The sequence below is a fragment of the Halopseudomonas sp. genome (assembly GCF_036960865.1).
Lineage (GTDB): Bacteria > Pseudomonadota > Gammaproteobacteria > Pseudomonadales > Pseudomonadaceae > Halopseudomonas.
This window is the reverse complement of sequence record NZ_JBALWE010000008.1, coordinates 57,016-114,686: the sequence shown is the minus strand read 5'-3', so window position 1 is coordinate 114,686 and position 57,671 is coordinate 57,016. Positions and strand designations below refer to the sequence as shown.

The following is a 57,671-nucleotide window of genomic DNA, read 5'->3' as shown; positions in this document are numbered from 1 at the left end:
GAACCCCATGGGGCCAAGCCCTGCGGTCAAGGCGGCTATCGCAGCGGCGCTGGTAGAGCTCACGCGCTATCCGGACGGTAATGGGTTTGCTCTCAAGCAGGTGCTGGCAAAGCGGCTGGGTGTGGCGACCGCCGGCATTACTCTGGGTAATGGGTCGAACGATATCCTCGAGTTGGTTACGCGCGCTTTCGTAGGTCCGGAGCACGAGGTCATTTTCAGTGACCATGCGTTTGCGGTCTATCCGATTGTCACCCAGGCAGTGGGTGCAAAAGCAGTGTCTGTGCCGGCAAAGGACTGGGGGCATGATCTGGCCGCCATGGCGGCGGCGATTACCGAGACCACTCGACTGATCTTTATTGCCAATCCCAATAATCCGACCGGTACCTGGATCGAGCGGGCCGAGTTGGAAGCGTTTCTGGCCAAGGTGCCGGAGCAGGTAATTGTGGTGCTGGATGAGGCCTACACCGAGTACGTTGAAACCGACGACGTGCCCAATGGTATGGACTATCTGGCGCAGTATCCCAATCTGCTGGTATCGCGCACCTTCTCCAAAGCTTATGGTCTGGCGGCGTTGCGCGTCGGGTATGGCGTCTCTAGTGCGCAGATCGCTGATGCGCTCAACCGCGTGCGGCAACCGTTCAACGTCAATAGTTTGGCCCTTGCCGCCGCACTGGCTGCCCTCGAGGATGAGGCGTACCTGATCGAAAGTCGGCGCATTAACCGGCTTGGCATGCAGCAACTGGAAGACGGCTGTGCGGCAATGGGGCTCAGTTGGATCCCGTCGCGTGGCAACTTCCTGGCGATTGACCTGGGACGCGAGGCTGCGCCGATTTTCCAGGCATTGCTGCGTGAAGGCGTGATTGTGCGTCCGGTGGCCAATTACGGCATGCCCAATCATCTGCGGGTTACCGTGGGGCTGCCGGAAGAGAATCAGCGTTTTCTGGATGCTTTGAAGCTGGTACTGCACCGTGGCTGATGTAACCGCGGTGTCATCAACAGCTCCCACAATCGGGCGCCTGACAGTGGTCGGGCTCGGCTTGATCGGTGGCTCCTTTGCCAAGGGCATGCGCCAGAGCGGTTTTTGTGGTGAGGTGGTTGGCTGTGACCTGGATCCGGTTTCACGGCGCCAGGCGGTGCCCTTGGGCGTGGTTGACCGCGTAGTGGCTGACCTGGCCGAGGCTGTGGATGGCGCCGATCTGATCATGCTTGCGGTACCGGTACTGGGCATGCGCGCAGTACTGGAACAGCTGGCAGCTTTGCCTCAGCCCCGTGCAGTGGTGACTGACGTGGGCAGCACCAAGGGGGCCGTGGTGAAGGCCGTAGAAGAAGTATTCGGCGAGGTCCCGAGTCACTTTGTGCCGGGCCATCCGATTGCAGGGTCGGAAAAAAGCGGGGTTGAGGCGGCGAGGGCTGACCTGTTCAAGCATCACAAGGTCATTCTGACGCCGCTCGAGAACACCAGTGAGCAGGCGCTGATGCTGGTGCAACAGTGCTGGCAGGCACTGCAGGCCGATGTTGAGCAGATGAGTGTGGCTGACCACGACGAAGTGCTGGCAGCCACCAGTCACTTACCGCACCTGCTGGCGTTTTCTCTGGTTGATACCCTGGCCGGGCGTAACGAGAACCTGGAGATTTTCCGCTACGCCGCAGGTGGGTTTCGGGATTTTACGCGGATTGCCGCGAGCGATCCGGTGATGTGGCGCGATGTATTTTTGGCTAACCGGGATGCGGTATTGCGCAGCCTGGATGCCTTTACCCAGGATTTGAGCCGCTTGCGCGATGCGGTCGAAAGCCGGGATGCCAATACGCTGTTGGGCGTGTTTACCCGAGCCAAGTCGGCGCGTGAGCATTTCAGTACTATTTTGGCCCGTCGGGCTTATATGGAACCTATGCAGACTAAATCAATCAATTTCGTCGCCAGCCCGGGCGGCAAGGTACAGGGCAGGATTCGCGTGCCCGGTGACAAATCCATCTCTCACCGATCCATCATGCTGGGTTCGCTGGCCGAAGGCGTGACCGAAGTTGAGGGTTTTCTGGAGGGCGAGGATAGTTTGGCGACGCTGCAGGCGTTTCGCGATATGGGCGTGGTGATTGAAGGCCCGCATCACGGTCGCGTCACCATAAACGGCGTTGGTTTGCATGGCCTGCAGGCGCCTCCCGGCTCGCTCTACCTGGGAAACTCGGGTACATCCATGCGTTTGCTCTCCGGCCTGCTCGCTGGGCAGGAGTTCGATACCGTGCTCACCGGCGATGCCTCGCTGTCCAAGCGCCCAATGGGGCGTGTCGCCAAGCCGCTACGAGAAATGGGCGCGCAGATCGAAACCGGCGACGAGGGTCGGCCGCCGCTACGCATTGGCGGGGCAGGGCGCCTGATGGGCATGGATTACACCATGCCGATGGCCAGTGCCCAGGTTAAATCCTGCGTGCTGCTGGCGGGCCTCTACGCTTCCGGGAGCACCTCGGTAACTGAGCCGGCGCCCACCCGGGATCATACTGAGCGCATGCTCAAGGGCTTCGGCTACCCGGTTAAAGTCGATGGCGCGACCGTAACAATCGAGTCCGGCCACACTCTGAAGGCCTGCAAGATCGATGTGCCCGCTGATATTTCGTCCGCCGCGTTCTTCATGGTTGCAGCCAGCATCTGTGAAGGCGCTGACCTGTTGCTGGAGCATGTCGGTATCAATCCGACGCGCATTGGCGTCATCAACATCCTGCGGGAAATGGGCGGCAATATCGAGCTGACCAATGAGCGTGAGGTTGGCGGTGAGCCCGTCGCCGATATTCGTGTGCGCTATGCGTCGCTGAAGGGTATCGATATCCCGGTCGATCAAGTGCCGCTGGCAATAGACGAATTCCCGGTGCTCTTTGTGGCGGCGGCTTGTGCTGAAGGGCGTACCGTACTGCGCGGCGCGGAAGAACTGCGAGTCAAGGAGTCAGACCGTATTCAGGTCATGGCCGACGGCCTGATTACGCTTGGCGTGAAAGCTGAACCCACCCCCGATGGCATTGTTATCGAGGGCGGTGCGATCGGCCCAGGCAGCGTCGAGAGTCACGGCGACCACCGTATTGCCATGTCGTTTGCGGTGGCCGCGTTGCGCGCTAATGGCGCTATTCAAATTAATGACTGCGCCAACGTGGCGACATCATTCCCGGACTTTGTCGGCTTGGCGCAGAGCGTCGGCATGCAGGTCCGTCTGGAGGAGAACGCGTGACTGAACAAGCTATTCCGGTGATCACCATCGACGGCCCTGGCGGGTCGGGAAAAGGCACCATTGCCGGTTTGCTGGCCAGTCGGTTGGGGTGGAATCTGCTGGATTCCGGGGCCTTGTATCGGCTGCTCGCATTTGCGGCGCAGAACCATGGCGTTTCGCTGACCAATGAAGAAGCGCTTGAGGCGCTGGCGGCTCATCTGGATGTGCAGTTCGTCGCTGGTGATGATGCGCGCGAGCAGCGCATTATCCTCGAAGGCGAAGAAGTGACCCGTGCCATACGCACCGAGGCGGCCGGAGCCGGTGCCTCTCAGGTTGCCGCGCTGCCGGCGGTGCGCACAGCTTTGCTGCAGCGACAGCGTGCCTTTCGTGAGGCGCCCGGTCTGGTCGCCGATGGGCGCGATATGGGCACCGTGGTCTTTGCTGATGCTGAATTGAAAATTTATCTGACGGCCAGTGCTGAAGAGCGGGCTGGCAGACGCCACAGGCAGTTGCTCGAGAAGGGGGAAGCTGCTAATCTGGCGAGTCTTCTCGATGAGATCGTTGCGCGTGACGATCGGGATATGAATCGCAGCGTTGCGCCCTTGCGGCCGGCTGAGGATGCAATCCAGATTGACTCCACGCAAATGGGCATCGAAGAAGTACTTGAAATGGTTCATCAGGAAGCGCAAAAACGCGATCTGCTGAACTGATCAGGCTGTTCTATCCGGGCAACCAGCCAAACCGGAAAGAGCATTGATACCATCAACCCACGCAAGCTGGTGGCGTGGCGGGTAAGTGGCTGCACGGCGCGCTCTTGAGCGGCTGAGCGGTAGCTGCCTTTATACTTAATTTACAGGATTCCAAATGAGCGAAAGCTTTGCCGAACTTTTTGAAGAAAGCCTAAAAACCCTTGATATGGAGCCGGGCTCCATCATCACCGGTATCGTTGTGGACATCGACTCCGACTGGGTCACCGTTCACGCCGGTTTGAAATCAGAGGGTGTTATCCCACGCGAGCAGTTCCTGAACGATCAGGGCGAACTGACCATCGAAGTGGGTGATGAGGTTCACGTTGCACTGGACGCCGTTGAAGACGGTTTCGGTGAAACCAAGCTGTCCCGCGAGAAGGCCAAGCGCGCCGAGTCGTGGAAAGTCCTCGAAGCTGCTTTCGCTGCAGAAGAAATCGTCAAGGGTGTTATCAACGGCAAGGTCAAAGGTGGCTTTACCGTCGACGTCAACACCATTCGCGCGTTCCTGCCAGGTTCTCTGGTTGATGTGCGTCCGGTTCGTGACACCACTCACCTGGAAAACAAAGAGCTGGAATTCAAGGTCATCAAGCTGGACCAGAAGCGCAACAACGTTGTCGTTTCCCGTCGCGCTGTCCTCGAAGCCGAAAACTCCGCCGAGCGCGAAGCCCTGCTGGAAACTCTGCAGGAAGGCCAGGTGGTCAAGGGTATCGTCAAGAACCTCACCGATTACGGCGCATTCGTCGATCTGGGTGGCGTCGATGGCCTGTTGCACATCACCGACATGGCGTGGAAGCGCATCAAGCATCCGTCCGAGATCGTCAATGTTGGCGACGAGATCGATGTCAAGGTGCTGAAGTTCGACCGTGAGCGCAATCGCGTTTCTCTGGGTCTGAAGCAGCTGGGCGAAGATCCATGGGTTGCTATCACCGGTCGCTACCCAGAAGGCACTCGCGTTACTGCCAAGGTCACCAACCTGACCGATTACGGCTGCTTCGCAGAGCTGGAAGAAGGCGTAGAAGGCCTGGTTCACGTATCCGAAATGGATTGGACCAACAAGAACATCCATCCTTCCAAAGTCGTCAATGTTGGCGATGAAGTAGAAGTCATGGTTCTGGACATCGACGAAGATCGTCGTCGTATCTCCCTGGGCATCAAGCAGTGCAAGATGAACCCATGGGAAGAGTTCTCCAGCAAGTTCAACAAGGGCGACAAGATCTCCGGCTCCATCAAGTCGATCACCGATTTCGGTATCTTCATTGGTCTGGACGGCGGCATCGATGGTCTGGTTCACCTGTCCGACATCTCCTGGAACGAAGCCGGCGAAGAAGCAGTACGTCGCTTCAAGAAGGGCGACGAGATTGAGACTGTCATCCTGTCTGTTGACCCAGAGCGCGAGCGCATCTCCCTGGGCGTCAAGCAGCTGGAAGACGATCCGTTCTCCAACTTCGTTTCCCTGAACGAGAAAGGCACCATCATCACCGGTACCGTCAAGGAAGTTGACGCCAAGGGCGCAGTAATCACCCTGGCCGATGACATCGAAGGCACTCTGAAAGCCTCCGAAATCAGCCGTGACCGCGTTGAAGATGCTCGCAACGTTCTGAACGAAGGCGACAGCGTCGAAGCCAAGATCATCAGCATCGACCGCAAGAGCCGCGTCATCAGCCTGTCTATCAAGGCGAAAGACGTAGAAGACGAGAAAGAAGCCATCCAGGACCTGCGCAAGCAGGAAATGCTGGCAGCTGGTCCGACCACCATCGGTGATCTGATCAAGCAGCAGATGGAAGGCAAAGGCAACTAAGCCTTTCCAGCTGTAGAAAAAGGGCGACTTCGGTCGCCCTTTTTTGTGCGCCCAAGAAAGCGATTGGCTTTATTGTCCTTGCGATCGGTGCTCGTCTGATTTCTATGGGAGAGAAGTGCTTTCAGCTTTTTCTGTCGCATGCCGTTCAGCTATTCGTGCCGCTCGTTGCCTTTCAGTATCCAGCTTGCTGCTTCCGGGCTTTGTCCGGCGTTTGCTTATCAGGCTGTTCAAAGCTAGTCAAGCATGGTAAAACCGTGTAAAACGAAGCTACTCGCTTGATAAAAAAGGGAAAACCATGACCAAGTCGGAGTTGATCGAGCGCATTGTCGAGCAACAGGGGCAGTTGTCGGCGAAGGATGTTGAGCTTGCGATCAAGACTATGTTGGAGCATATGTCTCAAGCACTTTCTACGGGGGAGCGCATCGAAATTCGGGGGTTTGGCAGTTTTTCGCTGCATTATCGTGCGCCCAGGGTAGGGCGTAACCCAAAGACCGGTGATGCGGTTGAACTCGAGGGTAAATTTGTGCCGCATTTCAAACCGGGCAAGGAGTTGCGTGACCGGGTTAACGAGTCGCTGGAAAACAGCTGATCCGGAGTGCCACTCACAGTGCCCTGCGTTATACTTCGCCTACACAAATGGATGCGGAGTAGTATGGCATGCTATGGCTAAAGCGCGCGTTGCTGATCGTTGTTTTGCTGCTGGTGGCATTGGCAACAATGGACTTCATGCTGGAGAACCAGCAATCCACGACGCTGCAGTTTCTTGAAGTTCAGTCTCCTGAGCTACCCCTGTCTATCTACATCGTTTTCTCCTTCATTCTCGGCAGTATTCTCGGTGTTTTTATTGGCTGGCTGATTACTACCCGTTTGCGCCTGAAATTGATGGTGCAGAGTAATGAGCTGAATCGTTATCGCAAGGAAGTCGATAAGCTGCGCACCCAAGCCGTCAAAGGCTGATCCCATGCAGGAACTCTTGTTCCTAGGCCTGTTCGTTGCGGCATTGGCGATAGGCTGGTTTCTTGGGCGCCGCGAAGCGATCAAGGTAGGTTTTATGCTGCAGCCGCATGGCAGCGCGATTGATCGCCAATACTTCATTGGTCTCAACTACCTGCTGAACGAGCAGCCGGACGAGGCAATCGAAACCTTCATCCGTGCCCTTGAAGTGAATCCGGAAACCGTTGAAACCCACATTGCTATCGGCAAACTGTTTTGCCAGCGGGGCGATGTAGAGCGTGCGATTAAAGTGCATCAGAATCTGCTGGCACGTCCCAGCTTGAGCGCGCAGCAGGCTGATCGCGTACAACTGGAACTGGCCCGTGATTATCTGGCGGTGGGTATGCATAATCGTGCCGAGCGTCTGCTGGAAGAGCTGGGTGCTTCGTCTTCCAGTTTGCGCGGTGAAGCGCTGGGTGATTTGGTCACGGTATATGAGCAGCAGCGTGACTGGATGCAGGCAGCCCAAATCGGTTCGCGTTTATTGCGCGAGAGGCCGGGTTTCGCCGTCACCCAAGCGCACTATTATTGTGAGTTGGCGGATGAGGCGCTGCGCGCTCGTTACATTAATCTTGCACTGGGGCATCTGCAGGCAGCTTTAAAAGTTGAGCCCGGTAGTACTCGAGCCATGCTGATGCTGGCTGATCTGGAAGAGCGGCAGGGGCATAGCCGTGCCGTACTCAAATGGTTGCATCGCATTGCCGATGAATCGCCAGACTTTGTTCCGCAGATATTGCCGCTGGCACGACGCTGCGCGGATAATGGCGACCTGGATCTGTCCGTGTACCTTGAGCGGGTGCTGGAGCGTTCAGAGCCACCGATGTTGCAGACCGTATTGGCCCGTAGTGGCCAATTGGAGAAGCACGAAGGTGTTACTAGTGCGCAGCGCTTTTTGCTTGACTGGGTACAGCGGCACCCTTCCATCGGCGGGACGCTCGGGCTGGTCAGGTTGCAGTTGCGCAGCGCGGCCGAGTCAGAGCAGGGCGGCATGCAAGTGCTCAGGCAGTTACTGGAATCCTTGCAGCAGCAGCGCCCGCAATACCGCTGTGAATCCTGTGGTTTTGCTGGGCAAAAACTGTACTGGCAATGCCCCACTTGCCACGGCTGGTCAACTATCAGGCCCCTTAAGGGGTATGAGGTAGTTTGAGTTTTAACTCGTGAATGTTCAAAACAGGAAGCAAAGTATGTTGAGCACTAGCCCAATCATTGTCGCGCTGGATTTTCCTGACGCCCGATCGGCGATGAGTATGGCCGAGCAGCTGGATTCGACGCGTTGTCGCGTGAAGGTCGGCAAGGAGCTGTTCACCAGCAGTGGTCCGGCGGTAGTGGAAGCACTGCAACACAAGGGCTTTGAAGTGTTCCTTGACCTCAAGTTCCACGACATTCCCAACACGACCGCGAGTGCGGTTCAGGCTGCTGCTGAACTGGGAGTCTGGATGGTCAACGTACACGCCGCTGGTGGGCGGCGGATGATGGAAGCGTGCCGCGATATCCTTGAGCGGCGTAGCACGCGTCCACTACTGACGGCTGTGACTATTCTCACCAGTCTGGAGCAGGAAGATCTGCAGGAGGTGGGTGTGGATATTGAGCCCATGGTGCAGGTGCAGCGCTTGGCACGGCTGACTCAGGACTGCGGGCTGGATGGTGTTGTGTGTTCGGCCAGAGAAGCCAAGGCGCTGCGACATGCGCTTGGTGATGAGTTCTTGTTGGTGACACCGGGAATTCGTCCGGCCGAGAGCAGTGCGGATGATCAGAAACGCATTGTGACGCCCGCACAGGCGCTTGAGAACGGTAGCAGTTACCTGGTGGTTGGCAGGCCGATAACCAAGGCAGAAAAGCCTGAACAGGCGCTGGAGGCGATTCTGGATACCCTGTAAGGCCAGTCGCCCGCGAGCAATAAAAAACGCCGCATTATGCGGCGTTTTTTATTGCATTCTTTAATGCATCGCTAACAAGGGCTATTCGCTGATTTGCGACTGCTGGTAATTTTCCAGCCCCACTTTGTCGATCAGGCTCAACTGGGTTTCCAGCCAGTCTACGTGCTCTTCTTCGGATTCCAGAATATCTTCGAGCAGCTCGCGGCTGCCGTAGTCGCCGGCTTCCTCGCAGTAGGCGATGGCGGCTTTCAGATCGGGAATACCTTTCATTTCGAGCTTCAGGTCGCACTCGAGAATTTCACGTGTGTTCTCGCCGATCATCAAGCGGCCAAGATCCTGCAGGTTTGGCAGGCCTTCGAGAAATAGAATGCGCTTGATCAGCACATCGGCGTGCTTCATCTCATCAATGGATTCTTCGTATTCGTGCTTGCCCAGCTTGTCCAGACCCCAGTCCTGCAGCATGCGAGCATGCAGAAAGTACTGGTTGATGGCGACCAGTTCATTGCCAAGGATGGTATTCAGATGCTGGATGACTTTTTTGTCGCCTTTCATGGTGCAAACCCTCGGAAACGTAAACTTGCCAGTGGCCAAGTGTGGTCTGGTGAGGGGCGTCTGTCAAATATAAGTATTTGAAAAGAAAGGAGTTAAAAATGATTATCAGTTGGTATATGCAGCACTTTCTCAGGCCGCTACGTACTGCGCCGTGGCCATTGCGGCCGCCTGGCTACTGGTCATGTTTTCCAGCAGGATGGATTTGCAGTCACGTGCACATTTACCGCATTGGGATGCTACGTCCAGCTCTGCCCGCAGATCACGCATGGAGCAAGCGCCTTGGTTGATGGCGTCCTTGATCTGGGTGTCGGTAATACCCTTGCAGAGACAAACGTACATGCAGACTCTCCGGTAGCGGATCTGGCGGCTGATGTATGCATGCTAATGTTAATGAGAATTATTGTCAAAGTTTATGATGGTGTTTTTATTCGGGATGGCACTCAAGTGCCTGAAGGTCTTCCAGCAGGGCATCCAGACGATGGGCAAGATGTTGTTTTTGCTTGGCGGTCGAGGTCTGCATGACCTGCACCAACAGTGTCATTAAGGCTTGCTTAGACAGGGGTTCTTGTTGGGCGTAAAGGGGTGTCTGCAGTTCACGATAATCGACGATCAGGTGGTGAATGCGCTGGGTGAAGTCGCCTTGGTGCCGGGTGGGAAGTTCTTTGAACAGCAATTGGTGCCAATGTTCGCGGTTATCCAGCCAGATTTGGTTGTTGCCATCACGCTTGCTTGCCCACTCTTTAATAAGCACCTTCTGATCGGGCTGCAGGCGGCCTAGCCAGTGCCGCAGCATTTTTTCCACGCGCTTTGCGCTTTGCGCGCGTTGTTCCTCCAGCGGCGGGTCGAGCAACTCTTCGCGTTGCTCTGCCAATTGGTGGGCCAGGTTGGCCCTTAGTTCATCGACCTGCTCGTCTTGCAGGCGCTGCAGCAGGCCGCTGGTCAGCGGTGCGCTGTGAGCCAGTAGTGTGTCAGCCAAGGCTTCGATGCGCAGCGCATTGGCTTCAAGTGTAGTCGTCTGCAGGTCTTGGCTGAGGAGATGCTGGCCGAGTTCGCTGAGGGCAGAACGATAACGGGGAAGCTCTTGCGCGCAGTGCCAGCTGAGCAGGTTTTGCAGCTGGTTGTCGAACCAGGCCTGCTGGTCACCGTTGAGGTCTACGAGCTGATTCACCTTACGGCTGATCAGCCAGTCGAGGTTGCGGTAGGTCAGCTGGGTTGCACTGCAGGCGCTGACCAGCAAGGCAAGCATCACCACAGCGAACAGACGGGCTGCTCGCTGGGTTGCAAAAGGTGGAAGGTTACGCCGAGTCAAGGCGTTGCCCGTCAATCAAAGGCGTCGTTAATGATGGCTTCGATGATGCCGGTCGTAACGCTGACGAGGATGGCGTCTTCGCCAGCCTGGCGCCAGTCATAACCCTCGTAGTGGGGCAGGTTGCGGCTGAGGCGAGGGTCGATCTGCTTGGCGATGCCCGGCGGTAAAGGCTTGCCGCGGGCGAGGTTCTTGCGAATCCCGGGTGGCAGGCTGTCTCGACTGCCAACATACTCGCGATTGTCACGGAAGATGCTACGCACCAGTTGTTCGTTGATGTCGATGTGATCAGCCCGTCCTCGGTCGTCGTAATGGTCATCCTGATGATGGCCGCCGCCCTTGTGGTTGCCTTGACCGGGATGGTTCTCGGGCTTGGCCTGCAGCGGTGTTGCCAGTATCGCTGTTAGCAGGCTGGTCGCCAGTACGTAGGGGATGCACTTATGCATGGTGATGACTCCGTCTTGGATAGGCGTTGTTCTGTTATAGCAGATTGGAGTCGCCGCGCAGTACTAGGTTCAAACTGACCTTACCTTGAGCATCCAGAGTAGGCTCCAGATCAATGCACCAGCGCCGAGCCACAGGGTATCGGGTAGTTGACCGCCCTGATCCAGCCATAATCGGGCCAGCCACGGCGCGATGAGCTGAGTGAAGCCGTAGAGCGCTATGAGTGCGGCAGATAAGCGTGGCCCTTGCTCGGGCTGTAGAGAACGCCCAAGGCGCTGGGTTAGTAGCACTGCGCCCAGAAAGCTGCTGCCCATCAGTAATGCACATAACGGCATGCCCACCGGGGCAGGCAACAGCAAGGCGGCTAGTACGCTGACAGCCTGCATCGCGTAATTGAAAATCAACGCGTTGCGGTCCCCCAACTTTTGTCCCAAATGATTCCAGACCCAGGCGGAGGGTAGCGTCGCGCAGGCCAGGATAAGCCAGCTTTCGCTCACCATGGGGTGCTGCTCGCCCAGTTTCAGGCTGGCAATCATCGGCAGGAAAGTCATGGGCAGAATGTAGCCCAACCCGGCACCGGCATAGGCGAGAAATAGCGGGTTACTGCGCTGATCAAACAATCGTCGCCTTACCCCCGCAGTATGCTGAGGTTGCGATGGCAGCGTCATGGCAGCCATTGTCCATGCACCCCATGCCGCCAGCGGTAAGCTTAGGAGCGCAGCTGGCCACCAGCGCTGCGCGGCATGCAGATCCAATACCGGCGGGTTGGCGAGCAAGCCCGAAATGACCAGCCCGCCACCAACGCCCAAATAGGCTAGGCCACTGAGGGCGATACGTTGCCGCGTGGCAAGCCATTCCATCAGCAGTGCCGGCACCATGACAAAGATCATGCCATTGCTGATGCCGTTGGCCAGACGCAAGCTGAGCAAACTAACGAACTGATTACTTTGCGTGAGGGCCAGCAGAGTGACGCAATGCATGACTAGCGCGGCGGGTATAGCGATGCGCAACTGGCCCGAGGTGTGCCAGCGGATGGCCGCTAGCGCGCCTAGCAGATAACCCACGTAGTTCCAGCTGGCCAAGTCAGCTGCCTGAGTGACGCTGAGCTGACCGTCAGCAACCAGCAGGGGAAGCAGCGGTGTATAGATGAAACGCCCTAGGCCGTGTACCACCAGCAGCAAGCAGGCCGCGGCGGCCACGGCGGTTGTTGGGGTTGGCTGTATTCTGGGCATCGCTGGGCTCTCATTCTGCGCACGCGGAAAGACGTTATAGGCGCGCCCAGGCGACTCTCTCATGCTCGACCTGGCGACCGGGGCTGACAGTACACCTCAGAGGGGGCGATGAGCCAATAATGTATATGAATGTTGCGCAACTCTCGGGGTGATATAGGCGAAAAAGTTGTGAATGTGGGGCTTTTGTGCGGGCAATGTCGCTTAAACGGCTGGTTTTATTAAGAGCGTCGTAAATTTTTGCCAGTTTTGAGCAAACGCAAGCAACTGCTCTAGCACGGCACCTTGGTATAGAGTAGACACGCGTACACAGCGCAGGGCATCGCAGTTCCTGCCTGCTATGAGACGACAAATACAAGAAAGCGGCTGCCAGCGGTGGCTCGCACGGTTCTCACCAGGAGATAGGTATGTCCGAATCCGGCATCTTGAAGCGCTCCACTATTCTTATTCACGGCTCCATCGGTATGCCGCTGGCCATTATTGGCTACCCGTTGGTGGTGTATCTGCCACCGTTCTATGCGCAGGAAGTCGGTCTGAACATGGCGCTTATGGCGCTGGTTCTGGTATTTGCACGGATCACCGATGTGATCACCGACCCGCTGATCGGCACTCTCAGTGATCGTTGGCAGACGCGTCTGGGGCGCCGCAAGCCCTGGCTGGTAATGGGTGTGCCGTTGATGCTGATCGGCACCATCATGATATTCATGCCTCCCGACGGCGTGGGAATTGGCCATCTGCTGTTCTGGACGGTGCTGATGTACCTTGGCTGGACCATGGTGACGCTGCCTTATGGTGCCTGGGGCGCCGAGCTTTCCAGTCTTTATCATCAGCGTAGCCGCGTGGTTGCTTCTCGCGAGGGGTATGTGCTGATAGGTCTGTTTCTCGCTGCTTTGGCACCGGCCATTGTGCAGGCGTTGGGCGCGCGTTATCAGGCCGGGCAAACCGATGGCTTTTTGATGGAGTCTGCCGTCTGGCTGTTCGGCAAGGACGGCCAGTTGGGTATTGGTTACGGACCCATCCTGGCGGTAATGGCCTGGCTGATGATCATTCTGTTGCCGCTGACGGTCTTGCTGGTTGTCACGCGGGTCAAGGAAGCGCCTTCGCAGTCAGTTCAACGTACAGAATGGAAGAAGGGACTGCGGGTGTTGAAGAACAACGGTCCCTTCAAGCGCATGATTCTAATGCTGTTGGTAGTGGTCACCGGAGAATCCTTCCGTAACGCGCTCTCGGTCTTTTTCATGCAGCACGTTATCCAGATTCAGGCGCAGATCGGTCTTATGTACCTGCTGTATTTTGGCGTCGGCATTCTGGGTATTCCGTTCTGGTTGCTGGTGGGCAAGCGCATCGGCAAGCACAAGGCGTTTTGCATGGCGTTGGGGATCTCCAGTGCCAGCATCCTGGGTATGTTCTTCCTTGGTGCTGGACAACTGCTGCCCTTCGCGCTGCTGTTTTGCGTAAAAGGTTTCTGTTTTGCCGCGTTCCAGTTTTTGCCGCTATCCATGCTGGCGGATATTGTTGATCTGGATACTGCACGGAGCAAGGAGCATCGGACCGGGCTGTTTTTTGCCATCGGCGGCATGGCTCAGAAAATGGCCATGGCCCTCGGACTTGGTCTGTCGCTCGGGTTGTTGGCGCTGGTCGGGTTTGATGCCAAGGCCGTTGAGCACAGCGCCAACCAGTTGCTCTCGCTGCGCATACTCTACATTCTGGGGCCGGTGCTGTTGTACATGAGCGCCTTCGCCATCGCCTGGAAGTACCCGTTGACGGCGGCGCGTCAGGAACGCATCAACCAGTGGGTCGTCCGCCGCAATGCACGCCTGAGCACTACTGCGAGCTAGCTTGACTGGTGACAGGCGGCCAGCTGGCCTGGCCGTCTGTACATCCCATGGTCAGGTTTTTTCTTTGCGCTCTGCTGTCTGCTTCCGCCGATACGCATTACTTGGGTATGCTGGCGTACTTCAATGATTGAACGCCATGGCACAAGGAACTTCAGGCCCATGTCTGAGCACTCGCAATTTCGGCTGTTGCGCAGCAAGCGCTTTTTACCCTTCTTTCTAAGCCAGCTATTAGGCGCTTTCAACGATAACCTGTTCAAGCAGGCGTTGATTCTGGCAATCCTGTTCAAACTCAGTTTTTCTGCCGACAGTGATCTGCTGATCAACTTGAGTGCGATGCTGTTTGTTCTGCCGTTCTTCCTGTTTTCCGCCCTGGGGGGGCAGTTTGGCGAGAAATATCGCAAGGACGCGCTCATTCGCCGCATCAAGCTGGGTGAAGTGGTGATCATGCTGGTTGGGGCGTTCAGCCTTTGGCAGGGGAGTTTGAGCCTGATGTTGGTGGTGCTCTTTGCCATGGGCACGCAGTCCGCACTATTCGGCCCAGTGAAGTACTCGATCCTGCCGCAGCACCTGCGCGAAGACGAGTTGATCGGCGGCAATGCGCTGGTCGAGATGGGCACCTTTCTGGCGATTCTCGGTGGCACGCTCTATGCGGGGTTGCTGATGTCGGGCTTGGCTTGGGCGCATTGGGTCGGTGGTTCTGTGGTGGTGCTGGCAGTGCTGGGCTATCTGGCCAGTCGGCGCATTCCTGCCGCGGCGGCGGCACTGCCAGACCTGCCTCTGGATTGGAACATCTTCCGCCAGTCATGGTCGATTCTGCGCCTTGGGCTGGCAAAGCAGGTGCCCTCTGTTTCGCGTTCGATTCTGGGTAATTCGTGGTTCTGGTTTCTTGGGGCTACCTACCTCACACAGATTCCGGCCTACGCAAAGGAATACCTGTTTGGCGATGAGAGCGTGGTCACACTGATTCTCACTGTGTTCTCGGTGGGTATTGCACTGGGCTCAATGCTGTGTGAACGGCTATCCGGGCATAAGGTGGAAATCGGCCTGGTGCCGTTTGGCTCCATGGGGTTGACGGTGTTCGGGCTGTTGCTGTGGTGGGTGTCTGGCGCGGTAGCGCCGGGTGATATGGCTTACACCTGGACAGCATTGCTAGCCCAGCCGGCAGCCTGGTTGGCGATGGGCAGCATTCTCGGGCTGGGGGTTTTTGGCGGCTTCTACATAGTACCGCTGTACGCATTGATTCAATCGCGCACTCACGAGGACGAGCGCGCGCGCGTGATTGCCGCCAATAATATTCTCAATGCGCTGCTGATGGTGTGCTCTGCGCTGCTGTCTATCGTGCTGCTGGGCGTTGCAGAGTTCAGCATCCCGCAGGTGTTTCTCACCATTTCGCTGCTCAACGTGCTGGTAAACCTCTATATCTTCAGCGTGGTGCCGGAATTCACAATGCGTTTTCTGGTCTGGCTGCTGGGCCATTCCATGTACCGCGTAGCGCACCATAATCTGGAGGCGATCCCGGATGAGGGGCCATGCGTGTTGGTGTGTAATCACGTGTCTTTCGTCGATGCATTGCTGATTGGTGGCGCCGTGCGTCGCCCGGTGCGCTTTGTCATGTACTACAAGATCTACCGGTTGCCGGTGCTCAACTTCATCTTCCGCACTGCAGGTACCGTGCCCATCGCCGGACGACAGGAGGACGAGGCCATTTATGAGGCCGCGTTCAAGCGTATAGACGCTTATCTGCGGGCGGGGGAGGTAGTGTGTATCTTTCCTGAGGGCAAACTGACTGCTGATGGTGAAATGAGCGAATTCCGCAACGGCATCAGCCGCATACTGGCGAACAATCCGGTGCCGGTGGTTCCCATGGCTCTGCAGGGACTGTGGGGCAGCTTTTTCAGTCGTGACCCGAACAAGGGCTTCTTCCGACGCTTCTGGTCACGGGTTGGCTTGGTGGCGGGGAAGGCGCTGCAGCCGGATCAGGCAGAGCCGGCAGTGCTGCAAAGCCAGGTGCAGACTCTACGCGGTGATCGGCGTTAGAGTCCGTGCACGTGGTCGGCGGGTATTACTCGGCGGCTTTGGGCGCTACAGCGGGCTTGGCAGCGGGCTTGCCGGCGCGGGGCGAGCTGTAGGTCTGACCGCTTTTGCCGTTGGGGATTTTCTGAATTTCGCCACCAGAGGATAGAAAGGCTTCGATCTGGTTGTCGATTGACTGGCTGGTAGCAACAGCTGCGTCGGCTTTGCGCTTGCCGGCTGTGGTTTTTGGTGCAGTGGTTTTTGCTGCCGCAGGTGCTTTTGGCTCGGTAGTTTTGGCGGTCATGTGGGGCCTGTGTGGTTAGCGGGTAGTCGACCAGCTTACAGGTTTTTGCACTTATTTGCTGAACTTTCTCTTGACCTCAGGGCGGGCAGGCATTAGTGGCTTGGCTTGGCAGGGGCTGTTTGGCTGTCTCCCGGTGAAAACAAAAGCAGCGAGGCGGGCGGTGAAGCAATGCCCGCGTGACGGGGTCGATATGTAACTCGACCCTGCCAACAAGCCCCTGTGCCAAGGGTTACCTATTACCAGCAGGGCAGGTTTGCACCCTGCCGAGCCCCAAAAAATCAGTGCTGATGGCCGCCCGCGCCGTGGGCATGGCCGTGCGCCAGCTCGTCTTCGGTCGCTTCACGTACATCCAGAATATCGATAGTGAAGGTCAGCTCGCGACCGGCCAGCGGGTGATTACCATCTACTACAACCTGCGACAGGCCGGGCTTGACCACGGTAACCTGGCGCGGGCCTTGCTCGGTCTGCAGCACGGCGATCATGCCGGGCTTCCACTTCTTGGCGCCCTGCAGGCGTTTGGCCTGAACTTTCTGGATGGCGTTGTCGCGCGGTTGGCCATAGGCTTTTTCTGGGGGGATGGTAACGCTGAAGCTGTCACCGGCCGTCCGGCCTTCGAGTGCTTCGATCAGACCATCAATCAGGCCAGCCTGACCATGCAGGTAAAGCACTGGCTCATGTTTGCGCGAGCTCTCAATTGCTCCGTTGCTGTCAGACAGGTCGTAGTGAAATTGCACTACGGTTTTATCGGCTATTTGCATAACGTGAATCCATACGGGCTGAATAGTGAAAGTGCGCCATTATCCAGCCTTGTCTGGAGGATTACCACGCCCGCTTCAGTTTCCCCACAACTCTTCCAGGCGCGCGTCGCGGCCGCAGGTGGTGCGGTAGAAGTTGTAACGTAGTGGGTTCTTGTTGTGATAATCCTGGTGGTAATCCTCTGCGGCGTAAAAAGGCTTGAGCGGCAGTATTGCGGTGACTATGGCGTCGTCAAAGCGTCCGGACTCCTGCAGCTTCTTGACGGAGGCTTCGAGCACCTGCTTCTGTTGCTCGTCAGCGTAATAGATAGCGCTGCGGTACTGCGGCCCGTGATCACAGAACTGCGCATTGGCCGTCAGCGGGTCGATGGTCGGCCAGAATGCCTCGACCAGCTTGGCGTAACTGGTTTTCTGCGGATCATAAAACACCGCAACCGACTCGATATGCGCGGTGCGCCCAGAGGAAACCTGCTCGTAATCGGCGGTTTCGGCTGCGCCGCCGGTGTAGCCCGAGATCGTTTCCAATACGCCCGGCACCTTGTCGAAGTCTGCCTCGGTACACCAGAAACAACCACCGGAGAAGACGGCCATGGCGCTGCCTTCAGGGCCTTTTGTGAGCGGTTCTGCTGCCTGGGTCAGGCCGGCGCAAAGCAGCAAGGCGCTGGCCAAAATAATGTTTTTCATACATCACCTCGCAATGCGGGCAGCTCGTCGCCCTGTGGAATAAAGCGCAATGCCACGCCGTTGTTGCACCAGCGTTCGCCGCGCGGCGCCGGGCCGTCGTCAAATACATGCCCCTGATGGCCGCCGCAGCGACCGCAGTGGTACTCGGTACGTGGCCAGATCAGTGCGTAATCGGCGCGGGTTGCCATATGACCATCAATCGGTTGGGTAAAACTTGGCCAGCCAGTGCCGCTGTCGAACTTGGCGCTGGCGTTGAACAGCGGCAGATAGCAGGCGGCACACACGTAGGTACCCTCATCGTACAGTTTATCCAGCGGGCTGCTGCCGGGGCGCTCGGTGTCTTCTTCAAAGAGTACGTTGTAGGCGTCAGCGGAGACCTTGTCGCGCCAGTAGCTCTCCGGTCGATCAAGCGGTGTTATCGTCAGCGGCCCCACTTTGTCATCCGCCATCGCCGGAGCGGTCCGCGCCAATAGCGGAATGGCTGGGGCGGCGAGAAGGCCGCGCAACAGAGTTCTGCGTTTCATTGAAGCACCTTTGTCCGGTTACGTGATTGTCGATAACCATCTGACGCCCGGCGGTGGCGTTTGTTACAGAGGCTTGTCTCGGTTAGTCGGAAACATAAGGTAAGCCTGTTTTACGTTGAGCCACCTTGGCTAAATGTTCCGCTCAGGCTAGAGTCGGCAGGCCAACACATTACAGGAAATAACAATAATGCTGGATATCAGAAAGGGTGCTCTTCGTACTAGGGGATTGTTGCAGGGTGGGCTGCTACTTGCGGGGCTGATGTTTGGGCAGGCGGCGAATGCCGAGTCGCTGTCGCAACAGCGGCTGGACGCGTTTGCCAGCGCTATGCAGGCGCAAGTGGAGCAGGGCAAGATTGGCGGTATCGAGACGCTGGTCTATCAGGACGGCAAAGTAGTGCAGCGTGCGCAGTACGGTTTTCAGGACCGCGAGGCTGAAAAGCCGTTGCGCGAGGATTCGCTCTACAAGATCTTCTCATTGACCAAGCTGGTCACCGGCACAGGCCTGCTGCAGTTATATGATCAGGGCAAATTTCAGCTGGATGACCCGGTAGGCAAGTATTTGCCGCAGCTGATGAACCTGCAGGTGGCTATTGCTGAGGGCCCCGACGGCTTTCCGGTAACTGAGCCGGCAAGTCACCCCATCACCATCCGCGAGCTGATGACCCACACGGCCGGGTTTACCTATGGACGTTTCTCGCAGTCGCAGGTGGATGAGCTGTATGTAAAGGCCGACATCCAGGACCCCAAGACCACGCTGGCGGTCATGATGGACAAGTTAGCCAGCATTCCGCTGCGCCAGCAGCCAGGTACAGTCTGGCACTACAGCATATCGGTAGATATTCAGGCGCGTTTGATTGAAGTGCTCTCCGGTATGCCGTTTGATGCCTACTTGCAGCAGCACATGTTCGAGCCTCTGAACATGGTAGATACCGATTTCTACACACCGCCAGAAAAGGCTGATCGCCTGGCGGTTTCTTACATGCCGCAGGAAGACGGCTCGCTCAAGCCGTTGCCAAACGACTTTTTCCTGAGCAAGCCCAGCTTTCTCAACGGTGGCGGCGGTTTGATCTCCAGTACTGACGATTACCTGCGTTTTGCCCGTATGCTGCTGAATGAGGGCGAGCTTGATGGTAAGCGTCTGCTCAAGGTGGAAACGGTACGTCTGATGCGTCAGAACCAATTGCCGGAGGGGGTCGACAACATTGGTCCGTTCTTTCCCGGCAACCAGTTCGGTCTGAACGTGGCCGTGGTAAACGACTCGGAAGCCGCCGGTTACTTGCCAGAGGGTACCTTCTGGTGGTGGGGGATACAGGGCGCTTGGGCCTGGATTGACCCGACCAACGACAGCATAGTGCTGGGTATGATGCAGAACACTGACTACCGTCTGTCGCGGGTCATCCACAATACGGCCAGTCATGCCTTGTACGGACCGGCAGGCGGAAATTAGAGGGTATCCAGGCGCAGCCGGGGTAACACCCGGCTGCGCCGGGACGGGATGCACCGTTATCTGAGTCTCTCAGAGCGCCTGGCCTTCGAGCTTGAGCAGGTGACTCACCCCAAGGCTGGCAGCGCTTTTATCGGGTTGCCTCGCCGGGCGCGCCCAACACCTGATCAAGTGGCAGTTGTGCATGCAGGTTCACGCTTCCCTGCGCCGCAAAGAGCACCAGATGCTCTGCCGCTACCTGTATACCTAAATGCTCACCAATGGCGTGATCTGCATGGCTGGGGAAAATGGCTTCCAGCACGCTGCCAGTGGGCAGCTGCAGCCGGTAAAGAATGTTGGCCCCAAGAAAGGTGCGATCCAGTACCTGGGCCCGCAGAGCCCCTTCTGGCGCAGCCACAACATCGTCCGGCCGCAGTAATACATCAACGGCGCTGCCGACGGGCAAACGATAAGCGCGGTTGCCGCGAATCAGCCCAAGTTCGGTCTGGACCGTATCCGGGGTCACCATCTGACCGCGAATGAAATAACCCTGGCCGATAAAGCTGGCGACGAAGGGCGTTGCCGGTTCGTGATAGAGGTTGTAGGGCGTATCCCATTGCTGCAGCTGGCCATCTTTCAGCACGGCGACGTGATCGCAGACTGCAAAGGCTTCGCTCTGGTCGTGGGTGACCAGCATGGCGCTGATGCCGCGGCTCTTGAGTATTTCGCGTACCTCGCCGGAGAGGCGGCGGCGCAGCTCGCCGTCCAGATTCGAAAACGGCTCATCCAGCAATAGGAGTTTTGGGTCGGGTGCCATGGCGCGGGCCAGGGCCACTCGCTGCTGCTGCCCGCCAGAAAGTTCGTGCGGGTAGCGTTTGCCTAACTGGCTGAGTTTGACCAGGTCAAGCAGCTCACTGACCAGGCGCTTGCGCTCGGGGTGTTTGTGAATGCCAAAGGCGATGTTGTCGGCCACGGTCAAATGCGGGAAGAGCGCGTAATCCTGAAACACCATGCCGATGCGTCGCTGCTCAGGAGGCAGGCGCGTGCTGGCACTGGAGAGCAGCTCGCCGTCGAGCACAATAGTACCGGCGCTGACTGGTTCAAAACCGGCTATGGCGCGCAGTGTCGTGGTTTTGCCACAACCGGAAGGCCCCAGCAGGCACCCGATATCACCGGGACGCAGGTGCAGATTCAGGTCGGCGACCACGGTATGCTCGCCGTAACCACAGGCGATCTGGTTCAGCTCTAGCAGGGCTTTGGCCTGACTGGGCATACAGCGTCTCCGCGTCAGTCTACGAGCAGGAACTCGACCAGTGCCTTCTGTGCGTGCAGTCGGTTCTCGGCCTGATCCCAGACCACGCTGCGAGGATCTTCCATCAGCTCTGCGCTGACTTCTTCGCCACGGTGTGCCGGTAGGCAGTGCATGAACAGTACCGATTCGTCGGCAGCGTCAAGCATGGCAGGCGTTACCTGGTAGGGCGCAAAGCGCTTCAGGCGCGCTTCTGTCTCGTCCTCCTGACCCATAGAGGCCCACACATCGGTATTGATCAGATGTGCGCCTTTGACTGCTTCCAGCGGATCGCGCATAACCTGGACGCGCTCACCGGCTTGCGCCAGAAACTGCGCACCTGGCTCGTAGCCCTCAGGGCAGGCGATACGCAACTGAAAGTCGAACTGGATGGCGGCCTGAATAAAGGTATTGCACATATTGTTGCCGTCGCCGATCCAGGCGACTGTCTTGCCCTTGATCGCGCCACGGTGCTCCAGATACGTCTGCATGTCTGCCAGCAGCTGGCAGGGGTGCAGGTCATCGGTCAGACCGTTGATTACCGGTACCCGTGAATACTGCGCAAAGGTTTCCAGCATGTCGTGGGCGAAGGTACGGATCATGATGGCGTCACACATGCTGGACAGGACGCGGGCGCTGTCTTCGATCGGCTCACCGCGGCCCAGTTGCGTGTCGCGCGGTGACAGGAAAATAGCCTGACCGCCAAGGTGGGTCATGCCGGCCTCGAAGGACACCCGCGTGCGGGTGGAGGCTTTTTCGAAAATCATGCCGAGCACGCGATTTTTCAGCGGCTCATAGACCACGCCTTGGCGGTGCAGTGATTTCAGCTCAATGCCGCGCTTGATCAGGCCGATCAGTTCAGCCTCGGTGCAATCCATCAGTGACAAGAAGTGCCGTGCAGTCATATCCATACTACCTGGTTAACGCGGTCGTCTACCGACCGGAAACAGTGTGCCCTACCGCGACCTGACGGCCCGGTAACAGCCACAGCAAAAAAGAGAAGCAGCGATCTTATAGGGAAATTCCGGGCAAAGGCAAATGCCGGGGCCAGCAGCTGCCGGGCGGTGCTGGATTCAACCACTGAATAACCCTGCATTTTGCCGCTTGCGGCCCCGTCAACCGGGGCTTAGAGTGAATTCCAACATAATAAAACCAGCCTGGTGAAATCAATGTCGGTAACCCATTTTCGCGCTTGCCATCTGTGCGAGGCCATTTGCGGCCTGGCCATCGAGACCGAGGGTGAGCGCATCCTGTCGATCAAGGGCGATACGCAGGACAGCTTCAGTCGCGGGCATATCTGCCCCAAGGCAATTGCGTTGCAGGATATTCAGAATGATCCGCAGCGCCTTCGCCAGCCGGTCAGGCGGGTGGGTGACCAATGGCAGGCCATTGGCTGGGAAGAGGCCTTTGAGCTGGTCGCCAATCGCTTCACCGAGATTCAGCGTGAGCATGGCAATAACGCGGTAGGCGTGTATATGGGCAACCCCAACGTACACAATTACGGCTCAATGACGCATGGCAACTACTTCTTAGGCCAATTGCGTACCCGGCAACGGTACTCGGCAACGTCTGTCGACCAGTTGCCGCACCATCTGGTCTCGCTCTGGCTGTACGGCCATATGCTGATGATCCCGATTCCGGATATCGACCATACGGATTTCTTCCTGATGCTGGGTGCCAATCCCATGGCCTCCAATGGCAGCATCATGACCGTGCCCGACGTCGGCAAGCGTATCAAGGAGCTGAAAGGGCGCGGCGGCAAGTTGGTAGTGGTTGACCCGCGGCGCAGTGAAACGGCCGAGGTGGCCAGCGAGCACCTGTTTATTCAGCCCGGCACCGATGTAGCCTTGTTGCTCGGCTTGCTCAATACACTGTTCGCCGAGGGGTTGACCAAAGCGAGCCCAGCGCTGGATGCAACCCAAGGGCTGGATGAGGTGGTCGCAGCCGTCGGCCCCTTCAGTGCTGACAAAATGGCTGCGCACTGTGGCATTGCCGCCGAGCAGATAAAGCAATTGGCACGGGATTTTGCCGCCGCCGAGCATGCTGTGTGTTATGGCCGCATGGGCGTCTCTGTGCAGCGCTACGGTACCCTCTGTCAGTGGCTGATACAGGTGATCAATCTGGTAACCGGTAACTTGGATGTGCCCGGCGGGTCGCTGTTCCCCGAGCCTGCGTTCGACGTGGTCGGGAAGCGGCGAGGTGGTCATTTCGACGTCTGGCGGAGCCGAGTGTCCGGCCTGCCGGAGTTTAACGGCGAGCTGCCGTCGGCGGTGCTGGCCGAAGAAATACTCACGCCGGGTGAAGGGCAGATTCGCGCGCTCTTCACCTCGGCAGGTAATCCGGTGCTCTCTACCCCCAACGGCCGTCAGCTGGATGAGGCAATGGCCAGTCTCGAGTTCATGGTCAGTGTCGACCTCTACATCAACGAGACTACCCGCCATGCGGATGTCATTCTGCCGCCGACTTCATCGCTCGAGCACGATCATTACGACATCACCTTCAATAATTTTGCCGTGCGCAACGTCACGCGTTACAACGAGCCAGTGCTCTCCAAGCCCGAGGGCGCGTTGCATGACTGGGAGATATTCGTCGGCCTTGGTCAGGCGTTTGCCCGTGTCAACGGGCAGCCCGCGCGCGAGACAACGTCACCGGCTGAGATGGTTGATCTTGCGATGCGCAGCGGCCCGCACGCTGAGCGCTTGAGCCTCGCGGAGTTGCAAAAGCACCCGCACGGTATTGATTTGGGCCCGCTGCAGCCTAACCTGCTGCGCAGAATTCAGACGGAGAGCAAGTGTATCGAGCTGGCGCAGCCACTGATGCTGCAGGATCTGCAACGCGTTGCCACCGAACTGCAAGGCTTGATGCCTCGGCCGGGTGAGTTGCGTCTCATCGGTCGTCGTCATGTGCGCAGCAACAACTCCTGGATGCATAACTACCAGCGGTTGGTCAAAGGTAAGCCGCGAGATCAGCTGTTGATGCACCCGCAGGACCTGGCCGAACGAGGCCTGCAGGATGGTCAACTGGTCACGGTGCGCTCACGGGTTGGCGCAGTAAATGTACTGGTAAGTGCTACAGACGAGGTTGCACTGGGCGTGGTCAGCCTCCCGCATGGCTGGGGCCACAACCGCAGCGGTACGCAGATTGAGGTAGCTGAACGCAACGCAGGTGTGAGCGCAAACGACCTGACCGATGAGCGCTTTTTTGACCCGGTCACCGGTAATGCCGCGGTCAACGGCGTCAGCGTTGAGGTGGTGGCAGCATAAGTAGGCGCTTTGCTGTAGAATGCCAGCCCAGAAACGCGTTCGAACGCCTGACCAAGCTATGAGGATTTACCATGGACGTCATCGATACCATTAAAGAACAGATCGCCAACAACCCGGTGCTGATCTACATGAAAGGCGCCCCGAATGCCCCGCAGTGCGGCTTTTCTGCCCGTGCCGTGCAGGCGCTGATGGCCTGCGGCGAGAAATTCGCTTACGTTGATATCCTGCAGAATCCGGATATTCGCGCCAACTTGCCTGCTTACGCCAACTGGCCGACCTTCCCGCAGCTGTGGATCGGCGGCGAGCTGGTCGGTGGTAGCGATATCATCCTTGAGCTGCACGAGTCTGGTGAACTGACCGGGATGGTCAAGGCCGCGCAACCCGCTGAGTGAGCTGTTCAAGCTGAACCCAAAGCCGCACTCTGGTGCGGCTTTTTTGTGCGCGGAAGGAAATAGCACACGAGCTTTCCCGGGAAGGCCGGGTTCCATCCCGGTCGCGGAACGTCACTTGGCGCGTAAGGCTGGTAATACCCGCCGAGGGCTCTACTTTGGGGCTGATCTGATCCGCCGTTGGTCAAGCCGGAATTCGACCGTCCCATGAGAAAACACTCGGGTCAGCGTGATGCTTCATCTCTAAGCTGGGCTTGTAGCTCAGGCTAGGTCAGTGCAAAAAAAGCGTCCGCGCCGCTAGCGACAAAATCCGGGTTCTCATAGCCTGGCTTACCATAGGCCAGCACGCGGCCATCCAAGGTTTGTATCTGACCGCCTGCAGCGCGCAACACCGCGTCGCCTGCGGCTGTGTCCCACTCCATGGTGCGCCCTAGCCTGGGGTAGGCGTCCGCCTTGCCTGCGGCTATCAGACAGATTTTGAGGGATGAGCCGGCTCCTACCATGGAATTAATCTGGCGGCCTGCGAGCACCCGCTCCAAGGCATTGGGGTCGCCATGCGAGCGGCTGACCAGCACGTCGAGCCCGCTGATCGGAACGCCCCGGGCCTCAATGAGTTGGCGGCCCGTGGCGTCTTCGACAAAGGCACCGTTATCACGCGAGCCGGCATACAGCTGACCTAGCGCCGGCGCCAAGACCACGCCCAGCAGCGGCTTGCCGTGCTCAATCAGGGCAATGTTGACGGTGAATTCACCGTTGCGGTTGATGAATTCCTTGGTCCCATCAAGCGGGTCGACCAGCCAGAAGCAGTCATCAATTTCCGGAGTCTTGCCCGCTGCATGAGCTTCTTCGGCAACCACCGGGAACTGGCGTTGCAGCTTGCGCAAACCGGCCAAAATCAGCGCCTCGGCTTTCTCGTCTGCTTCAGTGACCGGTGAGGCGTCATCCTTGCCGCGCACCTCAAAGTCACGTTTATAGACCTCAAGAATCAAATCACCGGCGTCCTTTGCGATCGGGATGATCGATTCCAGAATGGCCGCCTGTTCACTTGCCTGCATCGCCTGTCTCCTGCTGCGTTTTCCCGCTGATGCGGTCATTTTATACCGCGCTGGAGTATGGGCAACGCAGGCAGGTTGATAAAACTCGCTGCAAAACTATCTGGTGCGCTTGCCGGTATAGGCGCTAGACCAGCGCCAGTCTTCAGGATGGTCGCACAGCCCGGCTTTAACCGGACTTTGTTGCAGTACCTGGATAGCCTCAGCCAGCTGTTTATTGTCAGGGATGTATCTATCCTGGCAGCGCTTCAGCCAGAGTCTTTTACCATTCAGGCCCAAGCCAAGTGCTTCATTGTTCTGCAGAGCCCAGCGCGTAGTGAGCACTCGCCAATCCTGAATGATGCGGCCCACTGGAAAGCAGGGTTCTATCAGCACGTGCAGCTGATTGGGGAGTATGCACCAGGCGATCAGTTTGTACTTTTTGGCGTGCTGGTCTTCCAGTACATCCAGCACTGCGCGGGCGAGCTGCGGGTGCTCCAACGCACAGCAGCCGTGCTGGGAATCCAGTATTTCTTCGGTACGCTGGCGCTTGAACAGAACGCGGTCGGCAGGCTCTATCATGAGCGCATCGACATTCATCTTCTCCAGCGTTTCAGGGGGCAGGGCGTCCGCCAGGCGCAAGCTGATGAGTTGAACATCGTAGGGTATTTCGGGTTCTGGCTTGGGCGTATGGAAATACCAGCCGCGCCATACTTCAAAGTGTCGGTTGTTGATCCTGTAGGTAGTTCGGCTCATGCAACGTCATCCTTGTCGTTTCAGGTGAGTTACAGAACTTATCAGTCACAAAGTGGTTAATGGTGAGATGCAGTGCGCAGTTCGCCGTTTTGATGGCAATTTGATGACAGGGATGCGGGATAGTTCGCGTTTGCGGGTGGCGGTTGAGTTTCAGTCGCCGCGCTAGCGTGGCGAGCGATCTGATTTTCCGGAATACGACAGCAGCTGGTAGGCGCCGAGGCATAAAAGCCCGAAGGCGATGCCGCCGGAGTTGGCATAAATATCTGCCCAGTCGGCGGTCCGGGTAGGGTGAAACGACTGTACGTACTCGACCGCCACGCCCACCGAAAACATGAACAGAGCCCGCCACCACCAGCGCCAGTGAGGAAAGGCAAGGGCGCTGAGAATGGTCAGAGTGAACAAGCCGCCAGCGTGATAGCCAGCGGCCTGCCAGCTATACGCCGTCGGCGGCGGCGTGGGGCGCATGCCCAAATACAAGCCCAATGCGAGCAGCGCAAAAAACGCGATTTTGCACAGGGTGCGATATCGCGCCCATAGGCGGAGCAGGGTCGGCCGCATGGTTACTCCGTTATGCTGCCGAACCCGTCATTGAAGCGGTCCAGGTCGCGATCTGCGGTGAAGTTATATAGCTGATAGTAACGTGAAAGCCGCGCGCCACCATCACGGGTGAGCGGGTTCCAGGCGATAGTGCCGGTAGAGGTGGTAGAGCGCACAAAAAAGGCGTCGAACGGAAAGCTGACGTAAATGCCTTTATCGAAACTGCCCTCGCCAAACTCTTCCTTGGATACGTTGGTTAATGTAGCCCAGCCGCCGATGGAGACGCCGTTGTCGAAGCGGCGAGATAGATCCAGCGTTCCGCCGTAATCACCCGCCAGATACCGCCCGACACTACCTTTGGCCAGTATGTTGTAAAAACTGGTCTGGAGGTAACCAGTAACATGGCCAGTCAAGGTCGAGTAGTCACGGAAACCAAAACGTTGATCATAATCGCGCTGCTTGACCCAGTTGGCGTCCACACCCAGCGCCCAGTTGGCGTCGTAGGGCCGGTACAGCAGCTCGCCACCCACGCCGCCATACATGGATTCAAACAGACCGGCGTAGGCCATACCATAAAGATCGCGGTTCAGCTGCTTAGTCTGAGTGTATTGCAGGTGACTCAGCTGTACTTCAGAGGTGGTCATGTATTGACGAATGTCGGTACGCACGCGTGGTAGGTTACTTGGGGCGTCGTACTCGAACTGGTCATAGTTGTTCAGCAGGTTGACGCCCAAGCTGCCGTGGAGCCATTTATTACGGTCAAAGTAATAAGCGCCGTCAAATCGCAGCAGAAACTGATACAACAGGAAGCTGTCAGGCCCGCCGACGTTCTGCGTATAGCCAAGATTGGTGCTGAAGTCGGTGCGGTCGATGGGACCGGTGTATACCACGTCGTCGTTCAATACGGCAGGGACCGCATTGGCTGTTGAGCGGCGAAGAGTCTGGCGGTCAATCTCGTTACGCTCGTATTCACGCAGTTTTTCGGCATTGATGCTGGTCTGGCTGATTGGCATGCCGCGCGAGCGATAAACCAGGGTGTACCAGTCATAACTGCCTTCACCGAGGCTGTTGTCCAGCACTCTGGCTGCTCGCCCCAGGCCTTTAGCGCTGTCGCGGAACATTTTTTGCTCGCCGGTTACGATGACCTCATCGCCACGTAACGAAATTTCCTGAACCTCAAGGCCTGCTGTAGTGCGCAGACGTTGGCTTACATTGCTCCAGTCGACAGCTTCGCCGCTGACGCCGGCAGGGAGCGGTTGGCGCGGCTCTGGGGCAGGGTCGAGTACTTTCTGCGGCATGCTGCCGGTCTTCACGTTAGTGTGGAAGGTGATGCCGAACATGGCGGTGTTACCACGCTCCCACGCGGCAGTAATGTCTATGCCATCGGTAATACTGTATAGCGCGCCAAAGTTGATGGGATAGTCTTGCGGCTGGTCGTTGCTCTGAGGTTCAGATTTGTAGTCGTTGCCGTCAAGCTCCACCTTGATGCGCAGCTTTTCCCAGGGGCTCTGGTATTCGACGCCGCCAAAAACGCCAAGAGGACCTCGGAAGTAGCTATTGGTTCGGGCTCCACCCGCTTGGCTGACGTCGGTGCTAACTTCTCCCCGGTCGTCAAACTTATCGTTGATGAGGCCGAGAGGGTTGTCTATACCACCGCGATTACCGATATAACCCCAAGCCAGGCCCAGGCTGAAGTCAAAATCGTACACGCGTTTGTTGGCAACAAAGTACTCGCTTGAGAACAGGCCGGTACCGCCCACATCTCGCATGCCGAAGGCAACCTGAGGGTACCAGTAACTCTCCTTCAGCAAGCGTACCTTGGCGTCTATGCCTTTATCCTTGAAACTCTGGTCGCCGCTGAAGCTTTCGGCACCATAGCGGCGGTTACTGACCGAGGTGTATCGGATAGTGCCTTCAAGCCACGGCAAAGGCTGAGCTGAAATGCTGTAGCGGCTATAGGGGTCAACACGGGTAGCATTGAAACTGATTTCACCTTCTGGTGCCATGCGAGCTGTGGGTGTTTGGAACAGGCCGGTGCCGCCAAAGTCACTCTGTGTCGTACGGAATTTCGGGTTTTGCGCCGAAAGTGCAGCAGGTGCCGTCATGAGCATGAACAGGGCTGTCAGCAGCGGAGCGTGCAACTGCAATGCTGGCTTTTTTACTATCACGGTCATTACTCGTCCCATTGGTACTGGGTTGCCAGCCATTCAGCAAGCTCCCGGTTGAAGTCGGCACTGCTGGTGCCGAACTGGGCAGGAGCAAGCGGCACGAAAATGGTCGCGCCTACGGCCAGCCAAGCGTCTTCAACATTCCAGTACGCAGCCCCTATGGTTTGCACATTGCCGTCGGGCTGAATCAGGAATAGCTGATTGGGATCTGCAGCGGGATGAACGGGACAATCTATTAAATAGTCGACAGGGTTCCGAGCAGCGGTGTAGGGCAGTATGCAGTCTTGCTGCACGGCCCCTACCACACGTATCTGATCAGGTCTGTGCGGGTAATGGATGTGATCGCCAGGCTCAAGTAAAGGGTTGCTGCTGATCAGCCATTGCTTCAATGGGTTAAGCTCGGCGGGCACGCGACCTGTCACCGGCATGTTGTCGATGCGGCTTGTCCAGCGCTGCAGTAAGTCGATCGTGGTTGATGCATTGTTTGCTCGTGCTTCGACGATAGCAGCTTGCAGATCGAATTGAATGCCGCGCTTCAGCTTTCGCTGCTCGCGCATAGCGCTTTCACGCAACAGCGCTGCGCCCTGGTACCACGCGTTGGGCTCGACCTGTGCTGCGGCAGAAGCGGCCAGCAGGCGCAAGCCGGGTTGCCAGCCAAATTCGCCGGGCTTGCTCACAGCACCGGTTACGCGGAATGTCTGTGCCTGTGCGGCAAAGATCGAGCAGGTGCTCACAGCCAGAAGCAATGCGCTTACTAAAGACCTGGAAGCTGGCCTCATTGTGCTTGCTCCGTCGCGGGCGGGCGTACCAGGGTCATATCCAGTGGTGGCATGTCTGGGGATGGGTGCTGAACACTGCGTCTTATATGCCCGGTATGAGGGTCAAGCCAATAGTAGTTGGTCGCTTTGTAACCCAGTTGCGGCATCCAGATTTGTTCGTCGACCCGTTGCAGCGCAATAAGTTGATCAAGTATCTGAACCGTTTCGTAGGGGCCCTGTGTATAGGTCGCATATTGCTGCAGCTCGGATTGGTAGGCGAGCGGGTAGTCAACCTGCCTGAGCACCTGGGTTCCATCTGCAATATTAAGCAGCCCAAGTGCAAAAGGGTCATCTTGATTCAGCGGAGCAAGTACGTCATCGCCGAGGCCGACCAGTTGTGACAAACGTCCATGATCCGTCTGTACGTTCTCGGTCACGCCTAGCCAGTCAATCCTCCCGTTACGCGCGTCCTGGCGCACGTATAGGCCCTCAGCCTGACCAGCCTTGATCAACAGGCTATCGGCGTCAACTGAGGCAATCTGCTCCAGAGGAATCTTGTTGAGATCGCCTTTGATTGCCAGATTGATGGTTTCAATCGTCGTGGCGGTCAGTGAGTTACAGCCGCCAAGCGCGCCAAAGAGCAGGGCTAGGAGGCCCCTGCGATAGAGCTCAGTCACAGGGTGGCCTTAATCAATTGTTGTTAGACAGATCGTTGTAGTCATTACCGATGTTTACGGCAGTACCCAAAATGTTGGCACTGGGGAACAATTGGCTGACGAAGCGGTTCCAGCGAGTGATGCCGGCGGCACCTACAAAAACGACATCCTGTGGCTGCATTTCAAACTGGTCGGCAAGAATGAAGGCGGAAGGTGACTGTGCATTCAACTGAAATATAGTGGCCTTCTCGGTTTCCAGATTCTCTACGCCCCGGATGACATAGACCTCACGACCGCTGGCGGAGGTTGGGGAGGGGCCGCCGACCGTCGCCAGTACCTCACTGAGGGTCATACGACTGGTACTGTACGAAAGCGCCGCCGGACGGGGTACTTCACCCATTATGAACACCTTGCGGGAGTCGTTCAGCCCCATGTGCAGCTTGTCGCCTGCTTTCAGGTAAACACTACCTACAGCGCTTGGGTGGCTGGTCAGGTAGTCATAATCCAACGTATAAACCTGGCCATCACGGATGATATTCAACGTGGAAAGGTCGGCACGTTCGTTGTCTATTATCGCTTCCCCAACTGCTTGCAATAGCGTGAGTGGTTGCGAATTTATTGCGCGAAAGCCAGGGTTGACGAAGGCGCCGCTCAGAGTGACTTTCTGGCTGTTGTACTCAAGGATGTTGACGTCAACTTGTGGTTGTTCGATGTAACGGGAGAGTTTATCGGTAATTAGTTTGCGTAACTCTTCCTGTGTGAGTCCGGCCACCTTAACGCTACCGACAAAGGGGTAGAACAATGTGCCGTCATCTCGCACTACCCGCTGGTTAGCTGAAGATGCTTGCTGTTGCCCGCCCGGAATGGTCAGCTCAGGATGGTCCCATACCGTGATGAAGAGCGAGTCGTTGGGGCCAAGCCTATAGTTTTCCGGCACAAAGTTTAGTAGTTGTTCGGGAACGGCTCGGTTGGTTACGACAGCTTGTTCTTGTGCAAGCACCTTTGGCGTGATCTGCACCATTTCGACCAGGCTTTCCTCTACTGAATCTTCTGCTAGCAGACGATCTGTATCCATATGCATGCCAGGAGAAAACATACAGGCTTGCAGTAGTAGTGCTGAGGTGCCCAGTGCAGCGATAGAGAAACGATTCATGGTGTAGGTTCTTGTCTTTTATGTAGAAGCGAAATGCGGGCAATAAAAAGGCCACCCGAAAGTGATTTCAGGTGGCCTCCAGTGTGCCTCTGCTCAAAGTCAGGGAGCAGTGGCGGTAGTGCCGGTAGTGCCAGTGGTGCCGGAAGAGCCATCACCACTGTCGGTCGCTGCAACTACAGCCCCGGCAACGATTGCGGTGCCAAGAGCCACGCCGCCAGCACCAATTCCACCTGCCGCACCAGCGCCCGGAGCAGGATTGCCAACCGGGGTTTGAGTCGATGGCGGATTGCCAGTGGTGTCTACACCGGTGCCGGAGCCGACGGTAGCATCACCAGTAGCTTGACCAAAAGCTACAGAAGAGGCGAGCAGCAGGCCGCTGGCCACTAAAGCAAAAGTTTGTTTTTTCATAACTCGTCTCCTTGTCAATCGGAAGTCAGATTTGATTATACGCAGGTGTGAATAAATGGAAACCCTAGTTTAGACCAATTTGTATTACAGCTTGCACTGGCTCGGTCAGTTAGTCGGACTGCCCGCTGTTAAATGCCGAAGCTTGACGAGCATCAACCGTGCTGCAAAACGCTTCCCGTATCTTGCCGATAATTAAAGCGTGACAAGCACCGGGCTTTTTGGTTGCACCCTTTTTCGCCAGACGTAGCTTGGCAGGTCAAAGCTGGGCAGCAGCGCATTGGTCATGCCATGCCGGAACCATAGCCCTATGTGGGTTGCAGTGCAAGATTGACTCTACTCCCGATTGCCACGCCGAGTGAGCGGGCGTGGTTTGTGCGACGCTGTTCACGGATTCTCCTCAGCGCGTGAGTAATTTCTGCTTTCTCGGTGTCTACGACAAAGATGCGCGAAATGACATTTTGCTCGCATAGCTTTTAGTAAATTGTGGCATAGGGCCTGCATGGCTTTTCGGGTCAAGTGTGCTTAGTTGGTGGCACGCAGGGCCTTTCTAGTGGATTCTGTCAAGACTTGTTCCGGTCGAGTGCTCGCGGATATGATGCGCACTGCGCAATATCCAAGTGTTCATCTCGCTGGAACTGTCACGCCGCCAGGCATGGAGTAGGTGGGTAATGAGCGAAGTCAATGCAGCTACGTCGGGTGCCATCACCCGAAAACGGGACAGGATGTCTGAAATAAAGCAGCCAACAGCGTGCTGGTACCTCATCCAGAGCAAGCCCAAGCAGGATGTGCGGGCGGAGACAAATCTGCGCAATCAGGGTTTCACCTGTTACCGTCCCACGCGTGAGGTAGAGCTCGTGCGACGCGGGCGTCGGGTACAACTGGAGGAGTCACTGTTTCCGGGGTATCTGTTTATCCGGCTCGACCGCATGCACGATAATTGGTTTGCCATCCGTTCTACCCGCGGTGTTGCTCGCCTGGTCTGTTTTGGTCAAGAGCCGGCTCGTGTCTCGGCCAGCATCATCTACAGCATCAAAACCCTTGCCGATGTCGAACCTCTTTCGCAGTCGCTGCGCTGCGGCGATCGGGTGCGCATAACCGAAGGGCCTTTCAGCGATCTTGAGGCCATTTTCATGCGGCCCGATGGCGACGAACGCGCCATTTTGTTGCTCAATCTCCTGCACCGAGAGCAGCAACTCAAAGTCCCTCTGCGTGCGATCAAGGCTTCGGATACAAGGCCTTCGGCGCCGGTGCATGCCTTTTCCGGTCCGAAATATGCTTGATAAGCTCGCGGCAGTTCAGCCCATTTCCGCTGCACTCGCCAAGGTAACGGCGGGCAGCTAGATAGTCTTATTTGTTAAAAGGATCTTAGTGTGTCAGTAAAAACAGCAGTACTTCCCGTTGCAGGCCTGGGCACCCGTTTTCTTCCTGCCAGCAAGGCCATTCCAAAAGAGATGATTACCGTCGTCGACAAGCCCGTCATTCAATATGTGGTAGATGAGGCTGTAGCGGCAGGTGTCAAGCAGATCGTGCTGGTGAACCACTCCGCCAAGCGTGCCATCGAAGATCACTTTGATGTGCATTATGAGCTTGAGACCGAGTTGGAGCGGCGCGGCAAGGATGAGTTGCTGCAGATCATGCGCTCTATTTTGCCGCCGGATGTCAGGGTTATCAGCGTGCGGCAGGGCAAAGCGCTGGGCCTGGGGCACGCAGTCATGTGTGCGCGCGAAGTCGTTGGTGACAATCCCTTCGCGGTCATGCTGCCTGACGTCTTGGTGGATCGTTATTACCAGAGTGCTGGCAGCGACGCGGACCTGGCGGTGATGAATCAGCGCTTTGCCAATTCCGGGCGTGCACAGATCATGGTCGAACAAGTGCCCATGGAACGCGTCTCGCAGTACGGCGTTGTTGCTCTTGACGGGCAAGCCCCGGCCGCAGGGCAGAGCCAGGTTATGACCGGTGTGGTCGAAAAGCCGGCGCAGAGCGAAGCCCCTTCTGATTTGGCCGTAGTAGGCCGCTACGTGCTGCCGGCACGTATCTTCGAACTACTGGAGACAACCAAACCTGGCGCGGGCAACGAGATTCAATTGACGGATGCCATTGCCAGCCTCATGCAGGAACAGCAGGTCGAGGCCTATCGGATGCAGGGTGTGACCTACGACTGCGGCAGCAAGCTGGGTTATTTGCAGGCAACCCTGGCCTACGGCTTGCGGCACCCGCAGGTTGGCTCCGGTTTTGCCGAGCTTATTCGACAATGTGACGTCTGAGCCGGAGAGGCAGCATGCAAATAGATCTGTATGGAGACACCCTTCCGGCGTTGGTAACTGCGGCCTGCATGGCGGCGACGGGACACGATGTAGTACTGCGTATGCCGCAAGGCCGAATACGGCAGCAGGTCATCGCCAACAAGGTGGCTTACAGTGAGCCCGGACTGCGACGTCTCATCAGCAATGAGCATACAGAAGGGCGACTGGTTTACGGTGATTTTGATGGTTTGCCCGGTGCCGATAGCCGAGCGGTGTTTCTTGCGCTGGATACCGATGAGGCGCCGCAAGCAAACGTGATTGTAGAGCGTCTGGCTGCGGTTGATGGTCGCCGCTGGCTGGTTGTCAATCAGTCGCCCTTTGCTGTCGGCTTCACCGAAGAGCTGGATAAGTCGCTTAAAAGCGGTATCGCGCATAGTCAGAGCGCGGCCGTCGCTCTGCCCGACTTTCTGCAGGAGGGCACCGCCCTTGCAGGCATGCAACGACCACCGCAAATCATCCTTGGCTGCAACGATGGTTACGCGGAGTTGCTGATTAAAGAGATTTTCCGCCCATTCAATCGCGACAGTGATCACTTTTTGGTAATGACGCCACGCGAGGCCGAGTTCACCAAACTGGCCATCACCGGCATGCTGGTCACGCGTATCAGTTTCATGAACGATATGGCGAACCTCGCCGACTCGTTGGGAATAGATGTAGAGAATGTACGTCAGGGCGTTGCGGCGGATCCGCGTATAGGGCCAACCTATCTTTATCCTGGTGTTGGTTTTGGCGGCCCGGGCTTCTCTACCAACGTGATCAATCTGGTTGATACGCTCGACGCCACAGGTGTGGGTTCAACCTTGCTGAACCAGGTGATCGAGATCAACGAGCGGCAGAAAGAGTATCTGTTCCGCAAACTCTGGCAGCACTACCGCACTGACCTGAAAGGCCGCACTGTGGCCATCTGGGGAGCTGCGTTCAAGCCCGATACGGGTCGGATTGATAACGCGCCCATCATTCGTATGTTGGATGCACTCTGGGCGCAAGGCGCCAAGGTGCGCGTGCATGATCCCGAAGCGTTACCCGCACTGCTGGAGCGATATGGTCACCATCCGGGCTTGCACTATGCCAGCCACCCTTATGCAGCGGCAGAAGGCGCAGATGCCTTGATCGTGCTCACTCAATGGCGTGCTTACTGGAGCCCGGACCTGGAGCGCCTTGCGGCGATCATGCGGCAGAAGGTGCTACTGGATGGCCGCAATATCTATGACCCAAGCTTTGTTCGCGAGCATGGCTTTACCTATTACGGGGTGGGGCGCTAAGCCCTGAGGACAAAGGAATGAACGCATTCAAAGCCATACCCGATACCGGCACTCAGGCTGAACAGCAGGCCTGGGCCGACCTCAATCTGCAATCGGAGCGTTTGAAGCCCCTGCATATTGCAGAACTTTTCAATGCCGATCCGCAGCGTTTCAGTGGGTTCAGCGTCGGTCATGGCCCGCTGCTGCTGGATTACAGCAAGCAGCGCCTGGACGCCCTGGCGCTGGAGAAGTTGTTTGCTTTGGCGGACGCCTGTGACCTTAAAGGCTGGACAGAAAAGCTGTTCAGCACTCAGGCGGTCAACAACACCGAAGATCGCGCGGCCATGCATTGGGCGCTGCGTACCCCCGTCGATGATGTGCAATACCAGTCTTGTCACGAGGAGCTCAAAGGGGTGCAGGATCAGCTCGACAAGATGGGCGAAATGGTCGACAAGATTCATAGCGGCCAGTGGCGTGGTATGACTGGCGAGCCAATCACCGATGTGGTGAATATCGGTGTTGGCGGTTCTGACCTGGGGCCATTGATGGTCAGCCGTGCGCTGAACGACTTTACGCTCAAGCGCAGCCGCTCGTTGGGAATCCACTTTGCTTCCTCGATGGACGGTAGCCAGATGGCGCAGTTGCTGAAGCAGCTGCGTCCGCAGAATACCCTGTTCATTGTATCGTCCAAATCCTTCAGTACTGTAGATACCCTGTACAACGCCAATACCGCGCTGGCCTGGCTGGAGCGCTCGCTTGGCAAGTGCGCCGGACTGCTGCATTGTCATTTTATTGGTGTGTCATCTAAGCCCGACAAGATGAGCGAGTGGGGTATTCACCGCGAGAACCAATTGCAGATTTGGGATTGGGTTGGCGGTCGTTACTCGCTGTGGTCCTGCATCGGTCTGCCTATTGCGCTGCGCATTGGTATGAAGGGTTTCCGCCGTTTGTTGGCGGGTGCTCATTTAATGGACAATCACTTCCGCAATGCACCCTGGCAGAGCAATATCCCGGTGCTGATGGCGCTGATCGGCGTATGGAATACCAACTGCCTGGGTATCAACGCCCAGGCGATTCTGCCCTACGACGGCCGCCTTGAAAAACTGCCAGCCTACCTTGAACAGCTTGAAATGGAGTCCAACGGCAAGTCGGTCAATCGCGACGGTGAGCTGGTGCAGTTGCACACCTGCCCTGTACTGTGGGGTGAGGTAGGCCCCAATGCACAGCATGCCTTTTACCAGTTGCTGCACCAGGGTACCGAAGTGGTGACCTGCGATTTTATCGCACCGGCACTGCGTTACCATGAGGCGACACACAGTGAGGATTCGCTGGAGCTGATCCGCCAGCATGAGCTGGCCCTGGCCAACTGTCTGGCGCAATCACGCTTGCTGGCGTTAGGGGAGGCGGCGCTGGAAGGCGAGGGCGAGCTGCCACATTACAAGCGTTATCGCGGTAACCAGCCTAGTTCGACTCTGTTGATGAAGGAGTTGAGTCCCTTCAGTCTCGGCGCCATGCTCGCGGCCTATGAACACAAGGTATTTGCTCAAGCGGTGATTTGGGGGATCAATCCCTTTGACCAGTGGGGTGTTGAAATGGGCAAGAAGATTGCTACCGAAACCTTGGGCGTCATTCGCAAAGAGCAGGCACCGGAGTTTCCGTTGGACAGTTCAACCCTCGGGTTAATTGATTTCATCAACGCGCAGTAATAGGTCCAGACTTCGTTCGCCTTCTGGAGATTCGGGCTCCATCCTGACCAAGCTGGTGTAGCTGTTAAGCATGGTTGAGATGGAACTCGAGGTATAAAAAAAATACCCAAGCTCTACACGAAAAAGCCGCGCTCCGTCAGGAAGCGCGGCTTTTAGCATTGCAGCAAAGTTTATCTATTCAGCCACGGTACCCGGCAGGATTCTGCGACTGCCAGCGCCAACTGTCGGCGCACATGTCTTCAAGCGTTAGGCGGGCCTTCCAGCCCAGTTCCTGCTTGGCCAATGCCGGATCAGCGTAGCAACTGGCAACGTCACCGGGGCGCCGTGCTTCCAGCTTATACGCCAGCGTCTTGCCACAGGCTCGCTCAAACGCCTTGAGCATCTCCAAGACCGAGTAGCCTCGGCCGGTCCCCAGATTAAACGCCTTGATACCCAAGCCTTGCTCTAGCCAGGCCAGTGCTTTTACGTGGCCGTCCGCGAGGTCCATCACATGGATATAGTCGCGAACTCCGGTACCGTCTTTAGTTGGGTAATCGCTACCAAACACACTTAATTTGTCACGGCGCCCGACTGCTACCTGTGCAATGTATGGCATCAGGTTATTGGGAGTGTCGCTCGGGTCTTCACCAATAAGTCCGCTGGGGTGTGCGCCCACCGGATTAAAGTAACGCAGTAGTGCGACGTTCCAGCGCGGGTCTGAGCTATGCAGATCAGCCAGAATTTCCTCAATGATTAGTTTGGAGCGACCATAGGGGTTGGTCGCACTGGTAGGAAAATCCTCACCAATGGGCAATGACGCCGGGTCACCGTACACCGTCGCAGAAGAGCTAAACACCAGGTTGAACACACCAGCGCGCTGCATGGCCTGGCAAAGCGTGACTGTGCCGCTCACGTTATTATGGTAATAGAGCAATGGCTTAGCTACGGACTCTCCTACCGCCTTGAGCCCAGCGAAGTGAATGACCGCATCAATTCTGTGCTGAGCAAACAGGCCGTCCAGCAGAGCAGCATCATTAATGTCACCCTTTACACAAAGCACCTCTATACCCGTAATCGACTCCACTCGGTGGAGCGCCTCTGGTGAGCTATTGCTGAAGTTGTCCAGCACCAACAGTTGATAACCGGCCGCCAGCAGCTGAATGCAGGTGTGGGTGCCAATGTAGCCGGCGCCACCGGTAATCAAAATTCGTTGTCGTAAAAATGTCATGTTTAACTCATTCGCTTTGCTGGGAAGCTGGCTTTTAGGTGTTTTTTGGAGTTTTAAGCGGCAGGGTTAGCCATTTACTGAGAGGAGCGCTAAATAAGTAATTAATGCCATGGCGTTGGGCAAGCTTGGCTATAATTATCGGAATTAATATGCCTGATAAAAGTCCAGCTGTTATGTGTAGTTCTTCTGAGTCAATGCCTAGTATTTTGCTGAGAATTACTCTAGCTCCACTACCGCTCAAGATGTGAATTAAATATATGGCCATGGAGAATTGGCCAATTGTGCGAAGAAACCCAAGGCTATTTGATGGGATTGTTGTAGATATAGATGTGACTAGGGCTATCGAAAGGGTGGCTAGCAGCAGCGAGTCCACCCCCTTGTCCATGTAGGTTTTCCCTAGTATGTTGTGAAAGACGTACTGAAGTCCAATAAATGTCAATAACATTAGGAGTAAGCTGTAAGTGCTGTTCAGCTTTTCTGGAATATTATGTCTGGTAAAGCTTATGCCTATAGAAAAAAACACAAGATTTTCGCAAAGCTGTATTAGCGGCGTAGGCAAGTTGTCAGGGTGGTATAAATATGCCGCTGCAGAGGTCATTAGTAAGAACGAGTTGAATAGTTCTCTAAATATGAGTGTGTAAATTGTGGAAGCAATAAAGGTAATGAATAAAACAAAGAGAAACCAGAACTGAGCTCTTGGTACCCATATGGAAAGAACTTCTGATGGTTGTATGTTTCCATTTGTGAAGTCTGACATTATGAGCTCTGCTCCTCCTTGGAGAAGTGACCATAATATATAGGGGTATATTATGGTGTCTAGTTTGCTGTATATTAAGCGTCTTCCCCCTCTTCTGGAAAGTGATGATTGAAAGAATAGCCCCGAAAGGAAGAAGAAAAGGGGCATGTGAAATGTATATATTACGCTATCGATGGTTTGATAAAGCTGTTCATTGTTAATTAAGTCTGCTTTTATTAGTCCACGAACTACGTGACCATATACAACCAAGATTATTCCAATTGCTTTTGCGTAGTCGACCCAGTCGGATCTTTCAGTAGCGGCGGCGATTTTTGGCATGACTTTATTTTTATTTTCCGCAGATTTGCTAATAAGCATTTTTGTTGATAAAACCCTTGAATACGGTCAAGAACACTATTTTCAAATCCAGAAACAGCGACCAGTTGCGGATGTAGTCGAGATCGAACTCGATACGTTTTTCCATCTTGTCGAGTGTGTCGGTCTCGCCACGCCAGCCGTTGATTTGCGCCCATCCGGTTATGCCCGGCTTGACCTTGTGGCGCAGCATGTAGCCGCTGATAACCTTGCGATACTCCTCGTTGTGGGCTATCGCGTGAGGGCGTGGGCCAACAATAGACATTTCACCACGTAGTACATTGATGAACTGCGGCAGTTCATCAAGAGAAGTCTTGCGCAGGAAGGCGCCGAACGGCGTGATACGGTTGTCGTTGCGTGTCGCTTGAGTCACCTTGCCACCGTTTTCCATGACCTTCATGCTGCGAAACTTCCAGACTTCGATAGGCTTGCCGTCAATGCCGTAGCGCTTCTGGCGGAAGAGAGCCGGGCCGGGCGACGTCATGCGCACACAAAAGGCAATAAACAGCATAGGCAAAGCGATCAGAGCCAGAATAAGACAGGACAGAACAATGTCTTCAATGCGTTTTACGATGCGGTTGGCGCCGTCCATGGGCGTGTCGAAAATACTGATGCTGGGTAGGCCATTGATCGACTCGCTGCGTGCGTGCAGAAGATCAAAAACAAACACATCAGGAATGATATAGACCGACGCAGTGCTGTCGCTGAGTTCATCCAGCAGCCATTTGATCTTCAGCTCTGCCCGCATCGGCAGCGTAATATAGATTTTGTCGATGATACCGGCCTTGGCATCTCTTACCAATGCCTGCATATCGCCATTGGTGGGAATAGAGACGGGTGTACCTGCCAAAGGCACTGGGTCGCTGGACTTGTCGTCATAGAAACCCATCAAATTCAGCCCCATCCAGGGCGTGCTCACGATGTTGTCTGCCAAGCGCTGGCCTAGCGGCCCTGAACCTGCAATCGCTACCGAGCGAGTGTTGTAACCACGGCTGCGTAATTGGCGCATGGTATGCCGCAGCCCCACTCGGTAAAACAGCAGTGCGATCAGCCCGGTGGAAAACCAGATGATCTTGTCCATGTCGGGCAGGCGGGTGTTCTGAAACAGAAAATAATCGGCAACGAACATTCCGGCAAAGGCCACCGCCCAGTTACCGCCAACCTGGCGAAGCTCTTTGAAGGATTCTTCGCCGCGCCAGGAACCGTACAGCTGGCTGAAATCATTGATCAAATAAAACAGGAAGAGTGTGACAAGCAAACTGATCCAGTGATCGCGGTGCAGGGTGGTGTCTTGCCACCAGAGCACCAGCAAAAAGGCCAGGCCGATGACCAGAATATCCAGCCAGCGATGCAGCACGGCAAGCATGGGTTCGTTCGAGCGGATAATGCCATTCTGGTTATGCATCATGCTTTCATACCTGAAAAATTCCGTATCAATAACGTCTGTGCAGCAAGAGCAAGGGGGCCAGGCCTTGGAAAGCAAGATCCTGGCAGAGCGCCGTGATCAAAGGGATTTGATATGGGCTAACAGTTCCTCGGTCTTTTCCTTCATCAAGCCGGCGTTGCCTCGGCTTTCGACATTCAGCCGAATCACCGGTTCAGTGTTGGAGGCACGAAGATTGAATCGCCATTGTGCAAAGCGAATACTCACTCCGTCCGTGTGATCTACGTCTTCGGCGTTTTCGGAATAGGCACGCTCAATGGCGGCCAAAACCGCCGGGGCATCCGGCACCGTAAGGTTGATCTCACCAGAGGACGGGAAGGCCGCGATACGTTCGTCGACCAGGGCGGACAGCGGCTTCGCTTTCACACACAGCAACTCAGCGACCAGTAACCAGGGGATCATACCACTGTCGCAGTAGGCAAAATCGCGGAAGTAGTGGTGAGCGCTCATCTCGCCCCCGTATATGGCATCTTCCTGGCGCATACGCTCCTTGATGAAGGCATGCCCGGCCTTGGTTTGTACAGCGACCCCGCCGTTGGACTCAACTTGCTCCACTGTATTCCAAGTCAGGCGGGGGTCATGAATGATCCGCGCGCCTTTTTCTTTCTGCAGGAAGGCTTCTGCAAGTAGCCCGACAATGTAGTAACCTTCGATAAAGCGACCCTGTTCGTCAAAGAGGAAACAGCGGTCAAAGTCGCCGTCCCAGGCTATGCCCATATCAGCCTTGTGCTCCAACACAGCGTTCCGCGTCATGTCGCGGTTTTCGATCAATATTGGGTTGGGAATGCCATTCGGAAAGCTGCCATCAGGTTCATGACAAATCTTGATGAAAGTTACAGGAACGCCAGCTGCTTGGAATGCAGCTTCAATAGCGTCAAGCGCGGGACCGGCGGCGCCGTTGCCCGCATTAACCACCAGTTTAAGTGGTCGCGAAAACTTCGCAATATCGACATATCCCATCAGATGTTCGACGAACGCAGGGCGTGTATCCACACATTCGTAGCTACCGCGCGCAGCGTCATCGACGCGCGGATCGCGGCCGTTGACAAGATCGAAGTTCATGGATTCCGCCATGGAGCGGATATCGGCTAGCCCGGTATCCGCTGATATGGGACGGGAGCCTTCGCGCACCAGCTTGAAGCCGTTGTAGTCGATAGGGTTGTGTGAGGCAGTCACTTCAATACCGCCGTCGACGCCCAAATGGAAGGTCGCGAAATAGACTTCCTCGGTACCGGCCAATCCCAAATCAAGGACATCCACACCCTCGTCACGCAAGCCGTTGGCAAGCGCCGATTTGAGTTCGGGAGAGGTGGCGCGTACATCGCCTCCCAGCACTATACGCTGAGGCTTTAGGAAGCGGGCAAAAGAGCGGGCGATGCGGTAGGCGATGTCTTCATTCAGCTCTGTGCCGAGCTGGCCTCGGATATCGTAGGCTTTGAAGCAGGTGAGACTGTTCATGTTAGGCCGTATCTTAGTTAATGTGAAAGTTGCGGAAGTAATATTAAGTCGTAATAGAGGCTATTTGCAGCGTAGGTCGTGAAAATTGAGATTGGATTTATCTGGATTTTACTGTGTCGGTTATAAATAAAATAAGTGACTTGGGGTAGCTTAGGAAGTAGCGTTTTATCAGCTTTGGTTCATCGTACATTCTGTATAGAAATCTTAAGTTAAACTTATCAATTAAGGGTGGGTAGTAACTCTTACCTCGCGAAGCCGTTTGGTGAAAAAAACCACCACAAGTAAAAGCTGCTCCTCTCCATCCTGTTGAAAGTAGCTTGCTGATGAACTCCTCTTGCTTGGGAGTACCCATCCCCACAACTACAATGTCAGGGTTTAAATGGTTTAAATCGTTAATGTATTCGGCTGCTTCTGCTTCGTTTTTAAAGTACCCATGTCTTGTTGTTTTTATTCGTAGCTTGCTGTACTCGTTTTTAAAAACCTCGGCTGCTATTTCTACTACCCCCGGTTCTGCCCCAATGAGGGCTAAGGTTTTGTCATGCTTGAGAGCAAATTCAAATACTGAGGGGGCCATAGAGGTCATGTCGAAGCTGACTCGAGAGATGGGTTTTCGATATAAGAAAGAGGCTAGTTTAGCTAACAGTATCCCATCAAAGAAAATGGTGTCGAATTCTTTGAATTTTTCAGGTTCTTTTCGGTAATGTAAATACGAGTAAGGATTGAGAAATGTTGCTGTTAGTTCGTGGAATTCGCTCGGCGCCTTGTCGCCGATTTTTGACTTCAAGTTTTGCATTCTGGGTCACTTTTCGGTGTTAGTCTTTTCTTGAGCAGAGGGGGGCGGAGAGCCTTTTGAGCTAGATTTGTTCTCAATCTCTGATTTTTTTTCTTTTTCAAAATATGAGCTTGAGATTATTGCTATTGAAAGAGCTACATATACATTGTTCAGGGCTGATACCGAAAATCCAGTGGAGAAGAGTATGCCAACTACACATACTTTTTGAGCAAGACTAAGGTTCTTTAGGAGAAGCCAAGTAGAGAGATAAAGAAAAATTAGTCCGACGAACCCATGATCGTATATGGCTCGGAGGATAAAAGAATGGAGGATGACTGAGTAGCAGGTTGAACTACCATCATAGCTAAATAGTTTTTCATAAAAAGATAGGGCGCTACAGGATGCAGGATCCAACGGCGTGATTGGTGCAGTGCCAAAAAGATAATTTAGCAGTCCCCAGTCTCTAATTGAGTATAAAAACTGTAGAAAAAAACGATAACGATCCAAAGACTCTAGGTTGAATCCGTCGCTTTGACGTTGCGAAAATATAAATGCTGCGATGAACAGTACTACTGGGATGGCCGCCAAATACAGCAGTGTGTTGAAGCCAATTTTTTTTCCATGGGAGAAGAAAAGAGCGATAGCCAAACAGATAATGGATGATCTAGAGCCGGAAAGCATGAATACAATGATGGTGAGAGCTGTAAGAGTTGGGCTTATCTTCTTGTTGTGTATGTTGTAAAGATAAAATATTAGCGCTAGAAATATGAGCTCAAAGTTATTTTCAACTAGTAGCGTGGGGCGGTCTTCACCTACAATAAAGCGGTCTATAGAGTATTTGAAGAGAAATAGGCTGAGGGTGATTTTGAATAATTTTGATATGTCCTCCTTTCCAAAAAAAGATTTTCCGGTAAAAAAAGAGAGAAATATTAGATAGTAAAAGGCCTTAAAGGCTTGTGCAAAGTCTAGAGGGTTTGCTTTTGCGTAGTATGTTGAAATAATAAATGATATTGAAATGTAGGTAGTTGATATCGCCGCTATTATGAATGCTGCTGTGTTTATTCTCTTTGTCGTCATGCACAGGAGTGCCGATGCAAAAAAAAGAACCTCTAAATAGGCGGTGGCATTGATTCGTAATGCACTGGTGGCGTATATGGATCCTAGAATGCATATAAAAATAAGGCCATAAATTATAAGGCCGCGAACCTTGCTTTTTTTAGGGTTGAGTGGCTCGGTGGAGCCGCCGGCGTAGTTATACATTTTCTATCGCTTCAATATATCCGTTACTCATTGTATCTAAAGAGTACAGCTTTGATCTCTCGGAAGATCGATTGCATAGCTCTTTTTTTAATTTCGTGTCGGATATGAGTAGTTGCATTGATGTTGCCCATGCATCTATGTTGAATGTTTCAACTCGTATGCCGCTATCAGAAACAATTTCTTGCATTGCAGGAATGTCGCTACAGATTATAGGCAGGCCAGCTGACATGGCTTCGACTACGGAGAAACCAAAAGCTTCGTATTTTGAAGGGAATACAAAACAATCTCCAGACAGCAGGAATCTGGGAACTTCATTTGGCTTGATTTCTCCTATTAGGAAGACTTTATCAGAAAGGTTCTCTTTAATAATAAGTTGATTAAAATGCTCCCTTAATTCGCCATCTCCAGCGATATGAAGCTCGGCATTCTCCACGTCGCGCATTGCTAATATTATTGTTTCTTGATTCTTTTGAGGGTGCAGTCTGCCAGTAGATATAAATCGAAATTTAGCGCTGCTTTTTTTTATGGTAGTACAGTCACCGGTATGCTCTACTATCTCTGGTATCCCATTTAGAACTAGGGTCAGCTTACTCCTGTAGGCGCTTGGATAGTCTTTGAAAGAGTCAAATACGGTTTGAGAAACAGTTATGGCTTTGGAGTAGAAACCAAGCCTACCAATAAATCTATCAATATGTCTGCATATCGTAGGGTAGGTTTCTACCGGGTTTCTATGTGACGCAACTATTTTTTTTACGCCACAGAAGCGGCCAATGATACCGCTTATAACGTTCGCATAATGTGTATAGCTTACAATGGCGTAAGGGCGCTCAGATAACAGAAGAAAGATAAGGCGCGTTATTATGATGATCAAATGTAATGGGTTCTTAGGTTGCTCTGGAAATAAAGATATTACGTTGTGTTCGCTTTGGTATACAGGTCTTTTAGTGTAGAGAAATACGACAGAGGAATCATAGCCCTTTTCTCTGAACTTTATTGAATTTCTAATTGCAGCACCTTGCGCGCCGCCTGCTTCCATCTGTGTGATGATGTGGAGTACTTTTCTCATCTTACTTCCTTTGTGGTGAGGAGAGCTTTAACAGTATCAGAAGGGCGCACATGGTGCCGTAGCACTTGAGTAGTTGAACGATAAGTACACACTTTATCTTATCGGCTAGGTCGAGCTCTTTGGATTTTGATATGCTGCAAATGTTATCCCAGGAGGAAAGGGATATTTTTATGGCTCTAAGGAGCTTGAGATTGCCGCTTGAAACTTTCCCACCCGCAACTCTCCGCATCTTAGTCTTTAGCTCCTGCAAGCTGCCACGAGCGGGATGGCGGACAACAGATGTTGGGTTATAAATTATAGAGTAGCCTGCTTTAGTCGCACGCTTGTTCCATTCTATGTCTCCACCGGAAAGCAGCTTCGCGTTGAAGTTTCCGACTTGATCGAAGATTGTTCTGCGCACAATCAGGTTTGCGGTTACAGATACACCATTTTTTGCGTTCGTTTTTTGATTGAACGCGGTAACGTAGTCCAGTTTTTCGTATATGGACGGGGGGCTACTAGAGTAAAAAAGCGAAACGTGGCCGGCAATCCTATCTACTTTTTGGTTGGAAAAAAAACTTAATGCTGAGGAAATCCAGTCTGAGCTCGGGATGCAATCGGAGTCAGTGAAAAATATATAATCCCCTTTTGCTTTTTGCAGGCCTTTGTTACGTGCTGCGTAAGAGCCCGGTATGGGTTCGTCGAGAACCACTACGTTATCGCTTAACTGGGGCAGGGGGTTGCCAGGGTTGTTGTTGACTAAAATTATCTCGTACTCGTCGCGTGGTAAGTCCTGCTGCTGCAAGGCTTGAATGCACTTTTCGAGTTGTTCGTTATCGTTGTATGTGGGGATGATTATGGATGCGATTGCCATTGTCATGCCTTAATTATTAGGGATTTGACTTTTTCCCACATCGCATATGTTTTTTCTTTTTCTGATTTTGCATGAGCGAGCAGAATCTCTCGAAGCTTTTGGTTTTCGCTACTTTCCGAAATACTCAAAACAGATGATAGAAAATGTTCGGCGTCCTTGGATTGAATGCTGAGATGAGACATTTCGTAATCTGCCATCAGCTCTTTATATTTATGAGACCAGCCGGTAGCGATACACGGGACCCCCTGAGACAGCCCACTTACTAGTCCGTGAAATCTTGAGCTCACTAACATAAGAGATTTTCCGATTATATACTTTATATCTATCGGGCTTTCTAGTATCAATATTTCAGTATCTTGGCTAAGCTGGCTTATTTTTTGTGCGAGTTTTATATCGCCTTCGCCTTCATGAATTAATAGATATGGTGAGTGACCTTTTTCTTTTAAAAGATTAATGGCGTCGGCAAATAGCCTCGTATAGCTATTTCTGTCGGACTCTCCCATGGAAACCATTTTTGAATTCGGGATAAAGCATGGTCTTGAGTAATATCCGGATAGATCGCAGTGATTAGGAGGTGGTGGCGTTATCGCATTAGTGAAGTCGGGCGACAACACCGCTTTTCCTGGCAGGATTTCATCTAGACTTCTAAGAGATACTTTATCTCTGGCGAATACTAGGTCTGCATTTTCTAGTATTTTCAATGCTGCAGATCTAAGGCGACTGTCGTTAAATGGTCCGAAGGCTTGAGGCATCAAAATGACCTTCTTCCCTCGCTTTTTCCACGCGCCAATGCGATTCGCTAAACGTTGTTCGGCCTTCTGATAGCCCCACTGATCGCCATAAGCGAAACCGGATGCGTCCAGTATAACGTCAATTTCACTATCGACGATAATCCCATATTTTAATCTGAGTTTTTTGGGTATAACTTGAAAAAGCTTAGACAGGTCGTAAGTTTTATTTTTTATTGTGAGTGAGGCTTTTTGATATAGGCAATATTTTGATCGGCTCATGTAGCTGGAGTTTGGCTCAACTACAAACCTTATTTCTTCTTTTGAGTTGTGGAGTGCCTCGAGTATGGAGGCGAGCATTAGCTCTGCTCCTTTATTGGGAATTCCGATGCCTTTTATTTCGATGGTTTTCATATTTGCTCTTTATATTATTTGGGTGATTTCTTCCCAGTATTTCTTTTGCGAATATGGTATTTCGCCTTCGTCTAGTGCGTAGCCCGTGCTAATAAGCATTATCACTCGTTCGTGAGGTGGCAGTTGCAGAGCTTTACTTATTTTCTCGTCTTTGTCCCTGATGTCAGGCCAGTTTATGGGACAGCTATCAAGGCCCAAGGTCTGCAGTGCAAGCAATAGTTGCATGTTTGCTAAGGAGGAATCGATATAAATTAGGTGGCGGTCACGCTCGTAAGGGTATGCTGAAAGGTCACCGATTGAGACTATTAGAAGGGGGATGTTATGAGAAAAACCTTTCGTACCGCCTGCCAAGTTGGCTATCGCCAAAATTGTTTCCTTATCTTTAATTATTATATGTCGGTAAGGCTGGCGATTGCACGCGGATGGAGCTAGAGAAGCTATGTTGATGGCTGCCGTCACTCTTTCGATTTCTACTTCCCTCTCTTGGTACCAGCGTACAGATCTTCGCTTGGTAAAAAGATGCTGTAGTTCGTCGAAGGTGATCTTGCTCTTGGGTAGGTCGCTATGCTTGTAAGGCTTAAACTCACTAGGCAGTAAAGTATTGCGCTTCGCCTCAGGTTGTACCTCGCTTGGGCACTTCCTGAAGATTTCGTAAGATGATTTTATTTTTCCGTTAAGCTCAACAGCCTTGAAGTACTCTATGAGCACGTCGTGCGCCCACTTTAGCTCGCTGTTTCTGACTGTAGGAGAGTCTGCGGCTTTCCGATAGCATTCCACCGTCTCCCCTATGAACCCTTCCGCAAATACCTTTCTGCGGGGGCGCATGATCAACCCCTTCTCTAGTCGGTGTATATTCCTTCTGAGCAAGGGATAGCTACTTTGATTGGTATTTAATCCTTTGTAGTATGCTAATTGCCCGCTGAGGACAGCCTTATGCTCTCGGTCGAATGAACGATTTACGATAGCATAGTGTAAGGAGCTTAGTACTGTGCTTTTAGAAGCTAACTTGTAGTACAGATTTCTCGTTTTTCTATATGCGGATTTGATCCGGTGGCTGCTTAGTGGCTGTTTCATTTATTCATCTTTCCGCTTGCTATTAGCATGAGGTATCTAAAGGGCGATAGGTATGCTTTTGTCATCATAAAGAACACAGGTCTTGTTTTTTTGTATATCGCTAGAGAAATGTACGATGATGCTGCGTAAGAAAGCAGAGTTGCATATGCGGCGCCCTCGCCACCAAACTTTGGGATTAGGTAAAGGTTTGCTGCGATATTGGCAAATGCGCCTAGACCCTGGGTTATTAAAGAAAAAATTAACGCGCCTTCAATAATAATCCACTTTGAGAATGCGGCTCTTAAAAATATAAATATACAAGCCCATATATGTATCTGGAGTATGTCTGAGCTTTCGCTGTAAGCCGCCCCAAAGAAAAAAGATATTATAAAAGGGGCTGCGAAGGTGAACGCTATAGCGATAGTTATTGCGAGCGCAAAAAGGAGGTCAAATAGCCTTTGTAGATTTAGCGTAAACTCTTGTTTGTTTTGGTGGATCGATATTAGCTTTGGGAAGAACGTTGCGACGATCGCAATGGGTATGAAGTATATTGCTTCTGAGAGCTGAGCTGCGACAGCGTATATACCTACTTCACTACTGCCCGACATTTTCTCTAGCATGATTTGATCGGCTTTTAGATTCACTATTGCGAAAACAGAGCCTGCGTATATCAACCAGCCTTCTGAGAATAGCTTTCTTGCCCTTTCTTTGTTGAACTTCCATGTGGTGACACTGTGTCCGGTGGTAAGTTTGTATATTGCAATGAATAGCCCTGCGATTACTATTGATTGAATTAGGTTTCCTAGGCTGAAGTACAGCAGAGATAGACCAGTGAAGCAAAGTGATATTTTGAACAGTGATGCGCTGGCAATGCCCGCCACCCTAGATATAGTGATGTATCGAGCTTTTATTTTTGACTGGAACCAATAATCTACTACGTCGAAACAATTGAAGAGCATTGCCGATCCAATGATTAGTATCATTGAGAATTTTATAGTGTTTTGCCATTCAGTTATAACGGCGTAAATCAGAAGTAGGCAAAACCCGGACAGCATCCCTATAAATTTTAGGCCTAAGCAGGTTCCAAGTGTTTCGTCCGCTCTTTCTGGGTGCTTTACTAGCTCTCGTACGACTAGCCCGCTCAAGCCCATGTGACCAGCCACTGCGAAAAGTGTGCCTAAAGAAATAGCGTAGGCCAAAATGCCGTAGTCACTCGGGCCTAGGTATCGCGCGACCACCACTGTGGTGAGAAATGTGATTAATAAAGATGCTCCTTTGTCGACGAATATCCATAGTATATTAAGAATATACTTTTTCGCGGCAACGAATTTCGTATTGCTGTTCACTTGTGTTGTGGCCAGTTTGGTTTGTGTTATTCGCTTCGTTTTCTAGTGCTGGTTTTTATAAGCAGGGCTATGATTTATTTTAGTCGCTACCGAATATGTCTCTTGTGTATACCTTATCAGTTACGTCGGCTAGTTCTCGGGTTCCTCTGTTCGCGATGATGACCGAGCTTCGCGCTTTGAAATCCTGAATGTTATTTACCACTTGGGAATTGAAGAACGTTTTTTCGTCAATGGTTGGTTCGTAAACTATGATTTCGATTCCTTTTGCCTTAATGCGCTTCATCACCCCTTGAATCGCCGAGGCACGGAAGTTGTCAGAGTCCGCCTTCATGACTAGCCTATATATACCTACTGTTTTTGGCCCTCTCTTAATTATTGAGTCTGCGATAAAGTCTTTTCGCGTGCGGTTAGCATCTACAATTGCTTGTACCATGTTACTCGGCACATCCTGATAGTTTGCAAGCAATTGCTTTGTATCTTTGGGTAAACAGTAACCGCCATATCCAAAGCTAGGGTTGTTATAGTGATTACCAATGCGTGGGTCCATGCATACGCCATCAATAATTTGGCGAGTGTCCAGCCCGTGGGTTTCCGCATAGGTATCGAGTTCATTGAAGTACGCAACGCGCATGGCGAGGTAGGTGTTGGCGAACAGTTTGATTGCCTCTGCTTCGGTGCTGTTGGTCAGCAGCACCTGTACGTCTTGCTTTACTGCACCTCGTTTCAGTAGTTCCGCGAATGCTTGTGCTCGTTCGCTCTGCTCGCCCACGACAATACGCGAAGGGTAAAGGTTGTCGTACAGCGCTTTACCTTCTCGCAGGAACTCGGGGGAGAAAATAATGTTTGGATGGCCTGTTTTTTCACGTAGTTGCTGGGTATAACCAACAGGGACGGTAGATTTTATTATTAGCGTTGCGTCTGGATTCAAGACTAGGGCGTCTGATACAACTGACTCTACGCTTTTAGTATTGAAGTAGTTAGTTTGCGGGTCGTAATCGGTTGGCGTGGCGATGATGATGTAGTCCGCACCTTTGAACGCCACGCCTTTGTCGGTCGTCGCTTGTAATTGCAGAGGGCGATTGCTGAGAAAGTCTTCGATCTCCGCATCTACGATAGGGGACTTACGAGCATTGATTAGATCCACTTTACTCTGCACGATATCCAGTGCGACCACTTGATTGTGCTGTGCCAAGAGTACGGCGTTGGATAGGCCAACGTAGCCAGTCCCTGCGACGGCGATTTTCATGCATGCGTTCCTTTGGTTTGATTGCGGCTTGTTCGACGAAAGAGGATGAGGCCACCTTTTATCGCCGGCGCTTTAGTGAGGGCAGAGGGAGTTTTTTGCTTTGAGAGACTAGGTCTCGCCATGTGACTGCTGTTTTGCACAGCAGCCACTCTCTGATGAGCGATGTGTCAGGATTTGTCTGACTTGTACTCGTAGTTGTAGTAACCGTAGTTTCCATAGCCGTATGCGCCGTAGGAAGAGGCTTTTTTCACAACGGCATTGAATATCGCACCTTTGAGTTGAATGTCGTTTTGCTCGAACCGACGTTTGGTTACTTCAATTTCCTTCGCGCTGTTCAAGCCAAAGCGAGTCACGATAAGGCTCATGCCCACCTGCCGGCCAACAATACTGGCGTCCGTTACGGCCAGAACCGGGGGGGTGTCGATAATAATGGTGTCGTACTCGTCCTTCACGTTATCCAGGAAGCTCGAGAAGTTGGCATGCATCAGCAACTCGGACGGGTTGGGTGGTATCTGACCTCGTGGAATAAGGTGCAGATTATCCAGTTCCGTTTTGTAGATGGTGTCTGCACTGGTAATTCGGGTAGACAACAGTTCAGAAAGGCCGTTCTCCGGCGCCTGGCGGAACATTTTGTGGATGTATCCTTTGCGCATGTCTGCGTCGATAAGCAGTACTTTCTGGCCTGCCTGCGCCATGATAGCCGCGAGGTTGGCTGAAACAAACGATTTGCCGACCCCAGGACTCGGGCCGGAGATCATCATTATGTTGTTCTTTGATTCGAGGCGAGCGAAGTGCAGGCTGGTACGAAGGCTGCGCAATGATTCGATCGCCAGATCTGCCGGATTGCTGATGGCGAGCAGCAACGAATTCGCATTTGGCGCCGCTTGCCGTTTACCCTTGGCAATGTTTTCGACAACTTCCTGGTCTTTACTGAAGGGGATGCTGGCGTAAACCGGGAGCCCGAGTTGCTCGATAACGTCGGGATCTTCTACTCCTCGGTTCATGGCGTGGCGCAGTAGCACTACAGCAACACCAATTATGCCCCCCATTAGCGTCGCGATGAATGCAATCAATGCCTTCTGGGGTTTCACGGGTTGGACGATGTTTACATCGGCGTTGTCGATAATGCGGACATTGCCCACGGTGCCTGCACGCATTACATCCAGCTCTTGTGAGCGGTTTAAAAGGGCCGTGTACACCTCGGTGGTAACCTGCACATCACGCGTAAGCCGCAGAAGCTCTTGTTGTGTCTCTGGCAGGCCTTCTACCTTGCTGGTGAGCTCGTCTTTTTGTCGCTTGAGCTGCTCCATCTGGTCGAGCAGGGCTTGGTAGGACGGGTGCTGACGTGTGAACCGGCGCTCCATTTCAGCGCGCTTGAGGTTTTGCTCTGAGATCAGTGTGTCGATCTCAACAATTTGATCAAGCACTGCCTGTGTTTCAATAGAAATGTCCACTGACTTGCTGCTGGTTTGGTAGTCGTTCAACGCCTGCTCATAGCGTTCAAGCTCTTTGCGTACTTGCGGTAACTGTTGCTTTAGAAACTCCAGGCTCTGCGCCGCCTCTGCTGAGTTTCGCTCTACGTTTTGGCGCACGTACAGTTTGCTGACTTCATCTAGGACCCTGGTCGCATGCTCGGGCTCAGGACTTTGCAGTGCGAGGGCAACGATACCGGAGTCTCTTCCGCGCTCTGTCGCTTCGATTTGCTCTTGGTAACTCAGTGTGGTGTTGAGCTCGCGGGATTTGATTAGGGTGAATTCGGCTCCGGGGTTGGCCATCAGCGTCTGGATCTGGATCTTGAATCCGCCCTGTACTACCTGCTCGCCAACGTTGCCTTCCACCAGCAGGTTCTCACCTTCGCTGTACAGCCCAAAAGTTTGATTCTCTCCTACGACCAACGTCAGTGGTTTAGCCAGGTAGTCGGCGGGCACCTCAAGCTGAAATACATCCAACTGCTCGCCACCCCAGTTGTAGCTATTCAAGCCAAGCCAGGGGGCTGCAACGGGTTGCTGTTCCGTTGGCGTGAAGCGCCTCGCTATCCACTGGCCCAATACCGGGAAATAGTTTGGCTTAACCGTAATATCCAGCTTGAGATTACGTACGGTCTGCCCTACAACTGCGCGCGACTTTAAAAGCTCTATTTCGGTAACAGCTTTTGAGGTTGCGCCAAACATTTCGCCGACTTCGCTGAAAGCGGATAGGCCGCCTCCGGACTTTTCCTCAATCTGGATCAGCGCATTAGCCTGATAAATAGGGGTTGCCAGCAGAGCATAAGCGACACCGATTACTGCAAAAACCAACGTAAATCCGATGATTATCCATTTACCATCTATCAACGCCCCCAGCAGAGCCAGCAGGTCAATTTCATCACTGTCGTGTTGTGGTGCTTGAGGAGAGGGGGTGTTGTTTTGCATGAAATCCCTTAAATGGATAACCAGGATGGTGACGCTGGGTGTTTATAGGTGTTTTGACCAGCTGGCGACGCCTTGGCTGATCAGAGTATAGACGTGTTCAAATGCAGGCTTTTGCTGGCGATAGGGGTCAGGTATTTTTTGGTCGCTTTGCCATTTGCCTAGCAGGAAGGTCTTGCCGCGTGCTTCGGGGGCCATCTCTAGGATGTCGTGTACGTGCCTGGGTTCCATGGTGAGAATCAGGTCGTTTTGGTGTAGCAGGTCGCGGGTAAGCTGCTGGGTGCTGTGATGCGGATGGTCACCGCCGTGGGCGCGGAGTACCTCAAGGGCGGTAGCGTCCATGGGTTTGCCGACCAGGGCGCCGAGGCCGGCAGAGCTGACCTTGATGCCTTTATGTTGCAGGCTTTGCTGCAGCATGGCTTCAGCCATGGGGCTGCGGCAGATATTGCCTACGCAGACGACGAGGATGGTTTTGAACATGGGTACTGTTGGTCTCTGCCTTGATTATTCCGTGGCTTCGGTCTTGGGCTGGCAGGCTGTTTTTGCCAGCTTGGCGTGTTCAGAGGCCATTCTTATATGACGATAAAGTGACGTCAATGAAAAGGATGTCTTTGTGCGCCAAAACGGTGCCTTCAGGCACGCTACCGCCCCAGGATTTACAGTCTTCCTCCTGAGGACTCTCTCTAGCATGCGGTTGGTCGGCCGCGTTAAGGGCGCCTGAGCTTGCGATGCATATTTTAAGCCGAGTCAGTATGTTTAGTTAAGGTTAAAGTTTTGTGACCTTATGTCGCGGGCCAATGCTCGCTAAAACAATAACTAAGGCCCGTCAGTTCGGCTGTTGCCTGACGGGCCGATGGCTTTGAGGGTTGGGGTTGGCCGTGGTTCCGTGGTCGGACGTTATTCAACGGTGACCGATTTGGCCAGATTCCTTGGCTTGTCTACATCCGTGCCCTTAACCAGTGCAACGTGGTAGCTAAGCAGTTGCAGCGGCAGAGTATAAAGCACAGGGGAGACACAGTCTTCCACCCAAGGCAGGGATATCGTCTGGATGCTGCTGTCACTGGTGGGCTCAATGGTTTCGCAGGCGAAATTGATCAATTGGCCGCCGCGCGCGCGCACTTCTTCCAGATTCGACTTGAGCTTTTCCAGCAAGCTGTCGCTAGGCGCGACGCTGACCACGGGCATGTCGTCATCGACCAGCGCCAGGGGGCCGTGCTTGAGTTCGCCGGCGGCGTAGGCTTCAGCGTGAATGTAGGAAATTTCCTTGAGTTTGAGCGCGCCTTCCATTGCGATGGGGTAGTGCGTGCCGCGGCCCAGAAACAAGGCATGGTGTTTGTTGGCGAAGCGCTGCGCCAGCTCGGTGATGGCCGGTTCGAGTGTCAGCACCTGCTCGATCATGGCGGGCAACCCGCGTAGGGCGTTGACGTTGCGTGCGACGAACTCTTGTTGGCCGCGTGCTTGTGCCAACGCGGTGGTGAGCCAAAGCAGGGCGACTAACTGGGTGGTAAAGGCCTTGGTGGAGGCGACGCCGATTTCGGGGCCGGCGTGGGTCAGTAGACGCCAGTCGGCTTCGCGCACCAATGAGCTGCCGGCGACGTTACAGATGGCCAGCGTTGCCAGGTATCCCTGATCCTTGGCGTAGCGCAGGGCGGCCAGGGTGTCGGCGGTTTCGCCCGACTGGGAAATGGTAATCAGCAGTGTGTCCTTGGGTACAACGACGGTGCGATAGCGGTATTCGCTGGCCACTTCTACCTGACAGGGGATGCCTGCCTGGGCTTCGATCCAGTAGCGAGCAACCAGCCCTGCGTGGTAACTGGTGCCGCAGGCCACGATGTGAATGTTGGCAATGTCGGCCAGCCGGGTTTCGGCGTCGGGCCCGAGAATGGCGGTGAGTACATGGTCGTCGCCCAGAGTGCCGGCGATGGTGTCGCGGATTGCCTGCGGCTGCTCGAAGATTTCCTTGAGCATGAAGTGACGATACTCGCCCTTGTCCAAGCTGTGTGCGGCGTGTTCGTAGCGGGTGATTGGGCGATCAACCTGCTGCTCGGTACGGTCCCAGATGTCGCAACCATCCAGGCTGATGCGGGCGTAGTCGCCTTCTTCCAGGTAGCGGAAGCGGTCGGTGACTTGCAGTAGCGCCAGTGGATCGGATGCCAGGTAGCGCTCACCGCTACCTTCACCAATCACCAGCGGGCTGCCCATGCGTGAGCAATAAAGGGTGCTGGGTTCGGCTTCATGCACCACCGCCAGGGCGTAGGCGCCGTGAATTTCGTTTAGTGTGCAGCGAAAAGCGCCGAGCATGTCGTTGCTGTGGCTGTAATGGTGTGCCAGCAAGTGCGCGACCACTTCGGTGTCGGTCTCGGAGGTAAACACGTAGCCCAGATCGATCAGTTTTTTGCGCAGTGGTGCGTGGTTCTCGATGATGCCGTTGTGTACCACAGCCAGGCTGGCAGACAGGTGCGGATGCGCGTTGTGCTCCGCCGGCTTGCCGTGGGTGGCCCAGCGCGTGTGAGCGATACCCAGATTGCCCGTCGCCGGTGTTGCCTGCAGGGCTTTTTCCAGTTCGGCAACCTTGCCCACTGCGCGTACGCGTTGCAGCTTATGCTCGGTAGTAAGCACGGCTACGCCGGCGGAGTCGTAGCCCCGGTATTCGAGGCGACGCAGACCCTCAAGCAGGATGGGAGTGATATCTCGCTGGGCGACGGCGCCGACGATTCCGCACATGGTGGTGTCCTTGGGTCTATTGCAGGTTACGGGTGCAAAGAGCGCGAGTTTACCATTGCCGAGTGGGGGTAGGGGAATAACCCGCTTGAGGTAGAGGCAAATCTGGTTCTCAAGTTTGCGGAATGAATGCGGTGGGCTTGGGCATGGGCTACTTCTGGTGGCAAGGGCGAGTTCGATTTTGATCAGCCTGGTCAATGGCACCATGGCTGGCCGGATTGGAACCTGGCCTTCGCAGGCAGGCGTCGGGTGCGGGTAGGGGTGTGTATTGGTGTTTTTGGTGGGGAGGTCGAGTGCCATCTCGGCCAGCGTTGGCAGTGGCGCCGCTGCTGACCGGGATGGAGTTCCACCCTGCAAAACAGCTTTACCGGCGGTTGAAGCGTTCCACCAAGTTCACCTGCTGCTCGGCGGTGGCGGACAGTTCGCCGCTCAGGTCAGCACTGCGCTGCGCATCCTGTGAGGTGCTGTCGGCCAGGGTGGCAATGTTGGTCACATTGCGGTTGATCTCCTCGGCCACGCTGCTCTGTTCTTCGGCGGCGCTGGCGATCTGGCCCGCCATCTCATTGATGCGCTCGACGGCCTGACGAATGCCTTCCAGCGCGTCGTCGGCCTCGATGACCTGGGCAACCCCGCGCTCGGCCTGCTCGTTGCCGATGCGCATGCTATCGACGGTGCCTTGCGCCGCGTGTTGCAGGTTGGCGATCAGGCTATGTATCTGCTCGGTTGATTCGGCAGTACGGCTGGCCAGTGCACGCACCTCGTCGGCCACCACGGCAAAGCCGCGGCCTTGCTCGCCGGCACGGGCGGCTTCGATGGCGGCGTTCAAGGCCAGCAGGTTGGTCTGCTCGGCAATGCCCTTGATAACGTCGACTACAGTGCCAATTTCCCGTGCATCGCTGGCCAGCTTGTTGGCCACGGTGGTGGCGTTGCTCACAGCGCCAGAGAGGTTTTCGATGGACTCGCGTGCCTTGGTCGCGACGTTCTTGCCGTGCAGGGCCAGTTCACTGGCGTCACGGGTGGCCGTAGCGGTGCTTTGAACGTTGCCCGATACCTCTTGGGTAGCGGCGGCCATTTCATTGATGGCGGCAGCCACCAGATCGGTCTCATTGCGCTGTTGTGCCAGCCCCGTGCTGCTCTGGCTGGCCAACTGGTTGGCCTCGCCGGCCTGGCGCTTGAGTTGCTCGGCGCTGTCGGCCAGGCGGGTCAGGCAGGTCTGCAGGCGTGCCTGCTGGCTGTGAATGGCCATC

At 54.5% G+C, this 57,671-nt stretch carries 52 protein-coding genes (2 of these 52 only partly in view); 17 read left to right on the top strand and 35 right to left on the bottom strand.

Translation table 11 applies throughout. The features are described from left to right. The 8 genes from hisC to pyrF form a co-directional block, all read left to right on the top strand. A protein-coding gene (gene hisC, locus V7747_RS12750; protein ID WP_335616405.1) for a histidinol-phosphate transaminase crosses the window boundary here: on the top strand, positions 1–976 show its 3' portion. 137 nt of this gene lie to the left of the window's left edge; only the last 976 of its 1,113 coding nucleotides appear in the window; its start codon lies beyond the left edge, outside the window; the stop codon is at positions 974–976. Next, complete coding sequence (locus tag V7747_RS12745) at positions 969–3,212, top strand: bifunctional prephenate dehydrogenase/3-phosphoshikimate 1-carboxyvinyltransferase (protein ID WP_335616404.1); 2,244 nt, start codon at positions 969–971, stop codon at positions 3,210–3,212. Before hisC ends, V7747_RS12745 begins: the two co-directional genes overlap by 8 nt. Continuing rightward, positions 3,209–3,901, top strand: a complete 693-nt coding sequence (gene cmk / locus V7747_RS12740; protein ID WP_335616403.1) for a (d)CMP kinase — start codon at positions 3,209–3,211, stop codon at positions 3,899–3,901. The genes V7747_RS12745 and cmk overlap by 4 nt, the downstream gene beginning before the upstream one ends. A 154-nt stretch (positions 3,902–4,055) precedes the next feature. Further along, positions 4,056–5,738 (top strand): 30S ribosomal protein S1, encoded by a 1,683-nt coding sequence (gene rpsA, locus V7747_RS12735; protein WP_092282979.1) that lies wholly within the window; start codon positions 4,056–4,058, stop codon positions 5,736–5,738. A gap of 295 nt (positions 5,739–6,033) precedes the next feature. Then, positions 6,034–6,327 (top strand): integration host factor subunit beta, encoded by a 294-nt coding sequence (gene ihfB, locus V7747_RS12730; RefSeq protein ID WP_092282980.1) that lies wholly within the window; start codon positions 6,034–6,036, stop codon positions 6,325–6,327. Between the two features lie 68 nt (positions 6,328–6,395). Beyond that, entirely contained in the window at positions 6,396–6,695 is a 300-nt protein-coding gene (locus V7747_RS12725; protein ID WP_092282981.1) for a LapA family protein, read from the top strand. Positions 6,696–6,699: 4 nt separating this feature from the next. Next, positions 6,700–7,878 (top strand): lipopolysaccharide assembly protein LapB, encoded by a 1,179-nt coding sequence (gene lapB, locus V7747_RS12720; protein ID WP_335616402.1) that lies wholly within the window; start codon positions 6,700–6,702, stop codon positions 7,876–7,878. A 37-nt stretch (positions 7,879–7,915) separates the two neighbouring features. Then, positions 7,916–8,608 (top strand): orotidine-5'-phosphate decarboxylase, encoded by a 693-nt coding sequence (pyrF, locus tag V7747_RS12715; protein ID WP_335616401.1) that lies wholly within the window; start codon positions 7,916–7,918, stop codon positions 8,606–8,608. An 81-nt stretch (positions 8,609–8,689) separates the two neighbouring features. Here pyrF and bfr read toward each other — a convergent pair whose 3' ends face one another. From bfr to V7747_RS12690, 5 genes are all read right to left on the bottom strand, one after another. After that, positions 8,690–9,160: a bacterioferritin gene (gene bfr / locus V7747_RS12710; protein WP_335616400.1), complete on the bottom strand. Its 471-nt coding sequence runs from the start codon at positions 9,158–9,160 to the stop codon at positions 8,690–8,692. 129 nt (positions 9,161–9,289) lie between these two features. Then, the gene (locus tag V7747_RS12705; RefSeq protein WP_335616399.1) at positions 9,290–9,499 is read right to left on the bottom strand and encodes a bacterioferritin-associated ferredoxin; all 210 of its coding nucleotides are present in this window, start codon (positions 9,497–9,499) and stop codon (positions 9,290–9,292) included. 85 nt (positions 9,500–9,584) lie between these two features. Beyond that, positions 9,585–10,469, bottom strand: a complete 885-nt coding sequence (locus tag V7747_RS12700) for a DUF6279 family lipoprotein (protein WP_335616398.1) — start codon at positions 10,467–10,469, stop codon at positions 9,585–9,587. Positions 10,470–10,480: 11 nt separating this feature from the next. Beyond that, entirely contained in the window at positions 10,481–10,912 is a 432-nt protein-coding gene (locus tag V7747_RS12695; protein WP_335616397.1) for an anti-virulence regulator CigR family protein, read from the bottom strand. Positions 10,913–10,981: 69 nt separating this feature from the next. Beyond that, positions 10,982–12,142, bottom strand: coding sequence for a YbfB/YjiJ family MFS transporter (locus V7747_RS12690; RefSeq protein ID WP_335616396.1), 1,161 nt, complete (start codon positions 12,140–12,142; stop codon positions 10,982–10,984). A 404-nt stretch (positions 12,143–12,546) separates the two neighbouring features. Here V7747_RS12690 and V7747_RS12685 point away from each other — a divergent pair, with 404 nt between their 5' ends. Together V7747_RS12685 and V7747_RS12680 are read left to right on the top strand one after the other, a co-directional pair. Further along, positions 12,547–13,977, top strand: coding sequence for an MFS transporter (locus tag V7747_RS12685; RefSeq protein WP_335616395.1), 1,431 nt, complete (start codon positions 12,547–12,549; stop codon positions 13,975–13,977). Positions 13,978–14,136: 159 nt separating this feature from the next. Beyond that, the gene (locus V7747_RS12680) at positions 14,137–16,014 is read left to right on the top strand and encodes an MFS transporter (protein ID WP_335616394.1); all 1,878 of its coding nucleotides are present in this window, start codon (positions 14,137–14,139) and stop codon (positions 16,012–16,014) included. Between the two features lie 25 nt (positions 16,015–16,039). On the opposite strand, the gene V7747_RS12675 is transcribed toward V7747_RS12680, so the two are convergent. The 4 genes from V7747_RS12675 to msrB all read right to left on the bottom strand — a co-directional run bounded on the left by V7747_RS12675 (position 16,040) and on the right by msrB (position 18,257). Then, complete coding sequence (locus V7747_RS12675; protein ID WP_335616393.1) at positions 16,040–16,294, bottom strand: hypothetical protein; 255 nt, start codon at positions 16,292–16,294, stop codon at positions 16,040–16,042. A 278-nt stretch (positions 16,295–16,572) separates the two neighbouring features. Next, the gene (locus V7747_RS12670) at positions 16,573–17,052 is read right to left on the bottom strand and encodes an FKBP-type peptidyl-prolyl cis-trans isomerase (RefSeq protein ID WP_335616392.1); all 480 of its coding nucleotides are present in this window, start codon (positions 17,050–17,052) and stop codon (positions 16,573–16,575) included. 75 nt (positions 17,053–17,127) lie between these two features. Continuing rightward, a complete protein-coding gene (gene msrA / locus V7747_RS12665; RefSeq protein ID WP_335616391.1) occupies positions 17,128–17,733 on the bottom strand; it encodes a peptide-methionine (S)-S-oxide reductase MsrA in 606 nt (201 codons plus the stop codon). Then, on the bottom strand, positions 17,730–18,257 hold the full coding sequence (gene msrB / locus V7747_RS12660) for a peptide-methionine (R)-S-oxide reductase MsrB (RefSeq protein ID WP_335616390.1): 528 nt from the start codon (positions 18,255–18,257) through the stop codon (positions 17,730–17,732). The genes msrA and msrB overlap by 4 nt, the downstream gene beginning before the upstream one ends. A gap of 187 nt (positions 18,258–18,444) precedes the next feature. Here msrB and V7747_RS12655 point away from each other — a divergent pair, with 187 nt between their 5' ends. Further along, positions 18,445–19,704 (top strand): serine hydrolase domain-containing protein, encoded by a 1,260-nt coding sequence (locus V7747_RS12655; protein WP_335616389.1) that lies wholly within the window; start codon positions 18,445–18,447, stop codon positions 19,702–19,704. A gap of 127 nt (positions 19,705–19,831) precedes the next feature. Here the strand turns inward: V7747_RS12655 and V7747_RS12650 are convergent, their stop codons facing one another. Next, positions 19,832–20,953 (bottom strand): ABC transporter ATP-binding protein, encoded by a 1,122-nt coding sequence (locus tag V7747_RS12650; RefSeq protein WP_335616388.1) that lies wholly within the window; start codon positions 20,951–20,953, stop codon positions 19,832–19,834. 14 nt (positions 20,954–20,967) lie between these two features. Next, positions 20,968–21,873 (bottom strand): ornithine carbamoyltransferase, encoded by a 906-nt coding sequence (argF, locus tag V7747_RS12645; protein ID WP_335616387.1) that lies wholly within the window; start codon positions 21,871–21,873, stop codon positions 20,968–20,970. A 264-nt stretch (positions 21,874–22,137) separates the two neighbouring features. Here argF and V7747_RS12640 point away from each other — a divergent pair, with 264 nt between their 5' ends. Both V7747_RS12640 and grxD read left to right on the top strand, forming a co-directional pair. Continuing rightward, on the top strand, positions 22,138–24,231 hold the full coding sequence (locus V7747_RS12640; protein WP_335616386.1) for a molybdopterin-dependent oxidoreductase: 2,094 nt from the start codon (positions 22,138–22,140) through the stop codon (positions 24,229–24,231). 71 nt (positions 24,232–24,302) lie between these two features. Continuing rightward, positions 24,303–24,623, top strand: coding sequence for a Grx4 family monothiol glutaredoxin (gene grxD, locus V7747_RS12635; RefSeq protein ID WP_092282999.1), 321 nt, complete (start codon positions 24,303–24,305; stop codon positions 24,621–24,623). 263 nt (positions 24,624–24,886) lie between these two features. On the opposite strand, the gene cysQ is transcribed toward grxD, so the two are convergent. The 8 genes from cysQ to V7747_RS12595 form a co-directional block, all read right to left on the bottom strand. Next, positions 24,887–25,675 carry a 3'(2'),5'-bisphosphate nucleotidase CysQ gene (gene cysQ, locus V7747_RS12630; protein WP_335616385.1) on the bottom strand — a complete coding sequence of 263 codons (789 nt, stop codon included), beginning with the start codon at positions 25,673–25,675 and terminating at the stop codon, positions 24,887–24,889. A gap of 96 nt (positions 25,676–25,771) precedes the next feature. Beyond that, positions 25,772–26,407, bottom strand: a complete 636-nt coding sequence (locus V7747_RS12625) for a hypothetical protein (RefSeq protein WP_335616384.1) — start codon at positions 26,405–26,407, stop codon at positions 25,772–25,774. Between the two features lie 162 nt (positions 26,408–26,569). Further along, complete coding sequence (locus tag V7747_RS12620) at positions 26,570–26,965, bottom strand: VanZ family protein (RefSeq protein WP_335616383.1); 396 nt, start codon at positions 26,963–26,965, stop codon at positions 26,570–26,572. Positions 26,966–26,967: 2 nt separating this feature from the next. Further along, positions 26,968–29,055, bottom strand: a complete 2,088-nt coding sequence (locus tag V7747_RS12615) for a YjbH domain-containing protein (protein ID WP_335616521.1) — start codon at positions 29,053–29,055, stop codon at positions 26,968–26,970. Between the two features lie 62 nt (positions 29,056–29,117). Further along, positions 29,118–29,846 carry a capsule biosynthesis GfcC family protein gene (locus V7747_RS12610; protein ID WP_335616382.1) on the bottom strand — a complete coding sequence of 243 codons (729 nt, stop codon included), beginning with the start codon at positions 29,844–29,846 and terminating at the stop codon, positions 29,118–29,120. A gap of 41 nt (positions 29,847–29,887) precedes the next feature. Beyond that, positions 29,888–30,547 carry a YjbF family lipoprotein gene (locus tag V7747_RS12605; protein ID WP_335616381.1) on the bottom strand — a complete coding sequence of 220 codons (660 nt, stop codon included), beginning with the start codon at positions 30,545–30,547 and terminating at the stop codon, positions 29,888–29,890. Positions 30,548–30,560: 13 nt separating this feature from the next. Continuing rightward, positions 30,561–31,679: a polysaccharide biosynthesis/export family protein gene (locus V7747_RS12600; protein ID WP_335616380.1), complete on the bottom strand. Its 1,119-nt coding sequence runs from the start codon at positions 31,677–31,679 to the stop codon at positions 30,561–30,563. A 99-nt stretch (positions 31,680–31,778) separates the two neighbouring features. Further along, the gene (locus V7747_RS12595) at positions 31,779–32,087 is read right to left on the bottom strand and encodes a hypothetical protein (protein ID WP_335616379.1); all 309 of its coding nucleotides are present in this window, start codon (positions 32,085–32,087) and stop codon (positions 31,779–31,781) included. A 668-nt stretch (positions 32,088–32,755) separates the two neighbouring features. On the opposite strand from V7747_RS12595, the gene rfaH reads away from it, so the two are divergent. From rfaH to pgi, 4 genes are all read left to right on the top strand, one after another. Then, positions 32,756–33,367: a transcription/translation regulatory transformer protein RfaH gene (gene rfaH, locus V7747_RS12590; protein WP_335616378.1), complete on the top strand. Its 612-nt coding sequence runs from the start codon at positions 32,756–32,758 to the stop codon at positions 33,365–33,367. A 90-nt stretch (positions 33,368–33,457) separates the two neighbouring features. Continuing rightward, complete coding sequence (gene galU, locus V7747_RS12585; protein ID WP_335616377.1) at positions 33,458–34,351, top strand: UTP--glucose-1-phosphate uridylyltransferase GalU; 894 nt, start codon at positions 33,458–33,460, stop codon at positions 34,349–34,351. A 14-nt stretch (positions 34,352–34,365) separates the two neighbouring features. Next, positions 34,366–35,652: a nucleotide sugar dehydrogenase gene (locus V7747_RS12580; protein ID WP_335616376.1), complete on the top strand. Its 1,287-nt coding sequence runs from the start codon at positions 34,366–34,368 to the stop codon at positions 35,650–35,652. 17 nt (positions 35,653–35,669) lie between these two features. Further along, positions 35,670–37,337 (top strand): glucose-6-phosphate isomerase, encoded by a 1,668-nt coding sequence (pgi, locus tag V7747_RS12575; protein ID WP_335616375.1) that lies wholly within the window; start codon positions 35,670–35,672, stop codon positions 37,335–37,337. A gap of 178 nt (positions 37,338–37,515) precedes the next feature. Here the strand turns inward: pgi and galE are convergent, their stop codons facing one another. From galE to V7747_RS12495, 16 genes are all read right to left on the bottom strand, one after another. Next, a complete protein-coding gene (gene galE, locus V7747_RS12570; protein WP_335616374.1) occupies positions 37,516–38,544 on the bottom strand; it encodes a UDP-glucose 4-epimerase GalE in 1,029 nt (342 codons plus the stop codon). A 34-nt stretch (positions 38,545–38,578) separates the two neighbouring features. Continuing rightward, the gene (locus V7747_RS12565) at positions 38,579–39,658 is read right to left on the bottom strand and encodes an acyltransferase family protein (protein ID WP_335616373.1); all 1,080 of its coding nucleotides are present in this window, start codon (positions 39,656–39,658) and stop codon (positions 38,579–38,581) included. Next, positions 39,648–41,063, bottom strand: coding sequence for an undecaprenyl-phosphate glucose phosphotransferase (locus V7747_RS12560; RefSeq protein WP_335616372.1), 1,416 nt, complete (start codon positions 41,061–41,063; stop codon positions 39,648–39,650). Before V7747_RS12560 ends, V7747_RS12565 begins: the two co-directional genes overlap by 11 nt. Positions 41,064–41,159: 96 nt before the next feature. After that, the gene (locus V7747_RS12555; protein WP_335616371.1) at positions 41,160–42,557 is read right to left on the bottom strand and encodes a phosphomannomutase CpsG; all 1,398 of its coding nucleotides are present in this window, start codon (positions 42,555–42,557) and stop codon (positions 41,160–41,162) included. 97 nt (positions 42,558–42,654) lie between these two features. Further along, positions 42,655–43,350, bottom strand: a complete 696-nt coding sequence (locus V7747_RS12550; protein WP_335616370.1) for a WecB/TagA/CpsF family glycosyltransferase — start codon at positions 43,348–43,350, stop codon at positions 42,655–42,657. 6 nt (positions 43,351–43,356) lie between these two features. After that, complete coding sequence (locus tag V7747_RS12545; RefSeq protein ID WP_335616369.1) at positions 43,357–44,589, bottom strand: hypothetical protein; 1,233 nt, start codon at positions 44,587–44,589, stop codon at positions 43,357–43,359. Then, positions 44,582–45,655, bottom strand: coding sequence for a glycosyltransferase family 4 protein (locus V7747_RS12540; protein WP_335616368.1), 1,074 nt, complete (start codon positions 45,653–45,655; stop codon positions 44,582–44,584). The genes V7747_RS12545 and V7747_RS12540 overlap by 8 nt, the downstream gene beginning before the upstream one ends. Position 45,656: 1 nt before the next feature. After that, positions 45,657–46,508, bottom strand: coding sequence for a glycosyltransferase (locus V7747_RS12535; protein ID WP_335616367.1), 852 nt, complete (start codon positions 46,506–46,508; stop codon positions 45,657–45,659). Positions 46,509–46,510: 2 nt separating this feature from the next. Then, positions 46,511–47,650, bottom strand: a complete 1,140-nt coding sequence (locus V7747_RS12530; protein ID WP_335616366.1) for a polysaccharide pyruvyl transferase family protein — start codon at positions 47,648–47,650, stop codon at positions 46,511–46,513. Positions 47,651–47,659: 9 nt separating this feature from the next. Continuing rightward, entirely contained in the window at positions 47,660–48,475 is an 816-nt protein-coding gene (locus V7747_RS12525; RefSeq protein ID WP_335616365.1) for a nitroreductase family protein, read from the bottom strand. Between the two features lie 245 nt (positions 48,476–48,720). Continuing rightward, a complete protein-coding gene (locus V7747_RS12520; protein ID WP_335616364.1) occupies positions 48,721–50,049 on the bottom strand; it encodes a flippase in 1,329 nt (442 codons plus the stop codon). Between the two features lie 79 nt (positions 50,050–50,128). Continuing rightward, positions 50,129–51,295, bottom strand: coding sequence for a nucleotide sugar dehydrogenase (locus V7747_RS12515; protein ID WP_335616363.1), 1,167 nt, complete (start codon positions 51,293–51,295; stop codon positions 50,129–50,131). Between the two features lie 167 nt (positions 51,296–51,462). After that, on the bottom strand, positions 51,463–53,706 hold the full coding sequence (locus V7747_RS12510) for a polysaccharide biosynthesis tyrosine autokinase (RefSeq protein WP_335616362.1): 2,244 nt from the start codon (positions 53,704–53,706) through the stop codon (positions 51,463–51,465). Positions 53,707–53,748: 42 nt separating this feature from the next. Beyond that, on the bottom strand, positions 53,749–54,183 hold the full coding sequence (locus V7747_RS12505) for a low molecular weight protein-tyrosine-phosphatase (RefSeq protein ID WP_335616361.1): 435 nt from the start codon (positions 54,181–54,183) through the stop codon (positions 53,749–53,751). Between the two features lie 417 nt (positions 54,184–54,600). Then, on the bottom strand, positions 54,601–56,427 hold the full coding sequence (glmS, locus tag V7747_RS12500; protein WP_335616360.1) for a glutamine--fructose-6-phosphate transaminase (isomerizing): 1,827 nt from the start codon (positions 56,425–56,427) through the stop codon (positions 54,601–54,603). 361 nt (positions 56,428–56,788) lie between these two features. After that, on the bottom strand, positions 56,789–57,671 hold the 3' portion of the coding sequence (locus V7747_RS12495; RefSeq protein WP_335616359.1) for a methyl-accepting chemotaxis protein. 677 nt of this gene lie beyond the right edge of the window; the window shows 883 of its 1,560 coding nt (coding positions 678–1,560); its start codon lies beyond the right edge, outside the window — the gene reads right to left on this strand; it ends in the stop codon at positions 56,789–56,791.

Bases quoted from the DNA above. Each gene is read 5' to 3' on its own strand.
- rpsA (WP_092282979.1), top strand. From the start codon at position 4,056: ATGAGCGAAAGCTTTGCCGAACTTTTTGAAGAAAGCCTAAAAACCCTT.
- ihfB (WP_092282980.1), top strand. From the start codon at position 6,034: ATGACCAAGTCGGAGTTGATCGAGCGCATTGTCGAGCAACAGGGGCAG.
- V7747_RS12725 (WP_092282981.1), top strand. From the start codon at position 6,396: ATGCTATGGCTAAAGCGCGCGTTGCTGATCGTTGTTTTGCTGCTGGTG.
- lapB (WP_335616402.1), top strand. From the start codon at position 6,700: ATGCAGGAACTCTTGTTCCTAGGCCTGTTCGTTGCGGCATTGGCGATA.
- pyrF (WP_335616401.1), top strand. From the start codon at position 7,916: ATGTTGAGCACTAGCCCAATCATTGTCGCGCTGGATTTTCCTGACGCC.
- bfr (WP_335616400.1), bottom strand. From the start codon at position 9,160: ATGAAAGGCGACAAAAAAGTCATCCAGCATCTGAATACCATCCTTGGC.
- V7747_RS12705 (WP_335616399.1), bottom strand. From the start codon at position 9,499: ATGTACGTTTGTCTCTGCAAGGGTATTACCGACACCCAGATCAAGGAC.
- V7747_RS12695 (WP_335616397.1), bottom strand. From the start codon at position 10,912: ATGCATAAGTGCATCCCCTACGTACTGGCGACCAGCCTGCTAACAGCG.
- V7747_RS12690 (WP_335616396.1), bottom strand. From the start codon at position 12,142: ATGCCCAGAATACAGCCAACCCCAACAACCGCCGTGGCCGCCGCGGCC.
- V7747_RS12685 (WP_335616395.1), top strand. From the start codon at position 12,547: ATGTCCGAATCCGGCATCTTGAAGCGCTCCACTATTCTTATTCACGGC.
- V7747_RS12680 (WP_335616394.1), top strand. From the start codon at position 14,137: ATGTCTGAGCACTCGCAATTTCGGCTGTTGCGCAGCAAGCGCTTTTTA.
- V7747_RS12675 (WP_335616393.1), bottom strand. From the start codon at position 16,294: ATGACCGCCAAAACTACCGAGCCAAAAGCACCTGCGGCAGCAAAAACC.
- V7747_RS12670 (WP_335616392.1), bottom strand. From the start codon at position 17,052: ATGCAAATAGCCGATAAAACCGTAGTGCAATTTCACTACGACCTGTCT.
- msrA (WP_335616391.1), bottom strand. From the start codon at position 17,733: ATGAAAAACATTATTTTGGCCAGCGCCTTGCTGCTTTGCGCCGGCCTG.
- msrB (WP_335616390.1), bottom strand. From the start codon at position 18,257: ATGAAACGCAGAACTCTGTTGCGCGGCCTTCTCGCCGCCCCAGCCATT.
- V7747_RS12655 (WP_335616389.1), top strand. From the start codon at position 18,445: ATGCTGGATATCAGAAAGGGTGCTCTTCGTACTAGGGGATTGTTGCAG.
- V7747_RS12650 (WP_335616388.1), bottom strand. From the start codon at position 20,953: ATGCCCAGTCAGGCCAAAGCCCTGCTAGAGCTGAACCAGATCGCCTGT.
- argF (WP_335616387.1), bottom strand. From the start codon at position 21,873: ATGACTGCACGGCACTTCTTGTCACTGATGGATTGCACCGAGGCTGAA.
- V7747_RS12640 (WP_335616386.1), top strand. From the start codon at position 22,138: ATGTCGGTAACCCATTTTCGCGCTTGCCATCTGTGCGAGGCCATTTGC.
- grxD (WP_092282999.1), top strand. From the start codon at position 24,303: ATGGACGTCATCGATACCATTAAAGAACAGATCGCCAACAACCCGGTG.
- cysQ (WP_335616385.1), bottom strand. From the start codon at position 25,675: ATGCAGGCAAGTGAACAGGCGGCCATTCTGGAATCGATCATCCCGATC.
- V7747_RS12625 (WP_335616384.1), bottom strand. From the start codon at position 26,407: ATGAGCCGAACTACCTACAGGATCAACAACCGACACTTTGAAGTATGG.
- V7747_RS12620 (WP_335616383.1), bottom strand. From the start codon at position 26,965: ATGCGGCCGACCCTGCTCCGCCTATGGGCGCGATATCGCACCCTGTGC.
- V7747_RS12615 (WP_335616521.1), bottom strand. From the start codon at position 29,055: ATGCTCATGACGGCACCTGCTGCACTTTCGGCGCAAAACCCGAAATTC.
- V7747_RS12600 (WP_335616380.1), bottom strand. From the start codon at position 31,679: ATGAATCGTTTCTCTATCGCTGCACTGGGCACCTCAGCACTACTACTG.
- V7747_RS12595 (WP_335616379.1), bottom strand. From the start codon at position 32,087: ATGAAAAAACAAACTTTTGCTTTAGTGGCCAGCGGCCTGCTGCTCGCC.
- rfaH (WP_335616378.1), top strand. From the start codon at position 32,756: ATGAGCGAAGTCAATGCAGCTACGTCGGGTGCCATCACCCGAAAACGG.
- V7747_RS12580 (WP_335616376.1), top strand. From the start codon at position 34,366: ATGCAAATAGATCTGTATGGAGACACCCTTCCGGCGTTGGTAACTGCG.
- pgi (WP_335616375.1), top strand. From the start codon at position 35,670: ATGAACGCATTCAAAGCCATACCCGATACCGGCACTCAGGCTGAACAG.
- galE (WP_335616374.1), bottom strand. From the start codon at position 38,544: ATGACATTTTTACGACAACGAATTTTGATTACCGGTGGCGCCGGCTAC.
- V7747_RS12565 (WP_335616373.1), bottom strand. From the start codon at position 39,658: ATGCTTATTAGCAAATCTGCGGAAAATAAAAATAAAGTCATGCCAAAA.
- V7747_RS12560 (WP_335616372.1), bottom strand. From the start codon at position 41,063: ATGATGCATAACCAGAATGGCATTATCCGCTCGAACGAACCCATGCTT.
- V7747_RS12555 (WP_335616371.1), bottom strand. From the start codon at position 42,557: ATGAACAGTCTCACCTGCTTCAAAGCCTACGATATCCGAGGCCAGCTC.
- V7747_RS12550 (WP_335616370.1), bottom strand. From the start codon at position 43,350: ATGCAAAACTTGAAGTCAAAAATCGGCGACAAGGCGCCGAGCGAATTC.
- V7747_RS12545 (WP_335616369.1), bottom strand. From the start codon at position 44,589: ATGTATAACTACGCCGGCGGCTCCACCGAGCCACTCAACCCTAAAAAA.
- V7747_RS12540 (WP_335616368.1), bottom strand. From the start codon at position 45,655: ATGAGAAAAGTACTCCACATCATCACACAGATGGAAGCAGGCGGCGCG.
- V7747_RS12535 (WP_335616367.1), bottom strand. From the start codon at position 46,508: ATGGCAATCGCATCCATAATCATCCCCACATACAACGATAACGAACAA.
- V7747_RS12530 (WP_335616366.1), bottom strand. From the start codon at position 47,650: ATGAAAACCATCGAAATAAAAGGCATCGGAATTCCCAATAAAGGAGCA.
- V7747_RS12525 (WP_335616365.1), bottom strand. From the start codon at position 48,475: ATGCGCCCCCGCAGAAAGGTATTTGCGGAAGGGTTCATAGGGGAGACG.
- V7747_RS12515 (WP_335616363.1), bottom strand. From the start codon at position 51,295: ATGAAAATCGCCGTCGCAGGGACTGGCTACGTTGGCCTATCCAACGCC.
- V7747_RS12510 (WP_335616362.1), bottom strand. From the start codon at position 53,706: ATGCAAAACAACACCCCCTCTCCTCAAGCACCACAACACGACAGTGAT.
- V7747_RS12505 (WP_335616361.1), bottom strand. From the start codon at position 54,183: ATGTTCAAAACCATCCTCGTCGTCTGCGTAGGCAATATCTGCCGCAGC.
- glmS (WP_335616360.1), bottom strand. From the start codon at position 56,427: ATGTGCGGAATCGTCGGCGCCGTCGCCCAGCGAGATATCACTCCCATC.